This is a genomic window from Ruegeria sp. ABV4_181 (assembly GCF_056158465.1).
Genome location: NZ_JBSWTI010000002.1, coordinates 154,404 through 210,397 on the forward strand (window position 1 = coordinate 154,404; position 55,994 = coordinate 210,397).

57 protein-coding genes (2 of these 57 cut by a window edge) are annotated in these 55,994 nt (G+C 60.4%); 34 read left to right on the forward strand and 23 right to left on the reverse strand.

The window, feature by feature from the left end; translation table 11 throughout:
* The 3 genes in view from ACXAC3_RS00745 to ACXAC3_RS00755 are tightly spaced (at most 58 nt apart) and all read left to right on the forward strand, a layout consistent with a single transcriptional unit that may run on beyond the window.
* Positions 1-161, forward strand: partial view of a histidine phosphatase family protein gene (locus ACXAC3_RS00745; protein WP_475154385.1) — the final stretch only. It extends 418 nt beyond the left edge of the window; 161 of the gene's 579 nt are visible here — the last part of the coding sequence; its start codon lies off the left edge, out of view; the stop codon is at positions 159-161.
* Between the two features lie 58 nt (positions 162-219).
* Positions 220-1,104, forward strand: a complete 885-nt coding sequence (locus ACXAC3_RS00750) for a glutathione S-transferase N-terminal domain-containing protein (RefSeq protein WP_475154388.1) — start codon at positions 220-222, stop codon at positions 1,102-1,104.
* Between the two features lie 45 nt (positions 1,105-1,149).
* A complete protein-coding gene (locus ACXAC3_RS00755) occupies positions 1,150-2,664 on the forward strand; it encodes a YifB family Mg chelatase-like AAA ATPase (RefSeq protein WP_475154390.1) in 1,515 nt (504 codons plus the stop codon).
* Here the strand turns inward: ACXAC3_RS00755 and gshB are convergent.
* From gshB to rsmI, 3 genes are read right to left on the reverse strand one after another with little or no spacing between them, the layout of a single operon-like run.
* A complete protein-coding gene (gene gshB, locus ACXAC3_RS00760) occupies positions 2,661-3,593 on the reverse strand; it encodes a glutathione synthase (RefSeq protein WP_475154395.1) in 933 nt (310 codons plus the stop codon). The genes ACXAC3_RS00755 and gshB overlap by 4 nt on opposite strands.
* 60 nt (positions 3,594-3,653) lie before the next feature.
* A complete protein-coding gene (locus tag ACXAC3_RS00765; protein ID WP_475154399.1) occupies positions 3,654-4,025 on the reverse strand; it encodes a YraN family protein in 372 nt (123 codons plus the stop codon).
* Position 4,026: 1 nt separating this feature from the next.
* The gene (gene rsmI, locus ACXAC3_RS00770) at positions 4,027-4,884 is read right to left on the reverse strand and encodes a 16S rRNA (cytidine(1402)-2'-O)-methyltransferase (RefSeq protein WP_475154403.1); all 858 of its coding nucleotides are present in this window, start codon (positions 4,882-4,884) and stop codon (positions 4,027-4,029) included.
* Between the two features lie 88 nt (positions 4,885-4,972).
* Here rsmI and ACXAC3_RS00775 point away from each other — a divergent pair, with 88 nt between their 5' ends.
* The 3 genes from ACXAC3_RS00775 to murJ are packed head-to-tail and all read left to right on the forward strand — an operon-like array spanning position 4,973 to position 10,462.
* Positions 4,973-6,145 carry a penicillin-binding protein activator gene (locus tag ACXAC3_RS00775; protein WP_475154407.1) on the forward strand — a complete coding sequence of 391 codons (1,173 nt, stop codon included), beginning with the start codon at positions 4,973-4,975 and terminating at the stop codon, positions 6,143-6,145.
* On the forward strand, positions 6,105-8,924 hold the full coding sequence (locus tag ACXAC3_RS00780; RefSeq protein ID WP_475154410.1) for a [protein-PII] uridylyltransferase: 2,820 nt from the start codon (positions 6,105-6,107) through the stop codon (positions 8,922-8,924). Before ACXAC3_RS00775 ends, ACXAC3_RS00780 begins: the two co-directional genes overlap by 41 nt.
* On the forward strand, positions 8,921-10,462 hold the full coding sequence (gene murJ / locus ACXAC3_RS00785) for a murein biosynthesis integral membrane protein MurJ (RefSeq protein WP_475154413.1): 1,542 nt from the start codon (positions 8,921-8,923) through the stop codon (positions 10,460-10,462). The genes ACXAC3_RS00780 and murJ overlap by 4 nt, the downstream gene beginning before the upstream one ends.
* On the opposite strand, the gene ACXAC3_RS00790 is transcribed toward murJ, so the two are convergent.
* Positions 10,463-11,149: a rhomboid family intramembrane serine protease gene (locus ACXAC3_RS00790; RefSeq protein WP_475154417.1), complete on the reverse strand. Its 687-nt coding sequence runs from the start codon at positions 11,147-11,149 to the stop codon at positions 10,463-10,465.
* 86 nt (positions 11,150-11,235) lie between these two features.
* Between ACXAC3_RS00790 and trpS the strand changes: the two genes are divergently transcribed.
* The 13 genes from trpS to ACXAC3_RS00855 all read left to right on the forward strand — a co-directional run bounded on the left by trpS (position 11,236) and on the right by ACXAC3_RS00855 (position 22,865).
* Positions 11,236-12,264, forward strand: coding sequence for a tryptophan--tRNA ligase (gene trpS / locus ACXAC3_RS00795; protein ID WP_475154421.1), 1,029 nt, complete (start codon positions 11,236-11,238; stop codon positions 12,262-12,264).
* A gap of 58 nt (positions 12,265-12,322) precedes the next feature.
* Complete coding sequence (locus ACXAC3_RS00800; protein ID WP_475154423.1) at positions 12,323-13,186, forward strand: branched-chain amino acid aminotransferase; 864 nt, start codon at positions 12,323-12,325, stop codon at positions 13,184-13,186.
* A 66-nt stretch (positions 13,187-13,252) separates the two neighbouring features.
* Positions 13,253-13,708, forward strand: coding sequence for a universal stress protein (locus ACXAC3_RS00805; protein WP_475154425.1), 456 nt, complete (start codon positions 13,253-13,255; stop codon positions 13,706-13,708).
* Positions 13,709-13,717: 9 nt separating this feature from the next.
* Entirely contained in the window at positions 13,718-14,311 is a 594-nt protein-coding gene (locus ACXAC3_RS00810) for a DsbA family protein (RefSeq protein WP_475154427.1), read from the forward strand.
* 69 nt (positions 14,312-14,380) lie between these two features.
* Positions 14,381-14,944, forward strand: coding sequence for a NifU family protein (locus ACXAC3_RS00815; RefSeq protein WP_475154430.1), 564 nt, complete (start codon positions 14,381-14,383; stop codon positions 14,942-14,944).
* A complete protein-coding gene (gene tsaB, locus ACXAC3_RS00820) occupies positions 14,934-15,518 on the forward strand; it encodes a tRNA (adenosine(37)-N6)-threonylcarbamoyltransferase complex dimerization subunit type 1 TsaB (RefSeq protein WP_475154433.1) in 585 nt (194 codons plus the stop codon). The genes ACXAC3_RS00815 and tsaB overlap by 11 nt, the downstream gene beginning before the upstream one ends.
* Complete coding sequence (locus ACXAC3_RS00825) at positions 15,515-15,934, forward strand: GNAT family N-acetyltransferase (RefSeq protein ID WP_475154438.1); 420 nt, start codon at positions 15,515-15,517, stop codon at positions 15,932-15,934. The genes tsaB and ACXAC3_RS00825 overlap by 4 nt, the downstream gene beginning before the upstream one ends.
* Before the next feature lie 153 nt (positions 15,935-16,087).
* Entirely contained in the window at positions 16,088-17,086 is a 999-nt protein-coding gene (locus ACXAC3_RS00830; RefSeq protein ID WP_475154442.1) for a BMP family lipoprotein, read from the forward strand.
* Positions 17,087-17,180: 94 nt separating this feature from the next.
* Entirely contained in the window at positions 17,181-18,710 is a 1,530-nt protein-coding gene (locus ACXAC3_RS00835) for an ABC transporter ATP-binding protein (RefSeq protein WP_475154444.1), read from the forward strand.
* Positions 18,711-18,713: 3 nt separating this feature from the next.
* Positions 18,714-19,808, forward strand: coding sequence for an ABC transporter permease (locus tag ACXAC3_RS00840; RefSeq protein WP_475154447.1), 1,095 nt, complete (start codon positions 18,714-18,716; stop codon positions 19,806-19,808).
* A complete protein-coding gene (locus tag ACXAC3_RS00845) occupies positions 19,808-20,818 on the forward strand; it encodes an ABC transporter permease (RefSeq protein WP_475154449.1) in 1,011 nt (336 codons plus the stop codon). The genes ACXAC3_RS00840 and ACXAC3_RS00845 overlap by 1 nt, the downstream gene beginning before the upstream one ends.
* Positions 20,819-21,174: 356 nt before the next feature.
* The gene (locus ACXAC3_RS00850) at positions 21,175-22,095 is read left to right on the forward strand and encodes a sulfite exporter TauE/SafE family protein (RefSeq protein ID WP_475154451.1); all 921 of its coding nucleotides are present in this window, start codon (positions 21,175-21,177) and stop codon (positions 22,093-22,095) included.
* A gap of 2 nt (positions 22,096-22,097) precedes the next feature.
* Positions 22,098-22,865 (forward strand): TIGR02186 family protein, encoded by a 768-nt coding sequence (locus tag ACXAC3_RS00855; protein WP_475154453.1) that lies wholly within the window; start codon positions 22,098-22,100, stop codon positions 22,863-22,865.
* 3 nt (positions 22,866-22,868) lie between these two features.
* On the opposite strand, the gene ACXAC3_RS00860 is transcribed toward ACXAC3_RS00855, so the two are convergent.
* From ACXAC3_RS00860 to ACXAC3_RS00890, 7 genes are all read right to left on the reverse strand, one after another.
* On the reverse strand, positions 22,869-23,597 hold the full coding sequence (locus tag ACXAC3_RS00860) for an SDR family oxidoreductase (RefSeq protein ID WP_475154454.1): 729 nt from the start codon (positions 23,595-23,597) through the stop codon (positions 22,869-22,871).
* Positions 23,594-25,126: an AAA family ATPase gene (locus tag ACXAC3_RS00865; protein WP_475154456.1), complete on the reverse strand. Its 1,533-nt coding sequence runs from the start codon at positions 25,124-25,126 to the stop codon at positions 23,594-23,596. Before ACXAC3_RS00865 ends, ACXAC3_RS00860 begins: the two co-directional genes overlap by 4 nt.
* A gap of 60 nt (positions 25,127-25,186) precedes the next feature.
* Positions 25,187-25,825: an acyl-homoserine-lactone synthase gene (locus tag ACXAC3_RS00870; RefSeq protein ID WP_475154458.1), complete on the reverse strand. Its 639-nt coding sequence runs from the start codon at positions 25,823-25,825 to the stop codon at positions 25,187-25,189.
* Between the two features lie 84 nt (positions 25,826-25,909).
* Positions 25,910-26,611: a helix-turn-helix transcriptional regulator gene (locus tag ACXAC3_RS00875; RefSeq protein ID WP_475154460.1), complete on the reverse strand. Its 702-nt coding sequence runs from the start codon at positions 26,609-26,611 to the stop codon at positions 25,910-25,912.
* Positions 26,568-26,786 (reverse strand): hypothetical protein, encoded by a 219-nt coding sequence (locus ACXAC3_RS00880; protein WP_475154463.1) that lies wholly within the window; start codon positions 26,784-26,786, stop codon positions 26,568-26,570. The genes ACXAC3_RS00875 and ACXAC3_RS00880 overlap by 44 nt, the downstream gene beginning before the upstream one ends.
* 205 nt (positions 26,787-26,991) lie before the next feature.
* Positions 26,992-28,278 carry a crotonyl-CoA carboxylase/reductase gene (gene ccrA / locus ACXAC3_RS00885; RefSeq protein WP_475154469.1) on the reverse strand — a complete coding sequence of 429 codons (1,287 nt, stop codon included), beginning with the start codon at positions 28,276-28,278 and terminating at the stop codon, positions 26,992-26,994.
* Between the two features lie 112 nt (positions 28,279-28,390).
* Positions 28,391-29,779, reverse strand: a complete 1,389-nt coding sequence (locus ACXAC3_RS00890; protein WP_475154471.1) for a 1-acyl-sn-glycerol-3-phosphate acyltransferase — start codon at positions 29,777-29,779, stop codon at positions 28,391-28,393.
* 145 nt (positions 29,780-29,924) lie between these two features.
* Between ACXAC3_RS00890 and ACXAC3_RS00895 the strand changes: the two genes are divergently transcribed.
* The 3 genes from ACXAC3_RS00895 (at position 29,925) to deoD (ending at position 33,064) form a co-directional block, all read left to right on the forward strand.
* Positions 29,925-31,892: a methylmalonyl-CoA mutase family protein gene (locus tag ACXAC3_RS00895; protein ID WP_475154477.1), complete on the forward strand. Its 1,968-nt coding sequence runs from the start codon at positions 29,925-29,927 to the stop codon at positions 31,890-31,892.
* A 123-nt stretch (positions 31,893-32,015) separates the two neighbouring features.
* Positions 32,016-32,333, forward strand: coding sequence for an H-NS histone family protein (locus ACXAC3_RS00900; protein WP_475154481.1), 318 nt, complete (start codon positions 32,016-32,018; stop codon positions 32,331-32,333).
* 17 nt (positions 32,334-32,350) lie between these two features.
* On the forward strand, positions 32,351-33,064 hold the full coding sequence (gene deoD, locus ACXAC3_RS00905; protein WP_475154483.1) for a purine-nucleoside phosphorylase: 714 nt from the start codon (positions 32,351-32,353) through the stop codon (positions 33,062-33,064).
* Between the two features lie 262 nt (positions 33,065-33,326).
* Here the strand turns inward: deoD and ACXAC3_RS00910 are convergent, their stop codons facing one another.
* Both ACXAC3_RS00910 and ACXAC3_RS00915 read right to left on the reverse strand, forming a co-directional pair.
* Positions 33,327-33,473 (reverse strand): hypothetical protein, encoded by a 147-nt coding sequence (locus ACXAC3_RS00910; protein WP_475154486.1) that lies wholly within the window; start codon positions 33,471-33,473, stop codon positions 33,327-33,329.
* Positions 33,474-33,591: 118 nt separating this feature from the next.
* Positions 33,592-34,371 carry a succinate dehydrogenase iron-sulfur subunit gene (locus tag ACXAC3_RS00915; RefSeq protein WP_475154491.1) on the reverse strand — a complete coding sequence of 260 codons (780 nt, stop codon included), beginning with the start codon at positions 34,369-34,371 and terminating at the stop codon, positions 33,592-33,594.
* 173 nt (positions 34,372-34,544) lie between these two features.
* Here ACXAC3_RS00915 and ACXAC3_RS00920 point away from each other — a divergent pair, with 173 nt between their 5' ends.
* Together ACXAC3_RS00920 and ACXAC3_RS00925 are read left to right on the forward strand one after the other, a co-directional pair.
* Entirely contained in the window at positions 34,545-35,606 is a 1,062-nt protein-coding gene (locus ACXAC3_RS00920; RefSeq protein WP_475154494.1) for a glycosyltransferase family 4 protein, read from the forward strand.
* Between the two features lie 80 nt (positions 35,607-35,686).
* Complete coding sequence (locus ACXAC3_RS00925) at positions 35,687-36,478, forward strand: FkbM family methyltransferase (protein ID WP_475154495.1); 792 nt, start codon at positions 35,687-35,689, stop codon at positions 36,476-36,478.
* Positions 36,479-36,542: 64 nt separating this feature from the next.
* Here ACXAC3_RS00925 and sdhA read toward each other — a convergent pair whose 3' ends face one another.
* The 8 genes from sdhA to ACXAC3_RS00965 all read right to left on the reverse strand — a co-directional run bounded on the left by sdhA (position 36,543) and on the right by ACXAC3_RS00965 (position 42,723).
* Complete coding sequence (gene sdhA, locus ACXAC3_RS00930) at positions 36,543-38,348, reverse strand: succinate dehydrogenase flavoprotein subunit (RefSeq protein ID WP_475154498.1); 1,806 nt, start codon at positions 38,346-38,348, stop codon at positions 36,543-36,545.
* 18 nt (positions 38,349-38,366) lie between these two features.
* The gene (gene sdhD / locus ACXAC3_RS00935) at positions 38,367-38,738 is read right to left on the reverse strand and encodes a succinate dehydrogenase, hydrophobic membrane anchor protein (protein WP_475154504.1); all 372 of its coding nucleotides are present in this window, start codon (positions 38,736-38,738) and stop codon (positions 38,367-38,369) included.
* Between the two features lie 12 nt (positions 38,739-38,750).
* Positions 38,751-39,137: a succinate dehydrogenase, cytochrome b556 subunit gene (sdhC, locus tag ACXAC3_RS00940; RefSeq protein WP_475154510.1), complete on the reverse strand. Its 387-nt coding sequence runs from the start codon at positions 39,135-39,137 to the stop codon at positions 38,751-38,753.
* A gap of 199 nt (positions 39,138-39,336) precedes the next feature.
* The gene (locus ACXAC3_RS00945) at positions 39,337-39,999 is read right to left on the reverse strand and encodes a DUF1194 domain-containing protein (RefSeq protein ID WP_475154516.1); all 663 of its coding nucleotides are present in this window, start codon (positions 39,997-39,999) and stop codon (positions 39,337-39,339) included.
* Between the two features lie 58 nt (positions 40,000-40,057).
* Positions 40,058-41,086, reverse strand: coding sequence for a MaoC family dehydratase (locus tag ACXAC3_RS00950; protein ID WP_475154522.1), 1,029 nt, complete (start codon positions 41,084-41,086; stop codon positions 40,058-40,060).
* A complete protein-coding gene (locus ACXAC3_RS00955; RefSeq protein ID WP_475154527.1) occupies positions 41,086-41,292 on the reverse strand; it encodes a DUF1737 domain-containing protein in 207 nt (68 codons plus the stop codon). The genes ACXAC3_RS00950 and ACXAC3_RS00955 overlap by 1 nt, the downstream gene beginning before the upstream one ends.
* Positions 41,293-41,304: 12 nt before the next feature.
* Positions 41,305-41,859, reverse strand: coding sequence for an NnrU family protein (locus ACXAC3_RS00960; protein WP_475154530.1), 555 nt, complete (start codon positions 41,857-41,859; stop codon positions 41,305-41,307).
* A 6-nt stretch (positions 41,860-41,865) separates the two neighbouring features.
* Positions 41,866-42,723 (reverse strand): HpcH/HpaI aldolase/citrate lyase family protein, encoded by an 858-nt coding sequence (locus ACXAC3_RS00965; protein WP_475154532.1) that lies wholly within the window; start codon positions 42,721-42,723, stop codon positions 41,866-41,868.
* 180 nt (positions 42,724-42,903) lie between these two features.
* Between ACXAC3_RS00965 and ACXAC3_RS00970 the strand changes: the two genes are divergently transcribed.
* Positions 42,904-43,203, forward strand: coding sequence for a hypothetical protein (locus ACXAC3_RS00970; RefSeq protein WP_475154535.1), 300 nt, complete (start codon positions 42,904-42,906; stop codon positions 43,201-43,203).
* Here the strand turns inward: ACXAC3_RS00970 and ACXAC3_RS00975 are convergent.
* Positions 43,200-43,955 carry a sulfite exporter TauE/SafE family protein gene (locus tag ACXAC3_RS00975; protein WP_475154541.1) on the reverse strand — a complete coding sequence of 252 codons (756 nt, stop codon included), beginning with the start codon at positions 43,953-43,955 and terminating at the stop codon, positions 43,200-43,202. The genes ACXAC3_RS00970 and ACXAC3_RS00975 overlap by 4 nt on opposite strands.
* 161 nt (positions 43,956-44,116) lie before the next feature.
* Between ACXAC3_RS00975 and mdh the strand changes: the two genes are divergently transcribed.
* From mdh to lpdA, 9 genes are all read left to right on the forward strand, one after another.
* Complete coding sequence (gene mdh, locus ACXAC3_RS00980) at positions 44,117-45,079, forward strand: malate dehydrogenase (RefSeq protein WP_475154545.1); 963 nt, start codon at positions 44,117-44,119, stop codon at positions 45,077-45,079.
* A gap of 320 nt (positions 45,080-45,399) precedes the next feature.
* On the forward strand, positions 45,400-46,593 hold the full coding sequence (gene sucC, locus ACXAC3_RS00985) for an ADP-forming succinate--CoA ligase subunit beta (RefSeq protein ID WP_475154551.1): 1,194 nt from the start codon (positions 45,400-45,402) through the stop codon (positions 46,591-46,593).
* 8 nt (positions 46,594-46,601) lie between these two features.
* Complete coding sequence (locus tag ACXAC3_RS00990) at positions 46,602-46,973, forward strand: hypothetical protein (protein WP_475154554.1); 372 nt, start codon at positions 46,602-46,604, stop codon at positions 46,971-46,973.
* A gap of 12 nt (positions 46,974-46,985) precedes the next feature.
* A complete protein-coding gene (sucD, locus tag ACXAC3_RS00995) occupies positions 46,986-47,867 on the forward strand; it encodes a succinate--CoA ligase subunit alpha (protein ID WP_037316727.1) in 882 nt (293 codons plus the stop codon).
* Positions 47,868-48,785: 918 nt separating this feature from the next.
* On the forward strand, positions 48,786-49,328 hold the full coding sequence (locus tag ACXAC3_RS01000) for a DUF805 domain-containing protein (protein WP_475154559.1): 543 nt from the start codon (positions 48,786-48,788) through the stop codon (positions 49,326-49,328).
* Entirely contained in the window at positions 49,325-52,282 is a 2,958-nt protein-coding gene (locus ACXAC3_RS01005; protein ID WP_475154561.1) for a 2-oxoglutarate dehydrogenase E1 component, read from the forward strand. Before ACXAC3_RS01000 ends, ACXAC3_RS01005 begins: the two co-directional genes overlap by 4 nt.
* A gap of 3 nt (positions 52,283-52,285) precedes the next feature.
* Entirely contained in the window at positions 52,286-53,806 is a 1,521-nt protein-coding gene (gene odhB, locus ACXAC3_RS01010) for a 2-oxoglutarate dehydrogenase complex dihydrolipoyllysine-residue succinyltransferase (protein WP_475154563.1), read from the forward strand.
* A 2-nt stretch (positions 53,807-53,808) separates the two neighbouring features.
* Entirely contained in the window at positions 53,809-54,078 is a 270-nt protein-coding gene (locus tag ACXAC3_RS01015) for a hypothetical protein (RefSeq protein ID WP_475154567.1), read from the forward strand.
* A 75-nt stretch (positions 54,079-54,153) separates the two neighbouring features.
* Positions 54,154-55,542 (forward strand): dihydrolipoyl dehydrogenase, encoded by a 1,389-nt coding sequence (lpdA, locus tag ACXAC3_RS01020; protein ID WP_475154569.1) that lies wholly within the window; start codon positions 54,154-54,156, stop codon positions 55,540-55,542.
* A 246-nt stretch (positions 55,543-55,788) separates the two neighbouring features.
* On the opposite strand, the gene ACXAC3_RS01025 is transcribed toward lpdA, so the two are convergent.
* Positions 55,789-55,994: the final stretch of a TetR/AcrR family transcriptional regulator gene (locus tag ACXAC3_RS01025; protein WP_475154573.1), read on the reverse strand. Its footprint extends 373 nt past the window's final position; 206 of the gene's 579 nt are visible here — the last part of the coding sequence; its start codon lies off the right edge, out of view; the stop codon is at positions 55,789-55,791.

Sequence of the window (55,994 nt, forward strand, 5' to 3'; positions counted from 1 at the left end):
TCATCGTGGCCCATTTCGGCGTGATCCTGACACAGGTGCAACGCGCGCTGGGCGTCGATGCGCAGGAAGCGTTCAGCCATCGGATCGACAACCTCTCGGTTACGGATATCACCCGCCGGAGCCAAGGGTGGGCGGTGGGCCGCATCAATCACCGTCCGTGATCAGACCCCGCACAAATCACTGATTTACTGAACTGCGCCCGCACGGCATCGTTCTGCCATGACCTATGATTTGTTTATCGGAGACCGCCTGTTTTCCAGCTGGTCCATGCGCGGCTGGCTGATGCTGGAAAAGTTCGGCCTGCCGTACCGCAGTCACATGATCGGCCTCTATTCCGGTACCATGGCAGACGATATGCAGCCCCTTGCCCCGGCGCGCCTTGTTCCGGCCCTGCGCCTGCCCGATGGTACCGTGGTGGGTGAAAGCCTTGCCATGGCCGAGACATTGGCCGAGCGCCACCCCGAGGCCGGGCTGTGGCCTGCGGATCCGTCGGCCCGGGCAACGGCACGGTGGCTCTGTGCCGAGATGGTGGCGGGTTTTACCGCGTTGCGGGGCCAATGCCCGATGCAACTGAAACACCGCTGGCAGGGGTTTGAGCCTTCGCCCGAAACACGTGCCGATCTGGACCGGATCGAGACCTTGTGGGCCCATGCCCGCAACCTGTCCGGCGCAGCCTCTGGCCCGCTGTTCGGCGCGTATTCACTGGCAGATGTTTTCTATACGCCGGTCGCCGCGCGGATCGTCGGCTATGATTTGCCCGTGTCCGAGGCCAATCGGGACTATTGTCTGGAATTGTTGTCCGACCCGCCGGTCCGGCAATGGCGCGCGATGGGACTGACTGTCGCTTACGACCCGTTTCCCTACGCGCTGGACTTGCCGTCAAACCTATGGCCCATCGGTGGAAAACCGGACGCAAGACCAGTGGGTGACGGGCCGTCGATCAATGAAACCTGCCCCTATTCCGGCAGGCCGGTGACCCATTTCCTGGAACTGAATGGTCAACGCTGGGGGTTTTGCAATCGATTCTGCCGCGACAAGACGGTTGCCGATCCGGGTGCCTGGCCGAAATTCAACTCGATGACCAGCGCCGTTAACAATTCTTAAACCGCAGCCGTGGCAGCAACGACCTGTTAACCAAAAAGGTCCTTCATGGTTGCCCGCGCCCACACTGTCGCTTTCCAAGGGGTTGATGCCCGCCCGGTCGAGGTGCAATGCGCCGTCTCACCGGGCCTGCCGGCCTTTTCCATCGTCGGCCTGCCCGACAAAGCCGTGTCCGAGGCGCGTGACCGGGTGCGCAGCGCGCTTAGCTCCATGGCCATCGCGCTGCCGTCCAAACGGATCACCATCAACCTGTCCCCTGCAGACCTGCCGAAAGAGGGCAGCCATTTTGACCTGCCCATCGCCGTCGCGCTTTTGTCCGCGTTGGAGATCATACCGCCCGATGCCGCCGAGGGCGCAGTGTCGCTGGGCGAGTTGTCGCTGGATGGCTCTCTGGTGCCGGTGGTCGGCGCCCTCCCTGCCGCCATGACCGCAGCCGCCGAGGATCGCGCGCTGCTGTGCCCCCAGGGCTCAAGCGCCGAGGCCGCCTGGGTCGACGCAACGCAGGTGATCGGTGCCGGATCGCTGGGTGATGTGGTGCGCCATTTCTCGGGCCAGTCGCCCCTGCCCGCGGCGCAACCGGGCGAAGTGACCCTGGCGCCCAGCGCGCGCGATCTGCGCGACGTTAAAGGACAGGAACGCGCCAAACGCGCCCTGGAAATCGCGGCCGCCGGCCGGCACCATCTGATCATGATCGGTACGCCCGGATCCGGCAAATCCATGTTGGCTGCGCGGCTTCCGGGTCTGCTGCCGCCGCTGACTGCGACAGAGGCGCTTGAAACCTCGATGATACAGTCGCTGTGCGGCTTGCTGGATGAAGGCGGCATCAGCCGCAGCCGCCCGTTTCGCGAACCGCACCATACCGCCTCGATGGCGGCCATTGTCGGCGGTGGCAAAGGGGCCAAGCCGGGCGAGATTTCGCTGGCCCATAACGGGGTTCTGTTCATGGACGAGTTTCCCGAATTTCCGCGCACCGTTCTGGAAACCCTGCGCCAGCCGATTGAAACCGGCGAAGTCATGGTCGCGCGTGCAAATGCCCATGTGAAATATCCCTGCCGCTTTATGCTGGTGGCCGCGGCCAATCCCTGCAAGTGCGGCTATCTGACCGACCCCGCCCGCGCCTGTTCCCGCGCGCCCGTGTGTGGCGAGGATTATCTGGGCCGCATATCAGGCCCTTTGATGGATCGGTTTGACATACGGATCGAGGTGCCTCCGGTCGGTTTTACCGACCTCGACCTGCCGCCGTCCGGTGACAGTTCGGCCACTGTTGCCGCCCGCGTCGAGCAGGCCCGCGCCACTCAGGCGCGGCGGTTCCGGGACACGCCCGAAACCCGCCAGAACGCCGATGTCGAAGGCACGATGCTGGAAGAGATCGCCGCCCCGGATGCTGAGGGCAAAGAGCTTTTGTTGAAAGCCGCCGAACGGTTCGGCCTGTCCGCCCGCGCCTTTCACCGCATATTGCGCGTCGCGCGCACAATCGCTGATCTGGACGGTGCGCAAGATGTCCGGCGCCCACACGTGGCCGAGGCGCTGAGCTATCGCATCAGCGCCAGGGTTGCGACCTAGAGCTTGGCCTCAATCGCCTGCCAGATCTTTTCGGCGACGTTTACACCGTCGAACCGCTCCAGTTCCTGAATGCCTGTGGGTGAGGTCACGTTTATTTCGGTCAGGTAATCCCCGATCACATCGATCCCGACGAACACCTGGCCTTTCTCTCTGAGCAACGGTCCGATGGCCGCGCAAATCTCCAGATCGCGGTCGGACAGGCCGATCTTTTCAGGGCGGCCACCGACATGCATGTTCGAACGTGTCTCGCCCTGTGCGGGTACCCGGTTGATCGCACCGACCGCTTCTCCGTCGACCAGGATCACGCGCTTGTCGCCGTTGCTGACGTCGGGCAGGAATTTCTGCACGATCAGGGGTTCGCGGGAAAAGCCGGTAAACAACTCGTGCAAAGAGGTCAGGTTGCGGTCATTCGCGTCCAGCCGGAACACCCCGGCCCCGCCATTGCCGTAAAGCGGCTTGAGGATGATGTCGCCGTGTTTTTCCTTGAACGCCTTGATCGTTTGCAGGTCACGCGCAATCGTTGTCGGCGGGGTCAGATCCGGGAAATCCAGAACCAGCAGCTTCTCGGGGTAGTTCCGCACCCAGAACGGATCGTTGACCACCAGCGTCTGCCCGTTCAGACGGTCCAGAAGGTGGGTCGACGTGATGTAATGCATGTCAAACGGCGGGTCCTGGCGCAACCAGACCACGTCGAATTCGGCCAGATCGACATCACGTTCCGGACCCAGCTCTGCCGGGTTTCCCGCCACGCGCTGAACCGCCATGTCATGACCGCGCGCGGTGATCCGCCCTTCCTGATAGGCCAGCTGATCCGGGCTATAGAAAAACAGCGTATGCCCGCGCGCCTGCGCCTCTTCGGCCAGACGGAACGAGCTGTCGGCGTTGATATCCACGGCCCCGATCGGGTCCATCTGAAAGGCGATTTTCATGGCGAGTCCCTCAGTTTCACGCCAGATACATGGCGCAGCGGGACCGGGTGTTCAATGGGGTCAGGCCAGACCGAAGGCGTTTTCGATGATTTGAACGGCACCCGAAGCATCAACCAGCGCCGCGTCAAAGCGCACATCTGTCAGTTGCCCACGCGGTTCCGTCTCTAAAAACTGCGCGGCAGAGGCACAGATCCGGTCCATCTGACGGCGGCTGATCCGGGCCGCAGCCGCGTCAAAGTCCGAGCTTTTCTTCACCTCGATGAAAACAAGCCCGTCGGCATTGCGGGCAATCAGGTCAATCTCTCCGCCCGGGCCGCGCCAGCGGTGATGCTCGATGGAATACCCGCGTCGTTCATATTCGGAAGCGACCCGCAACTCTGCCGCCTGACCGGCATGGTAGGACACCGAGCTTCGAACGGATCGTGCGGTCATGTCATCCTTTTCCCAGTTTAAGGGCCTTCTGATAGATCGGGCGGCGCGGCAGCTTGTACATCCGGGACACCAGATCAGCGGCGTCCCGAACCGAATGGGTCTCAAGCGCCTGTTTCAATGCTTCTTCTATGTCAAATTCGTTAACGGATTCCGAATGTCCCCGATCCACCAGCAGGACGATTTCACCTTTGACCGATTGCCCCTGCAGATCCGCGGCCAGTTCTTTCAGCGTCCCGCGCCGCACCTCTTCGAATTTCTTCGTCAACTCGCGGCACATCGCGGCCTGACGGTCTTCGCCCAACACCTCCGCTAGGTCAGACAGGCAGGCCGCCACGCGTTTCGGGGATTCGTAGAACACCAGCGTACCGGGAACGTCCCGCAGGGCTTCGATCCTTGACCGGCGCGCGCCGGATGCATTGGGCAGAAAGCCTGCAAAAAAGAACGCATCCGTGGGGAGACCCGCCAGCGTCAGCGCCATCAACGCGGCAGACGGTCCCGGAGCGCAGGTCACCATATGCCCGGCCTCGGCCGCCTGCCGCCCCAGATCATAGCCCGGATCGGCGATCAGCGGCATGCCGGCCTCAGAAGCGTAGGCCACCGACTTGCCCTCTTGCAATGCATCCAGGATTTTCCCGCGCGCGCCGGCGCCACTGTGGTCGTGATAGGCCAGAATGCGCCGCCCTTCCAACGGGACGCCGTGTATCTCCATCAACCGACGCAGGCTGCGCGTATCTTCGGCGGCGATAACGTCAGCCGAGGCCAGCACGTCCAGCGCCCTGAGCGTGATATCGCGCGCCGTCCCGATCGGAGTGGCGACAAAATACAGACCGGTGCCCAATCTGACTTTTTGGAAATTCAAAGCTGGACCCTCACTGCGTGACGTTTATTATCGCGGCGCAATAGATTGGTGGTACCTCAAACCGCCGGGACAGGGAGTTTTCATTCAGATGTTTACCGTTTGCAAGCCCGTTCGCAAATTAGCGAAAACCGCCGCCATACTGGCCACCGCTGCATTGCTGGCCGCTTGTGAACCCGGTGGGTTGGGCGGAGGGCCGTCGATCAACACGTCCAAGCCGGTTCCTGTCGCCCTGCTGGTACCAGCAGGATCAGGAAATTCCGGCGATGCGGCGCTGGCGCGGAGCCTTGAAAACGCGGCCCGTCTGGCGATGACCGATCTGCAGAACGTTCAGATCGACCTTCGGGTTTACGATACGCGCGGCAGTTCGAACACAGCCGCTGCGGTTGCACAGCAAGCGGTAGCTGAAGGGGCAAAGATCATTCTTGGCCCGGTCTACGCGCAGGCGGCCAACTCTGCCGGTCTTGCCGTTCTGAGCAACAACGTCAACGTCCTGTCCTTTTCGAACAACACCAGCATTGCCGGCGGCAACGTGTTCGTGCTGGGCCCCACATTTGGCAACACCGCCAACCGGCTGGTCAGCTTTGCCGGTTCACGGGGCAAGACCGGAATGGTCATCGTGCACAGCAATGACGCGGCCGGGCAACTTGGTCAGTCCGCAATCGCAACCGCGCTGAGCAGCAGCCGGGTGAATAATGCGGGCTCTGTCGGGTATGACCGGTCCCAGCAAGGCGTGATCAACTCGGTTCCGACGATCAAGGCCACCGTGGATTCTTCGGGCGCGGATGCGCTGTTCCTGACGGCTACGACAGCCGGGGCGCTGCCATTGTATTCGCAGTTGCTGCCCGAAGCCGGAGTGTCCCCGGCCACAACCCAATACATCGGATTGACGCGCTGGGACATTCCGCCTCAGACGCTGGATCTGCCGGGCGTACAGGGCGGGTGGTTCGCGCTGCCGGATCCGTCCAAGGCGCAGGCCTACCGCCAGCGGTACAACAACACTTATGGCGAAGCACCGCACCCGATCAGTGGTCTGGCCTATGACGGTATCGCGGCGATCGGCGCCTTGGTCAGCCAGGGCAAGGCGGATGCGCTGACCGCCTCGGCGCTGACACAGAATGCCGGTTTCCAGGGCGTCGGCGGTATTTTCCGTCTGCGCTCGAACGGTACCAACGAACGCGGTCTGGCTGTGGCCACGATCCAGAATAAACAGGTAGTAGTGATTGACCCTGCCCCACAAAGCTTCTCTGGCGCCGGTTTCTGATCGTCCGGCGCTGACGCTCGTCCCCCGGGGCGAACTGATTTGCCCGGCGGACGAAATATTCGACAGCACCGCCGTCATGGCGCAACTGGCGGAAGCCTTTGACAAGAGCGCGGACAATGCCGCGCGCCGTAATGAGACCGTGCGCATTCTTCGGGATGCGCAGAAAGCCGGGCGTCAGGCCATTGCCGACGCTTTTGCCGCACGGCCCTTTGACGCGCGGCCACTGACCCACTCCTACACCTATCTGACCGATGGGCTGGTCTGTACCGCCATGCGGGTGTCCAGCGAAGTTCTGCACCCACTGGCCTCGCCGACGCAGGGCGAAAAGATCGCCGTGCTGGCGGTGGGCGGTTACGGCCGTGGCGAGATGGCCCCGTCTTCGGATGTCGATCTGCTGTTCCTGACCCCCTACAAGATCACCGCCTGGGCCGAGAGCGTGATCGAATCCATGCTTTATATCCTGTGGGACCTGCGGCTGAAGGTCGGTCATTCTTCCCGCACCATCAGGGACTGCCTGCGCTTGGGCACCGATGATTTCACCATCCGCACCGCCATGCTGGAACAGCGCTATCTGGCCGGTGACACCGATCTGTCGACCGAGTTGGAGACCCGCCTGAAGGCCGATCTGTTCACCGGCAGCGAGCGTCAGTTTATCGAAGCCAAACTGCAGGAACGGGACGAGCGCCATCTGAAACAGGGTCAGCGCTATATGGTCGAGCCCAACGTCAAAGAAGGCAAGGGCGGGCTGCGCGATCTGCAATCGCTCTACTGGATTGCGAAATATATCTATGGCGTTCAGGACGTAGCCGAACTGGTACCGCTGGGCCTGTTCACGCCGGATGAGTTCAGCACTTTCGTGCAGGCTGAGGATTTCCTGTGGGCTGTCCGCTCGCATCTGCATCTGGTAACGGGGCGGGCAACCGAGCAGCTAACGTTTGATCTGCAAGTCGAGGTGGCCGACCGGATGGGATACGAAGACCGCGCCGGGCGCCGCGCGGTCGAAGTGTTCATGCAACGCTATTTCCGCGAGGCAACGCGCGTTGGTGAGCTGACCCGGATCTTTCTGACCAAGCTGGAAGCGTCCCATATGAAGGGGGCCGCGCTGCTGGAGCGCATCTTTCGCCGCCGTCCGCGGGTCAAGGCCGGGTACCGGGTCGTGCATGGCCGTCTGGACGTGGCCGACCCCGACAGGTTTCTGGCCGACAAGCTGAACCTGCTGCGCCTGTTCGAAGAAGGGTTGCGCACCGGCATGCTGATTCACCCGGATGCGATGCGGCTGGTCAGCGCCAATCTGAACCTGATCGACGAGGACATGCGCGAGGACAAGGAAGCGCAGCGCATCTTCCTTGATCTGATGCTGAAACACGGCAACCCCGAACGTGCCCTGCGCCGAATGAATGAACTGGGTGTGCTGTCGGCCTTTCTGCCGGAATTTGAACACATCGTCGCGATGATGCAATTCAACATGTATCACAGCTATACGGTGGACGAGCATACCATTCAGTGCATCGTCAACCTGGCCCAGATCGAACGCGGGGAACTGGTCGAGGCGCTGCCTTTGGCGTCGTCGATCCTGAAAGGCGGCGTCAACCGCAAGGTTCTCTATGTGGCGCTGCTGCTGCATGACATTGCCAAGGGGCGGCCCGAGGATCACTCGATACTCGGCGCACAGATCGCGCGCAAGGTTGCGCCCCGGCTTGGACTGAACAGGGCCGATGCAGAGACCGTGGAATGGCTGGTGCGTTATCACCTGCTGATGTCCGACATGGCGCAAAAGCGCGATATTTCGGACCCGCGCACGGTGCGCGACTTCGCCAAAGCGGTGAAGACCGTCAAACGGCTGGACTTGCTGACGGTTCTGACGGTTTGCGATATCCGCGGTGTCGGGCCGGATACCTGGAACAACTGGAAAGCCACCCTGTTGCGCGCGCTGCATGCTGAAACCAAGCGGGCGCTTGAAACCGGGATGGAGGACCTCAACCGCGCCAATCGCGGGGCCGAGGCCAAGAAGGCGTTGCGCGCCGAGCTGGCAGGCTGGTCCAAGTCCGATCTGAAGACCGAAACGGGCCGCCATTATGATCCGTACTGGCAGGGCCTGAATATCGCGACCCATGTCGAATTTGCCGAAATGCTGATGGAACTGGACCGCAACGGCGACCCCGGCGCGATGGAGATCCGCCTGCATCCGGACGAGGATCGCGATGCCACCCGCGCCTGTTTCGCCATGGCCGACCACCCGGGTATCTTCGCCCGCATCGCCGGGGCGCTTGCCCTGGTCGGCGCCAACGTGGTCGATGCGCGCAGCTACACCACCAAGGACGGTTTCGTGACCGACGCGTTCTGGATTCAGGATGCCGAAGGCCACCCGTTCGAGGCCAGCCGCCTGCCCCGTCTGACGCAGATGATCCACAAGACGCTGAAAGGCGAGGTCGTGGCGCGCGACGCGCTGAAATCGCGCGACAAGATCAAGAAACGCGAACGTGCCTTCAACGTGCCGACCCACATCATCTTCGACAATGACGGGTCCGAGATCTATACGATCATCGAGGTTGATACACGCGACCGTCCGGGCCTGCTTTATGACCTTGCCAGGACACTGGCCGCCGGAAACGTCTATATCGCCAATGCAGTGATCGCGACTTATGGCGAACAGGTGGTCGATACCTTCTATGTCAAGGATATGTTCGGTCTGAAATACCATTCCGAAAGCAAGCAGCGCGCGCTTGAGGCCAAGTTGCGAAAGGCCATTACCGATGGCGCCAAGCGCGCGGCCTCATGAAACAGATAAAGCTCTTTTCCGGTCTGTTCACGGTCGGGTTCTGGACTCTGGCAAGCCGGATACTGGGGTTCCTGCGCGAAATACTCCTGACCGCCTATATCGGGCCGGGCCCGGTGATGGACGCGTTTGTCGCGGCCTTCCGACTGCCCAATATGTTCCGCCGCTTCTTTGCCGAAGGCGCGTTCAATGCGACCTTTGTGCCGATGTTCTCAAAACGGCTGGAAGGGGACGAGAACGCGGAAGGGTTCGCGCAGGACGCCTTTAACCTGCTGGCTGTGGCCGTACTTGTGCTGGTCGGTCTGGCAATGGTGTTCATACCCGCGCTGGTCTGGATCACGGCCGAGGGGTTCTATGGCGACGAACGGTTCGATCTGGCTGTGGACTACGGCTATGTGGTCTTCCCCTACATCCTGTTCATGTCGCTGGCGGCGCTGTTCTCGGGCGTTCTGAACGCCACCGGACGCTTTGCAGCCGCGGCCGCCGCGCCGGTCTTGCTGAATATCTTCGCCTGTACGGCTCTGATCGCAGGGGCCGCAGCGGGGGGCGAGGTGATCCGCTGGCTGATCGCTGTTATCCCGCTGGCCGGTGTGGCGCAGCTGGCGCTGGTCTGGGTGGCGACCGAACGCGCGGGTATTCGCATCCGCCCTGGCCTGCCAAAGCTCAGCCCCGAGATGCGCCGCATGGTGCGCATTGCGGTACCGGCGGCGCTGGCTATGGGCGTCACACAGGTCAATCTGGTCGTTGGGCAGCTGGTGGCCTCGAAAACCGAAAAGGCCGTCAGCTGGCTGTTCGCGGCGGACCGGCTGTATCAGCTTCCCCTCGGTGTCGTGGGCATTGCCGTTGGCATCGTGCTGCTGCCCGACCTGTCTCGCCGCCTGCGGGCCGGGGACAAGGACGGTGCCCGCAATGCGTTTTCCCGCGCCGGTGAATTCACGTTGTTGCTGACAATCCCCTCGACCGTCGCTTTCGTGGTCCTGCCCAATCCGCTGGTTTCGGTCCTGTTCGAACGCGGCCAGTTCAGCGCCGCGGACACCACGGCCACTGCATTGGCGGTGGCGATCTATGGCATCGGCCTGCCCGCCTTCATGCTGCAAAAGCTGTTGCAGCCGCTGTTTTTTGCACGCGAGGATACGCGCTCGCCCTTTCACTATGCCGTCGTCGCCATGATCGTGAATGCAGGGCTGGCGTTTGGTCTCTATCCGCTGATGGGGTGGATAGCGCCGGCCATTGCGGCCTCGGCTGCCGGCTGGGCCATGGTCGGGCTGTTGATCCTCGGCGCGCGGCGCATGGGCGAAGAGGCCCGTTTTGATGACCGGTTCAAACGCCGGGCCTGGCGTATCGTGGCGGCGTCACTGGGGATGGGCGTTGTCCTTTACACCGCCATTCACTTGTTTGGCTGGGCTTTCCAGTTGTCGGGGTGGCGCTATCTGGCGCTGATCCTTCTGATCAAGGTCGCAGCAGCCACCTATTTCTTTCTGGGTCATCTGCTGGGCGCCTTCGAAATCTCTGAGTTCAAGAAGGCGCTGCGCCGGTCGTGATCAATCGCGGCGAATGCGCCCGACGATCCGCGCCCAGCCGCCCGGAGCCAGAAAGAACGACAGGCCGAACCCGGTGGCGAACCCGCCCAGATCGGCCACCCAATCGGAGGTGCCTCCGAACAGCAGGCCAAACAACAGCTGGATGCCCATCAGCACGGCGATCAGGCTGAAGGCCCGGGACTGGTTTTCCCCCACCAGCGACAATTTGCGCCATAACAACCAGGTAAACGCGCCGATCAGCCCGTAAACCGGTGGAAACCCACCGACCAGCGGATTGTTCGGGTCCAGCAACAGCGCATAGGACAGCGCCCCGCCAATGCCGGACAGCACGAAGATCACCAGCATCTGCCAGCCGCCAAAGACCTCGGCCACCATCTTGCCCAAGGCCAGCAGAAAGACACAGACAAAAACAGCCTGCGTGAATGTGCCGGAAACAAACGGATAGGTCACGAAACGGACGACATGTTCAAACGGCCAGCGGCCGTTCTGCACCATCCAGTCGAAGATGTCGGGCGAAAACGCGTAGCTCTGCAACGCGTCCAGCCGCCAGCCAACGGCCGTCGGGCCACCGACCAGCCCGCGCGCGCCCAGCGTAAACGCCAGTTCGACCCCCATGATGAACAACACCAAAGCCACGACCACAGGCGGCAATGGGTTCACGGCGGGTGTATAATGCTCACTGCTCATTGGGCTGGCCCTTTGCGGCTGTTGACGTCCCGTGGCCTCATGGGTAAGCGACGGGGGCTGATTTTTCCAGACGGGAGTTCCCTTCGATGACCGAGACCCAGTTCACACCGCGCGTGTTTTCCGGCATCCAGCCGTCGGGAAACCTGCACCTTGGCAACTACCTTGGTGCGCTCAAGCGGTTTGTGGATATGCAGGGCCCTGAGTTCGAGACCATCTATTGCATGGTTGACCTGCACGCGATCACCGTCTGGCAGGACCCGGCCCGCCTGCGCGAAAAGACGCGCGAGGTCTGCGCGGGTTTCATCGCCGCCGGTCTGGACCCCGAGAAATCGATCCTGTTCAACCAAAGCCAGGTGGCCGAACACACGCAGCTGGCCTGGATCTTCAACTGCATCGCCCGGATGGGCTGGATGCAGCGGATGACGCAGTTCAAGGATAAGGCAGGCAAGAATGCACAGAACGCCTCGCTGGGGCTGTTTGCCTACCCGGCGCTGATGGCGGCGGACATTCTGACCTATCACGCGACCCATGTGCCGGTGGGCGAAGACCAGAAACAGCACCTTGAGCTGACCCGCGACATTGCCATCAAGTTCAACCACGATTACGGCGTGGACTTCTTTCCGGTGACGGAACCGGTCATCGGAGGCCCCGCCCCGCGCGTGATGAACCTGCGCGACGGGACGCGCAAGATGTCGTCTTCGGACCCGTCCGACATGACCCGGATCAACATGACCGACGATGCCGACGAGATCGCCAAGAAAATCCGCAAGGCCAAGACCGACCCGGATGCGCTGCCTTCGGAAATCGATGGTCTGGCCGAACGCCCCGAAGCGCGCAACCTGGTGAACATCTACGCCGCGCTCAGTGATCAGACAGCCGAGCAGGTGCTGGCCGAGGTCGGTGGCAAGCAATTCGGTGAGTTCAAGCCGATGCTCGCGGAACTGGCGGTGGCGAAACTGTCGCCGATCTCGTCTGAAATGGCCCGCCTGATGGGCGAACAGGCAGAGATCGAGCAGATTCTGGCGCGCGGTGCGGAACGGGCTCGCGCGATCGCGGCACCTATCCTGCAACAGGCCTACGACATCGTCGGCATGGTCGGCGCGAAACAGGGCTGATTACGCTGGACGTCGCCGCAAGCTCTTCCTAGGTTTGCCCAAAGCTTGGGAGGGCGTCATGGCAGTCGGCAAAAACATCCGCACCTATTTCGAGGGTCAATGGCATGACGGAGATGCCCCGATCATGCGGGCCGCCGATCATGGGGCGTGGCTGGGTTCGTCGGTTTTTGACGGCGCGCGGTATTTCGACGGAATGGCCCCCGATCTGGAAGCCCACTGCGCCCGGGTCAACCGATCAGCCGAGGCGCTGATGCTGACGCCCGGCATGACAACCGAACAGATGGTCGAAATTGTCCGCGAAGGGCTTGACGCCTATGGCCCGGATGCCGCCGTCTATATTCGTCCGATGTACTGGGGGATCGACGGCGATGCGACCGCCATTGTGCCGCAGGAAAACAGCACCGGATTTGCCATCTGCCTGGAAGAAATCCCGATGGCGCCCGAAACCGCCTCGGCTACTCTGGGCCTGACCCGGTTTCGCCGTCCGGTTCTGGAATCTTCGGTCGTCAACGCCAAGGCCGGGTGTCTGTACCCCAATAACGCGCGCATGCTGCAAGAGGTCCGCGCCAGAGGCTTTTCCAACGCTTTGGTGGCGGATGCACTTGGCCATGTGGCGGAAACGGCAACCGCCAATATCTTCTTGGTCCGCGACGGCGAGGTGTTTACACCGACCCCGAACGGCACCTTTCTGGCCGGCATCACCCGCGCCCGGCATATCGACAACCTGCGCGCGGACGGCGTGACCGTCCATGAAACGGTCCTCGGCTTCGATGATTTCCACGCGGCGGACGAGGTTTTCATGACCGGAAACATGAGCAAGATCACCCCGGTCACAGCGCTGGAAGACACCCAGTATCAGGTCGGTCCGGTGGCCCGCCGCGCGCGCGAGCTGTATTGGGACTGGGCCACCAGCACCCGCTAGGAAATGCCCGTGTTGCCAGCACGGATTTGGTCGGGCATGATCGCCCGAAATGAATGAGGACACCCCATGCGCAAGTTCCTAGTCGTTCTGGATGACAGCCGCGAATGCCTGAACGCCATGCGCTTTGCCGCCATGCGTGCCGCCCATACCGGGGGTGGCGTGACGATCCTGTCGGTCATCCCGCCGGATGAGTTCAACCACTGGATCGGCGTGGCTGAAGTGATGCGGGAAGAGGCGCGCGAACGTATCCATGCCCATTACGAGGTTTTTGCCAAATGGATGCGCGACAAGCAGAATGTCGACCCCGAACTGGCCATCCGCGAAGGCGACCCGGTTCCGCAGATCATCGAACATGTCCAGTCCGACCCTGAGATCGGCGTGCTTGTATTGGGTGCGGGCGTCGAAAAGAAAGGCCCCGGGCCGCTGGTGACGCAACTGACCAAGAATTCCGGCAGCCTGCCTATTCCGATCACCATTGTGCCCGGTGATCTGAGCAAGGAAAAGCTGGAAGAAATCACCTGAGCCGCCGCGATGCCACGCAAAATCCAGTTCTGGTTCGAATTCGCCTCGACCTATTCCTATCTCAGCGCCATGCGCATCGAGGATCTGGCGGCGCAGCACGGGGTTGCGGTGGAATGGCAGCCCTTTTTGCTGGGGCCGATCTTTGCCGCCCAGGGCTGGGACAATTCGCCGTTCAACCTGTACCCGGCCAAAGGGCGCTATATGTGGCGCGACATGGAGCGGTTGTCGGATCAGCGCGGCCTGACCTTCACCCGGCCCGATCCGTTCCCGCAGAACGGGTTGAAGGCCGCGCGACTGGTTCTGGCAATCGAAGCGCAGGCCCAAAGGGCGGCTTTTGTGCGCGCCGTCTACGCCGCGGAGTTCGTCGATGGGCTGAACATTTCGGATGACAAGGTGCTGATCGATTGCCTCTCCGGGGTCAATTTGCCTGCCGCCACACTGACGCGCACACAGGATCCTGAAATCAAGGCGGCTCTGATCGAACAGACAAAGACGGCGCAGGCCCAGGGACTGTTCGGCGCGCCCAGTTTCCTTGTCGGGGATGAGCTGTTCTGGGGCGATGACCGTCTGGATGAGGCGATGCGGCTGGCAGCGGAAATTTAGAACGGTTCCAAATCTTGACTTCGCCCGCGCGGACCCGCATATCAGAGGCAACTGAAACGGAGCCGTGACATGTTCATCCAGACCGAATCCACGCCGAACCCCGCAACCCTGAAATTCCTGCCCGGCCAGACCGTGCTGGAGGCAGGCACGGCTGATTTCCCGACGGCGGAGGCCGGGGAAAAATCGCCTTTGGCCAAGCGGATTTTCGCGGTGAACGGCGTGACCGGTGTGTTCTTTGGCAACGACTTCGTGACCGTGACCAAAGCCGACGACATCCAATGGGACCATATCAAACCGGCGATCCTGGGCGCGGTTATGGAACATTACCAGTCCGGCCAGCCGGTCATGGGCGCGGATGCCACGACGGCCTCGGGCCACGCTGAACACACCGGCGAAGACGCTGAAATCGTCAACCAGATCAAAGACCTGCTGGACAGCCGTGTGCGCCCGGCGGTGGCTCAGGATGGTGGCGACATCACGTTTCACGGGTTCGACCGCGGTGTTGTCTATCTGCATATGCAAGGCGCCTGCGCGGGCTGCCCGTCCTCGACCCTGACCCTGAAGATGGGGATCGAGAATCTGCTGCGCCACTACATCCCCGAAGTGACCGAGGTTCGCCCCGTTGCCGTCTGACCCGGTCATTCTGGCATTTGACACATCGGCCGCGCATTGCGCGGCCGCTTTGCTGCGTGGCGACTCGATCCTTGCTTCCTGCACCGAAGAAATGACACGCGGCCAGGCGGAACGCCTGATGCCCCTGCTTGAGGAAATCCTGACACAGGCAGGGTTTACGTGGCGCGACCTGTCGGCGATTGGCGTCGGCATCGGGCCCGGCAACTTCACGGGCATCCGTATCTCGGTTTCGGCCGCGCGCGGACTGGCGCTGGGGCTTGGCGTTCCCGCCGTGGGTGTTACCGGCTTTGACGCATTGGCTGAGACCGGTGACGGATTGCCGGCAATCCGCGCCCCGCGCGACCAGGTCTATGTTGCGATGCCCGGTCAGGAACCGGCACTGATGGCCCAGGAACAGGCAGAATCACTTGGGTCCCTGATCCTGAACGATGACCCCGACGCGCAGGTGCGCGCAATCGCACGTCTGACGGCGCAAAGGTGGCGGACAACGACCGAGGCCCCTGCACCGCTATATGTCCGCCCCGCGGACGCGGCCCCGTCCAAAGACGCACCTCCGGTCTTGCTGGACGAATGACACCGCAGGACCTCGCCAGCATTCACAAGGCGGCGTTCAGCCGGTCGCGCCCTTGGACCGCTGAGGAATTCGCCGGATTGCTGAGCAACCAGTTCACGCATGTCGTTAGCAACACGCAATCATTTGCCGTCTTTCAGGTAGTCGCTGACGAGGCCGAGTTGCTGACCATCGCGACCCGTCCGGCGTTTCAGCGTCGAGGGCTGGCTCGACAGGTCATGCAGGATTGGCACACAAAGGCGGTTCACCTGGGCGCGGCCCGGGCTTTTCTGGACGTCGCGGCAGACAACCGCCCTGCCATCGCGCTGTACGAACTATGTGGCTATAGACCCTGCGGTTTGCGAAAGGGTTACTATCTGCATGAAAATGCTGACAAAATCGACGCGATCACCATGGAATGCAACCTGAGCAGGCCATAATTCCGGATTTTTTTCGACCATTTGGTCAAAAATCTGTTGACCACGGCTGTTGCAAACAGCCTTAATTCCCGCCATCACAACAGTTATGCTCGCTCACAGTGGGTAAACGGGGCTATCTTGGCCTCGACCGACAATAACCAACGGGAGTATGAAATGACCCTGATGAAATCCTTGATGGGTGCCGCCGCCGCTGTCGCTTTGACTGCGGGTGCGGCGATGGCCGAACCGGCCCTGATCTTTGATCTGGGCGGCAAGTTCGACAAATCGTTCAACGAGGCCGCGCATAACGGTGCGCAGCGCTGGGCCGACGAGACCGGCGGAACGTACCGTGAGATCGAATTGCAGTCCGAAGCCCAGCGCGAACAGGCGCTGCGCCGTTTTGCCGAAGCAGGTGCCAACCCCATCATCACCATGGGTTTCGCGATGGCTGACCCGCTCTCGGCTGTTGCGGGCGACTATCCCGACACCAAGTTCGTCGCCGTTGACGTGAACTGGCTGGACGCGCCGAACATCCGCCAGGTCAGCTTTGCCGAGCACGAAGGCTCGTATCTGGTCGGCATGATGGCCGCCATGGCGTCGGAATCGGGCACCGTGGGCTTTATCGGCGGCATGGACATTCCGCTGATCCGCCACTTTGGCTGCGGCTATGCGCAGGGCGCCAAGGCCGTGAACCCAGACATCAACGTTGTCGCCAACATGACCGGGACCACCCCGGCCGCGTGGAACGACCCGGTGAAAGGGTCCGAACTGACCAAGGCCCAGATCAGCCAGGGCGCTGACGTGATCTATGCGGCTGCAGGCGGCACTGGCGTGGGTGTTCTGCAAACCGCGGCCGACGAGGGCATCCTGTCGATCGGCGTGGACAGCAACCAGAACCACCTGCACCCGGGCAAGGTACTGACCTCGATGCTGAAGCGCGTGGACGTTGCCGTCTATGACGCCATGAGCGCAGGCGAAAACCTTGAGACCGGCGTATTCGCCATGGGTCTGGCCGAAGAGGGCGTGGGCGTCGCAATGGACGACAACAACGCAACCCTGGTGACCGACGACATGAAAGGCGCGATCGACAAGGCGCGTCAGGACATCATCGATGGCAATGTCGCGGTTGTCAGCTATTACGAGAACGACAGCTGCCCCGCACTGCAGTTCTGATATCCTGCGGGACGGGGGAATGCCCTCCGCCCCGCATCCACTTTGCCGTTCCGGCCTTGGACCGGGCGGCCCTTTCGGCAATTGAGGACAAGACATGACCGTCCCCGCCATTGAGCTCAAAGGGATCTCCAAAGCCTTTGGGCCGGTTCAGGCCAACAAAGACATTTCCATCAGCGTCGCCCCCGGCACGATCCACGGGATCATCGGAGAGAACGGTGCGGGCAAATCCACGCTGATGAGCATTCTCTACGGCTTCTACAAAGCCGATAAAGGTGAGATCTGGATCAACGGATCAAAGACCGACATCCCTGACAGCCAGGCGGCCATCGCCGCGGGCATCGGGATGGTGTTTCAGCACTTTAAGCTGGTCGAAAACTTCACCGTTCTGGAAAACATCGTTCTGGGTGCCGAAGATGGCGGCCTGCTGGCCCCGTCTCTGGCCAAGGCGCGCAAGGAACTGAAGGCGCTGGAAGAGGAATACGAGTTGTTCGTCGATCCCGACATGCGAATCGACGAGATCGGCGTGGGCATGCAGCAGCGTGTTGAAATTCTCAAGGCGCTGTACCGCCGGGCCGAGATTTTGATTCTGGACGAACCCACCGGCGTGCTGACCCCGGCCGAGGCCGATCAGCTGTTCCGCATCCTCGACCGTCTGCGCGCCGAAGGAAAAACCATCATCCTGATCACCCACAAACTGCGGGAAATCATGGACGCCACGGACACGGTATCGGTGATGCGCCGGGGTCAGATGACCGCGACCGTTAAGACGACCGAAACCAACCCGCAGGAACTGGCCGAACTGATGGTGGGCCGCAAGGTGCTGCTACAGGTCGACAAAGTGCCCGCCCAGCCGGGCAAACCCATTTTGGAAATCGAAAACCTGCGGGTTTCGGACGACGCCGGTGTCGAACGGGTCAAGGGCATCGACCTGACTGTGCGCGCGGGCGAGATCGTCGGTATTGCCGGTGTTGCCGGCAACGGCCAGTCGGAACTGCTGGAGGTTCTGGGCGGGATGCGCCCCGGACAGGGAATGATCCGGCTGAACGGCGCGCCACTGGCGCTTAGCGGTCCTGGTTCAGATGGCCAGGCCCGGCGCGCGCAGCACATCGCACATGTGCCGGAAGACCGGCAGCGCGAAGGTCTGATCATGGACTTCCACGCCTGGGAAAACGTGGCCTTCGGCTATCATCGGGATCCCGCCTATAAGCGTGGCATCTTCATGGACAACGCGGCGCTGCGCGCCGACACCGAGGCCAAGATCGAAAAATTCGACGTGCGCCCGCCCGATGGCTGGCTGGCCGCCAAGAACTTTTCCGGCGGCAACCAGCAGAAAATCGTTGTCGCGCGCGAGATCGAGCGTAACCCCGATCTGTTGCTGGTCGGGCAACCGACCCGGGGCGTGGATATCGGTGCGATCGAATTCATTCACAAGCAGATCGTCGCCCTGCGCGATCAGGGCAAAGCGATCCTGCTGGTCTCGGTCGAGTTAGAGGAGATCTTCTCGCTCTCCGACCGGATCGCGGTGATGTTTGACGGACATATCATGGGCGAGCGCCTGCCCCATGAGACAGATGAAAAAGAACTGGGCCTGCTGATGGCCGGCGTTGCGGGAGAGGCCGCGTGAACCATGGATAAAATGCCCAAATGGGCCGATGTCGTTCTGATCCCGCTGATCAGTCTGATACTGGCCGCAATTCTATCGGCGCTGGTCATCCTCGCCATCGGTGAAAACCCGGCGGAGGCCGTAAACCTGATGGTGACGGGCGCGCTGGGGTCGACCTATGGCTGGGGCTATACGCTCTATTACGCGACCAATTTCATGTTCACCGGGCTGGCGGTGGCGGTGGCGTTTCACGCCCGGCTGTTCAACATCGGCGGCGAAGGTCAGGCGATGCTGGGTGGCCTTGGCGTCGCCATCGTCTGCCTGTACGTGCCGTGGCCGCATTGGAGCATTGCCCTGCTGGCTGCCTGTGCGGCCTCGATGCTGTTCGGCGCGGCCTGGGCTGCGATCCCGGCCTATCTGCAGGCCAAGCGCGGCAGCCATATCGTGATCACAACGATCATGTTCAACTTTATTGCCGCGGCGCTTCTGAACTACATGCTGGTTAACGTGATGCGTCCGCAGGGGTCACAGGACCCGGCAACGGCGCGTTTCGCCGAAACCGTACATCTGCCAACCTTCCAGTCGATGTTCTCGACCGCCGAAAATGCGGTGTTCCGCGGCGCGCCGGCCAATATCTCGTTCTTTGTGGCCATTCTGGCCTGCGTCGTCGTATGGGCCCTGATCTGGCGGACGCGGCTGGGCTATGAAATCCGTGCATACGGCCATTCCGAAACCGGTGCGGTCTATGCCGGCATCTCTCCGGTCCGCATCACCATCATCGCAATGCTGATCTCGGGCGCACTGGCCGGTCTGATGGCGATCAACAACGTGATGGGCGAGGCAGAGCGGCTGGTTTTGAACTCCACCGAAGGTGCGGGCTTTATCGGCATCGCTGTGGCGCTGATGGGCCGGTCCCATCCGTTCGGCGTATTCCTGGCGGCGATCCTGTTCGGCTTCCTCTATCAGGGCGGCGCTGAACTGGCGCTGTGGACCTCGATCCCGCGCGAGCTGATCGTCGTCATTCAGGCGCTGGTGATCCTGTTTACAGGGGCGCTGGACAACATGGTGCGGATGCCGCTTGAGAGACTGTTCCTCAACCTGCGGAAGGGGGCAGAGTGATGGAGTTCTTCGTAACACTCATTCAGGTCCTCGATTCGACCATCCGTCTGGCCACGCCGCTGCTTCTGGCCTGCCTTGCGGGGCTTTATTCGGAACGGGCCGGTATTTTCGACATCGGGCTTGAAGGCAAGATGCTGATGGCCGCCTTTTTCTCGGCAGCCATCGCGGCGGTGACCGGGTCGGTTTGGCTGGGTCTTCTGGCTGGGATCGCCTCGTCCCTGCTGCTTTCCGGGCTGCATGGTCTGGCCTCGATCACGTTCCGGGGCAATCAGCTGATCTCGGGCGTCGCCATCAACTTTCTGGCGGCCGGCATGACGGTTCTGGTGGCGCAAAGCTGGTTCCAGCAGGGCGGCCGCACGCCCTCGTTGTTTGGTGGGGGGCGCTTTGAATCTGCTGAGTTTCCCTATGCCATTGGGCCAGAGGACGCGGAACTGACCGGACGATCGGTTTCGGACCTGATGACGGATACCAATGTCGTGCATCTTGTCTATTCCGAACTTCTGTCCGGCCACTCGATTCTGGTCTATGTCGCATTCCTGATGGTCCCTGCCACCTGGTGGGTTCTGTTTCGCACCCGCTTCGGTCTGCGCCTGCGCGCTGTGGGTGAAAACCCCGCCGCGGTGGACACGGCTGGTGTCTCGGTCGTAGGCCTGCGCTACGCCGCTGTCGCAATCTGTGGTGTGCTGTGCGGTATCGCCGGGGCCTATCTGGCCACCGCTCTGCAGGCGGGTTTTGTCAAGGACATGACCGCCGGGCGCGGGTTCATCGCGCTGGCCGCGCTGATCTTTGCGAAATGGCGGCCGTGGCATGCGATGTGGGCCTGTCTGCTGTTCGGTCTGTTGCAGGCAATCGCGCTGCGTTTCCAGAACATCGATCTGGGCGGTGTGGTGATCCCGGTGCAGGTCATGGACGCCCTGCCCTATATCCTGACCGTGGTCATTCTGGCCGGGTTCGTGGGCAAGGCAATCCCGCCGCGCGCCGGTGGCGAGCCCTATGTGAAAGAACGCTGATAGGTCCAGTTTCAGACTGATTTCAGTCCTGTTCGCTGCAGAGCGGCATGCAGAGTTGATTTTGCATGCCGCAACCGTTCTAAAGAGGTATGAATGTGTTTCCTGTGATAGCCGGCCAAAGGCCAACCCGAGTCAGGGTGATCGCAGCACAGGACCGCCCCGGATACGGGGCGCATTTCATTAACAAGCCTGATCTGACTGCCCGCGGCACTGCGCGCGCCCTGCAAGGCAGATCGATTTTCGCCATGCGGCCACAGGGTATTTCGCCCGTGCGCCGCATCAAAGCCTCACCATTATGTCATGGGGCCGGGCGGTGCGCTTTGCGCGTTCCGGCCAGCCTCATCCGGTAATTCAATATGCAGATTTACCTTCCTATCGCCGAAGTCTCTGTGAACGCCTTTCTTCTGCTGGGGCTGGGCGGGATGGTCGGTATCCTGTCAGGCATGTTCGGCGTCGGTGGCGGGTTCCTGATGACACCGCTGCTGTTTTTCATCGGCATTCCGCCTGCTGTCGCCGTTGCGACCGAAGCCAATCAGATCGTGGCCTCGTCCTTTTCGGGCGTTCTGGCGCATTTCCGACGAAAGACCGTTGATTTCAAAATGGGGACGGTCCTTTTAAGCGGCGGCCTGATCGGCGCGGCGCTTGGGGTCGTGGTGTTCAACTACCTCAAGAGCCTGGGTCAGGTCGATCTGTTGGTGACGCTGTGCTATGTCGTCTTTCTTGGCGTTGTCGGCAGCCTGATGTTCGTCGAAAGCCTGAATGCCCTTCGCAAATCCAAAAGACCGGGCACGGGGCCTGCACCACGCCGCCAGCGCGGTTGGGTTCATGCGATGCCGTTCAAGATGCGTTTTCGCACGTCGGGCCTTTATATCTCGGTTCTGCCGCCGATGCTGGTCGGGCTTTGCGTTGGGGTCCTGTCGGCCATCATGGGTGTCGGCGGCGGCTTCATCATGGTGCCCGCGATGATCTATCTGCTGGGCATGCCCACCAAGGTCGTGGTGGGTACGTCGCTGTTCCAGATCATCTTCGTGACCGCCTTTACCACCATGTTGCATGCCACCACCAACTATACGGTCGATATCGTTCTGGCCGTTCTGTTGCTGGTTGGCGGCGTTGTCGGGGCCCAGATCGGAACCGTGATCGGTTCACGGATGCCGGCCGAGCAATTGCGGGTATTGCTGGCCGCGCTCGTGCTGGTGGTCTGCGGCAAGCTCGCCCTCGACCTTTTGCTGGAACCGTCGGAACTCTACTCGCTTGGCAATGGCGGGGGGCACTGACCATGCTGAGACGTCTGCTTCTGATATTGCTTTTGTGCTGCACCCCGGCGCTGGCCGAGGAAGAACAGGTCGTTCTGGGCCTCAGCCAGGATCGGGTTGCCATCACCGCCAATTTCGACGGCTCGGAAATCCTGATTTTTGGCGCGGTGAAACGCGAATCCCCAATCCCGTCCGGGCCGCCGCTTGAGGTGATCGTGGCGGTGGCCGGACCGTCCAGCCCGGTGACCGTCCGGCGCAAGTCGCGAAAGCTGGGCATCTGGGTCAATACCGACAGCGTTCTGGTCGACCTCGCCCCCAGCTTCTACGCAGTGGCAACCAGCGCGCCGCTGGACGATATCCTGACCGACACCGAAGACCTGCGAAACCGGATCTCGATCGAGCGGGCGATCCGTTCGGTTGGCGCGGCCATGCATATCCGCGGCGCACAGGATTTTGCCGATGCCGTTGTGCGTATCCGCGAAGACGAGGGGCTCTACTCGATCCGCGAGGACACGGTGGCCGTGGACGAACAGACCCTGTTCCGTACCTCGATCGAAATGCCTGCCGACCTGACCGAGGGTGACTATGTCGCCCGGATATTCCTGACCCGTGGCGGTGAGGTCGTATCGCAGTTCCAGACCACAATCGACGTGCGCAAGGTCGGGTTGGAGCGGTTCCTTTACAACATGTCCCGTCAGCAACCGGTCTGGTACGGGCTCATGTCGCTGGTCATTGCAATTGCGGCCGGATGGGGCGCATCGACCGCGTTCCGCCTGTTGCGGGAAAACTGATCGCTAACCCCGGCCTATATAGGGCATCGTGGTCGCCATGACGGTCATGAACTGCACATTGGCTTCCAGCGGCAGGCTGGCCATGTGCAGCACCGAACGCGCCGCATCTTCAACGGCCATGGTCGGATCAGGTTGCTGCCCGGCGGCGGTTGCCGCGTCCACCAGCCCCTGAACCATCTGCGTTCGGGCGTTGCCGATATCAATCTGGCCGCAGGCAATCCCAAAATCGCGCCCATCCAGAGACAGGCTGCGGGTCAGGCCGGTTATCGCATGTTTCGTTGCTGAATAATGGACCGAATTGGGACGCGGCACATGCGCGGCAATCGATCCGTTGTTGATGATCCGCCCGCCCTGCGGAGATTGGTGCCGCATGGCGCGAAACGCCGCTCGTGCGCACAGGAACATGCCGTTCAGGTTCACGTTGACGCTCTGATACCAGTCCTCCAGCGCGATCTCGTCAATCGTGCCGCCGGGCGCGAAAATGCCTGCATTGTTGAACAGGACATCCAGTCGGCCCGTATGATCCTGAAACGTCGCGAAGGCGGTCTGAACTGCATCCGCATCGGTCACATCCGCGACCAATACGATTGCGTTTTCGTGGCCGGATGCCACCTGATGCAGCCTGTCGGCGCTGCGGGCCAGCAAACCCACCGTCCAGCCCTCGGACAAAAACAGCTCTGCCGTGGCCTTTCCGATGCCGGAGCTTGCGCCGGTTACGATGATGGAATTCATATCTCCTCCGCCTCCAATGTCAGCGAGGCCACCGGCGCTGCCCGCAGATCGTCCACGCGCAGCGGATGGGTGGGCTTGGCCAGCCGATTACGAACCACCCAGATCAGACGTTCCTGCGCGCGTGTGATGGCCACATAGGCCAGGCGTTTCCACAGCGGCTGCCCCGCCTCGGTCCGGCCCATCCGAGCGGCGGCGTAAATGTCCGGCGCAAAGACCTGAACCGTGTCCCATTGCGAACCCTGCGCCTTGTGAATGGTCACCGCGGCGCCGTGCAGAAAGGTCGCGCCCATGCGTGCGGCATAGGGAATGAAAGGCTCTTCCTCATCCGGTTTTTCAATTTTGACGATGGACGCGGCGCTGACTTGCGGGTCTTCGGCCCCCATCACGTGCAGGCGTGAAAAACCCGGCTTGCGCCCCGGCCCCAGATAGATGACCTGCGCGCCCTTGATCAGCCCGCGCGCCTCAAGGTCCAGACGTTTCTTGCGGTGCTTCAGTGGCAGTTCAATGCCATCACAGATCAGCGGCTCGCCTTCCAGCAATTCGGTTTCCGGCGCGCCATGCACCTGTCTGAAGGCCTGAATCAGACGGATACGCGTGGCGTTGCGCCAGACCAGAACCGGGCTGCGGGCCATCAGATCAACCTCGACCCGCTGCCCCCAGAAGACGCGGTCGTCCTTTCGCGCGGTCTGCTCGACCAGACGTTCGAAACCCTCGAACCCCATCTGCGGATCGGCCAGAGCATGGGCCAGATCCAGAATCGGGTTGTCGGCCTCCTGTCGGTGGACCCGGTGCAATACCTGTTTGCGCGGTTCGGGCAGCCCGTCGAACACCATGCTGCCCGACTGATTGACCGGGGCCAGCTGCGCCGGATCACCGAACAAAAAGAGGGTCGGAAAGATCTCCTGCAGGTCTTCGAATTGCCGGTCATCCAGCATCGAGGCTTCGTCGACGAACCCGATGTCCAGCGGCTCATCCCGGCGTTTCCAGCCGGTGATGAAATCCGATCCGCGCAGCCCGGCGGCGGCCAGGGCACCGGGGATGGACTTGTTATTTTGATAAAACGCAGCCGCACGATCCAGCGCCTCGTCCGTCAGGCCTTCGATCTCGGGGCGCTCATCATTGCCGGCCAGCCATTCGGCGATCCGTTCGTATTCCGGGTCATAGACCGGGGTATAGAGGATGCGGTGAATCGTCGTCGCCGGCACACCTCGCAGGCGCAGAACACTGGCGGCCTTGTTAGTTGGGGCAAGGATGGCCAGGCTGCGCTTTTCCCGCGCTTTGCGGCTTTCAAAATCGCCGGAAACGATCTGAACGCCGGTTTCGGCCAGCGCCTTGTACAATTTCGCCAGCAACAGTGTTTTGCCCGACCCCGCCTTGCCGATCACCGCCATAACGCCGGATTTTCCGTTGCCCGGCAGTTTCAGCAGGGCATCGTCGTCCAGATCGACACCGGCCGTTTTCAGCATCTCGGCGATGCTGTCATACGCGGCGGCCTGATCATCGGAGAAGGTGACTGGGGGCAATGACATGGCGCGACCCTACAGGGCCGCGCCAGCTATCACCAGATATGGATTTTTGTTTTCCGACGATTACGCGGACAGGGCGAACCGATGCTGCCGCCCCGTCCCAAACGCTGTTTTGAACCACAGGCGGGACAGCTCACGCGGGATGCCGGCGCGTTCAGCCACGCGGTTGCAATCGTCAGCCGAATAAGGCCACAGCCCGACCGAAATCTGATCGCGCCCCGCCCCTTCGGTGCCCAAAACAACAGGCGACGACCCGATCAGGCGGTAAATCCGGATCATTCGCGCGTCGAACACCCCGGCAATATGGGTCAAGCCGAACCCCTCCATCACCTCACCGCCGCTCAGCATGATGGCTCCGGCTGTGTGCGGGCTCGCCCGGCGCGACAGGCAGAACCGGGTCACTTCCCAGATCAGCGGGCTATGGATCGGACGGCCGCCGGTCAGGTGCCCGAACACCTCGTTTACCATAACTGGGCCGGTGGTCGGCAGAATGCGCATGGACCCGCCGTGGCTGCCATCCTCTTCCTCCCAAATGACATACAGGGGGTTGAGATCGTCATACTGATCCCGTTCCTCTCCCCTGTCATTGACGTGAACATCCCAGCCCAGTCGGGTTTTGAACTGGTCCGCGCGGTCGCGGAACATCCCCTTGGCCAATTCTGGATACTTGTGCAGCTCGTCGGCATACAGATAGCGCAACATGACTTTTTTCCCCTTGTCGTCCTGTGCAGGAACGAAGGGGGTACAAAGTCATGGTTAATTTCCGGTTCGGAGGGCGCGCGGGCCTTAAACCACTATTAATCCTCTGCTCAACGCCGTGGCGATGGCATGGGTGGTATTCTGCGCCCCAAGTTTGGCGCGGGCGCTTTCGATATAGACCCGGAGCGTATGTTCCGAGATCGACAGAGAATGCGCCACTTGCGCCCGGCTATAGCCTAGGGCCAGCAGGGTGATGGCGTCCACCTCTCGCGGGGACAAACCACGCGCGGCGTCCGGTTGCCGGTTGCTTTCGAATTCCAGGGCCTTTCGGTTGAAGAAATGGGCGATCAGGATCAACTCGCGCCCATACGCTTCGATGAACTTCTGCCAATTGGCGTCGTCGCAGGAATGATTGACCGTGAACAGCGCAAACTGCCCTTTCGGCCCGCGGATCGGGATCGAATACCCCTGATTGCCGACCCCGTGGCTGCGGGCATCCTGCAAGAAGGCTTTCGCCACTTTGCCGGACCAGTCCAGCGTTTTCCAATCCACCGGGTGGAACCGTTGGAAACACCCCAATATGACCGGATCAATTCGGTGGTAATTTCTTTCCTGATAACGTGCGGCCCAGGCATCGGGATAGGTCGTATAGCCGTATTGATCGCCGGCACCATCGACCCAATGGTAAATCAGATGTTCAACTTGCAGCCGATCCCGCAACCGGACCGCAACGTCGCTTAATTCGTCAAGCGTGCTGGTGTTTTCCAAGTCCTCCAGGACCTGGCCCATATCGAGATTTATTCCCATCCGCGGGCGCCCGTACCTCAGTCTGCATGGACGCAATCTCGGCGGCGGCGATCAGCTTGGTGTCATCCAGCTGCTCGGCGAGCGCGATCAAACCGTTCTCAACAGCGAAGGCGTTGAGGTCCGACAAAACGTCCAGTATCCACTCATTCTGCGCCATCAGGGTCTCTCCGAAACGGTTAACGAAGGGTTAACACAACCATAGCATGTAAGGTATTTTTCAGCCTATTCACTGGTTTCTACTCCCCAAAAACAGCGGGGGTGCGATCTGTAACCCATTGAAAAATTTAACATCACCGCCAAAAACTCAGCGCCCGAGAACCGACAGGGCGATTCGCGGGCGCTGGATCATTTTTTCTGGTGAATTACCCGCGCGCGTCCAGAACCTCTTCCAAAGTGCGCATTCCCGTCCGCGGGGCCTGAACCAGAACCGACATATTGCCGGGCTTATGTTCGTTCCGCATCATCTTCATATGCGCCTCGGGCAGGTCGCTCCAGGAAAACACCTCGGACATGCAGGGATCCAGACGGCGCTCGACCATCAACTGGTTCGCGGCGGATGCCTGTTTGAGGTGGGCAAAATGCGAGCCCTGCAGGCGTTTCTGGTGCATCCACATATAGCGTACGTCGAAGGTCAGGTTATAGCCGGTGGTGCCAGCGCAGATCACGACCATGCCGCCCTTTTTCACCACAAACGTGGACACCGGGAAAGTGCTTTCGCCCGGGTGTTCGAACACCAAGTCGACATTCACGCCCTTGCCGGTGATGTCCCAGATGGCCTTGCCGAACTTGCGGGCCTCCTTGAACCACTCGGCGTATTCCGGCGTGTTGACCGTGGGCAATTGACCCCAGCAGTTGAAATCCTTGCGGTTGATGACGCCTTTTGCGCCCAGTCCCATGACGAAGTCGCGCTTGCTTTCGTCCGAGATCACGCCAATCGCATTTGCACCCGCGGTATTGATGAGCTGGATCGCATAAGACCCCAGACCGCCCGACGCGCCCCAGACCAGAACGTTCTGACCCGGCTTCAGGTCATGCGGCTCGTGCCCGAACAGCATCCGGTAGGCGGTGGCCAGCGTTAGCGTGTAGCAGGCGCTTTCTTCCCAGGTCAGGTGCTTGGGGCGCGGCATCAGCTGCTGGGCCTGCACATTGGTAAACTGGGCAAACGAGCCATCCGGCGTCTCATAGCCCCAGATCCGCTGGCTGTCCGAATACATCGGGTCGCCACCGTTGCAAGCCTCGTCGTCGCCGTCGTCCTGGTTGCAATGGATCACAACCTCATCGCCGACTTTCCAGCGGCGCACCTTGTCACCAACCGCCCAAACGATGCCCGATGCGTCGGAACCGGCGATGTGGAACGGCTGACCGTGACCATCAAACGGGCTGATCGGCTTGCCCAGCGACGCCCAGACGCCGTTGTAGTTGACGCCGGCCGCCATCACCAGAACCAGCACTTCGTGGCTGTCCAGCTTGGGTACATCCACCACTTCCAGCTGCATGGCCGTGTTGGGTTCGCCGTGACGCTCTTTGCGGATAGCCCAGGCGTACATTTTCTTGGGGACGAATCCCATCGGAGGGATTTCACCCATTTCATAGAGGTCTTTTTCCGGTGCCTCGTACGACGCGATGCCGCTGTCGGTGTCCAAAGCCATGTTGGCCTCCTTGTCTCCTAAACCTTTGCCGCGATGCAGAATCGCTTGCATTATGGATGAGATATTGGGCTAAAAGAAATATTGCAATAGATTTCGCCGTCATTTTGTAATTTTATGACCCAGCGGATGCAGAAATTTCTTTCGCAGTCGCAGCAATGACTTGCTTTGCGTTCAGCGGCGCCGAGGCTGCGTAGAATTCCAGAAGATCAACCCTTTGACCTGACAGGGATAATACTCCGCCGCTGCGGTTCAGAATACGACGCTCGACCAGCTGATCTATGGCGGCCCGGACAGGTTCACGGTCCGGGGTTGTGGAAATTCCGTCACGTCGCATCAGATTGGCGATCACCTCAACAGCGTCCGCTTCGGGCATTTCCCCCTTTTCGCGCAGCAGCCAGCATGCCGCAGGACCTGGCACAAGTGGAATTTCCGCCGCGATCCCGGCCATCAGATCCCTGGCCAGGTCTGTCATCAGGTCCTTCTCATGCGCTTTGCGGAAAGTCCGCAGCGAAATCGGCTGACCGTATCGGACCGAGGCCATCCCAAACCGTTTGTACCGCCCGACCAGCCGTCGCGCGATCTGCTTGAGGATCCATCTGGTGATGACCCCGATACGGGCGCGAAACCGTCTTTGCGTTCCCAGCGCGGCCTTGGTCAGAATCGTGTCTTCCAGCACGCGGTCATAATTCAGCGCGACCGGAACGAACACAACATCCTGCCCATCCTGCGCGGTGCCGTCGATGATATATTTCAGCAGGCCCAGTTTCGGTCGCCCCAACGCCCCGGTCAGGCTCAGCCCGCCTTCCGGGAACATTGCCTGTGTCACGCCTGCCTCGGTCGCGTGGCGGACGTAACACGCCAGGACCTGACGATACAGATCACTGCCTGACTTGCGCCGGATGAAATAAGCCCCCATGGCCCGTATCAGGCGGCTGAGCGGCCAGACACGGGCCCATTCCCCCACCGCATAAGACAGTGCGGATTGCTGTGCGGCCAGATAAGTGACCAGAACATAATCCATGTTGCTGCGGTGGTTCATGACAAAAACGACCGTCGCATCCGGGTCGATGCCCTTCAGCGCGTCTTCGTCCTTGTAACTCAGCCGCACGTCATAAAACGCATTGCTCAGCATCCGGGCCAACCGGATTGCGACACTGAAATAGGCCACTGCGGAAAAGGATGGCACAATCTCGCGGGCGTAACGCCGGGCCTGCTCAAAGGCGACCGCCTCGGGAATTCCGGTCTCCTGCGCGTGGGCCTGCACGGCCTGTCCGACCTGCGGATCATAGATCAGTCGCTGGATCATGTCGTGACGCCGCGCCAGTTTGAAAGGCTGAATCGGCCGCTGCAGGCGGGTGTTCAGACGCTTCACCGCGCGCTCCAGGCGCCGGCGAAAAAACCATCTCACCGAAGGAAACAGGAAATGCGAGGCAAGTGTGACCGCGGCAAACACCACGATCAGCAAAAACAGCCACAGCGGAAGTTCCACGGTCTGGGTCATGCCCCGCACCCTGCCACCAAACGTTTCGTCCTACAAACAGAAGAACCCACTATGCCGCGACGCAGCGAATTGACATGTCCCAAAAATTGCGCTTTAGAACCCCTGTACGTAATTTTGTTGCCCACCCGAAACACGAGGCTCCGCCATGACGCAGACGCAGAAAGATCGCCCCTGGCTCATCCGAACCTATGCCGGTCATTCCACCGCCAAAGCCTCGAACGCGTTGTACCGGGGCAATCTGGCCAAGGGGCAGACCGGGTTGTCCGTGGCGTTCGATCTGCCGACGCAAACGGGTTATGACAGCGATCACACGCTGGCGCGCGGCGAGGTGGGCAAAGTCGGTGTGCCGATCGGGCATCTGGGCGACATGCGGGTTCTGTTCGATCAAATTCCGCTGGAACAGATGAACACTTCCATGACGATCAACGCGACAGCGCCCTGGCTGCTGGCGCTTTATATCGCTGTGGCGGAAGAACAGGGCGCGGATATCTCCAAGCTGCAGGGCACGGTTCAGAACGATCTGATCAAGGAATACCTGAGCCGCGGTACCTATGTCTGCCCGCCGAAACCATCCCTGAAAATGATCGCGGATGTGGCCGAGTATTGCTATTCCAACGTGCCGAAATGGAACCCGATGAACGTGTGTTCCTATCACCTGCAAGAGGCCGGTGCGACGCCTGAACAGGAACTGGCCTATGCGCTGGCCACCGCCATTGCCGTTCTGGACGAATTGCGCCCCCGCGTCCCGGCTGAGGATTTTCCAGCCCTTTGCGGGCGGATTTCGTTCTTCGTGAACGCGGGCATTCGGTTTGTTACCGAAATGTGCAAAATGCGCGCCTTTGTCGACCTTTGGGATGAAATTCTGCAACAGCGCTATGGCGTGGAAAACCCGAAATTCCGTCGATTCCGATATGGCGTTCAGGTGAATTCGCTCGGCCTGACCGAACAGCAGCCGGAAAACAACGTTTACCGTATCCTGATCGAGATGCTGGCCGTGACCCTGTCGAAAAAGGCGCGCGCCCGGGCTGTCCAATTGCCCGCCTGGAACGAGGCGCTCGGCCTACCGCGCCCGTGGGATCAGCAGTGGTCGATGCGGATGCAGCAGATTCTGGCTTATGAAACCGACCTGCTGGAATATGGAGATCTGTTCGACGGCAACCCGGCTGTGGACGCCAAGGTCGAAGAACTGAAAAAGGGCGCCCGTGCTGAACTGGCAAATCTGGATTCGATGGGGGGCGCGGTCGCTTCGATCGAATACATGAAATCCCGTCTGGTCGATTCAAACGCCGAACGCCTGAACCGGATCGAGCGGAACGAAACTGTTGTAGTTGGCGTAAACAAATGGACAGATGGCGAAGCCTCGCCATTGCAGACCGAGGACGGCGGCATCATGGTCGTCGATCCGGCGGTAGAGCAGGAACAGATCGACCGGCTGAACGCATGGCGTGCGGAACGCGACAACGCAGCCGTATCAGCGGCTCTGGCCGCGCTACGGCAGGCGGCGCAATCCGGGGCCAATGTGATGGAACCCTCAATCGCCGCAGCAAAGGCCGGCGTCACCACTGGTGAATGGGCCGAGGAAATGCGCAAGGTCTACGGCACCTATCGCGGCCCGACCGGCGTGTCCGGCTCGGTATCGAACAAAACCGAAGGTCTGGACGACCTGCGCGCAGCGGTGGACACGGTCAGCGACAAGCTGGGCCGCCGCCTGAAGTTCCTGGTCGGCAAGCCCGGTCTGGACGGACATTCCAACGGGGCCGAGCAGATCGCCTTTCGCGCCCGCGACTGCGGCATGGACATCAGTTACGAGGGAATTCGCCTGACACCCGAGGAAATCGTGACCGCCGCAATCGAGGACAAGGCGCATGTGATTGGCCTGTCGATCCTGTCGGGCAGCCACGTCCCGCTGGTGCAGGATGTCATGGCCCGCCTGCGCGAGGCCGGGCTGGACAACGTCCCGGTGGTTGTCGGCGGCATCATCCCGGACGACGACGCAGCCAAGCTGAAGGCGATGGGTGTTTCCAAAATCTATACCCCCAAGAATTTTGAACTGAACGCGATCATGGGGGATATCGTCACGCTGGTTGATCCGCAGACCCTCGCGGCGGAGTAACTTTCGTACGATCAATTGATTTCTCTGCCTCTATTCCTTTGACGAAAGGGATAGATAATTTCCGAAATTAGAATTACGGTGAAAGCGCGTCCGCCGAAGTCAAATTTCGAATTGGAGAATAAAATGGCGATCAACCTAGACAAAATGTCGCGCAAAGAACTTCTTGAATTGCGCGATCAGGTTGAAAGGGCGCTGAGAAGCGCCGAAAAACGAGAGCGTAAAGAAGCTTTGAAAGCGGCCGAAAAAGCGGCCGCTGAATTCGGGTACTCGCTTTCTGAATTGTCGAGCGAAGGCACCAAAGGCCCTAAGAGTTTGAAAGCAAGCGCGAAATACAGAAACCCCGCGAACCCGGAACAGACCTGGTCAGGGCGCGGACGCAAACCACAGTGGATTTACGATGCTCTGCAATCGGGTGCGGATATTTCTGATTTGGAAATCTGACAGGAATTGGTTTCGAAATGACAATTCATATTGGCGCCGAAAAAGGCGATATCGCTGAAACCGTATTAATGCCAGGTGATCCGTATCGGGCAAAATGGGCGGCAGAGACGTTTTTGGACCAGCCAAAACTGGTCAATAACGTGCGCGGAATGCTGGGTTTTACCGGAAGCTGGAAGGGAAATCCGGTTACAATTCAGGGCAGCGGCATGGGCATGCCGTCCCTGTCGATTTATGCCAACGAACTGATCCGGGATTTCGGGGCGAAGACTCTGATTCGCATCGGGTCCTGCGGTGGAATGCAGGACAGCATCAAGGTCCGCGACGTCATTCTGGCGATGACATCAACGACGCTCAGCACTCCGTCACGCGGTATCATGAAAGAGATGAACTTTGCCCCTTGCGCCGATTGGGGTCTGCTTCAGGCCGCTGCTCGGGCCGCGGCGGCCAAGGGAACACCCACGCATGTCGGCGGGATCTACTCGTCCGATGTATTCTATGATGAGCGTCCGGATCTGAATGAACAGATGGTCCGGCATGGAATTCTTGGGGTCGAGATGGAAGCCGCCGAGCTTTACATTCTGGCGGCGCGTCACAAATGTCGGGCTCTGGCCGTGCTCACCGTTTCCGACCATTTGCTGACTGGCGAGGCTTTGCCGTCATCCGAGCGCGAGAGCAGTTTTGGCGATATGGTCGAAATTGCGCTGCACGCGGCCTTTTCGGAGGCCGCCTAATAGCTGATTGAGGGCGCCGCCCCTAGGGGCTGCGCAGGCAGCGGGTCGGTGTATCGGCCCCTTCCTGCTGCGCCCCGCAAAAGGCGCAGACCCAGACCCCTTCCTTTCGGTGTTGCCGCCAACGGCAATCCCGGGTCAAGGACGATGAACGCGCCCGCCACAGAAAATAGGCGAACACTCCGGCGGCCAGTATGAGCAACAAAACGGGCATGCCGATTCATTGCCCGCTTTGGTTCGGATTTGCAAGTTTCGGAAGGTCGGATCAGGCGGCGTTTGCGTATTCGAACAAGTCGGGTTCGCGCTGCGTGGTCGGCTGCTTTTGTTCCGGGCTGTAATAGGCCCATGCCTGTTCCAGCAGTTCAAGGGCTTCAGCCGCAGGTGTCTTGTTTTCAGAATTTCGTGTCTGCATCGGAGCGATTCCGTTTCGGTTTCATCACCCCTCCCTGTCCGAAAGATAGGTCCGAACAGGGATCAGCGCATGGCATATTTCCGCATTCACGCTATGCGCTGGTTGCAAAGCCCGGCGATCAGACCGCCCGTTCGACCATCATCTTCTTGATCTCTGCAATCGCCTTGGCCGGATTCAATCCCTTCGGGCAGGTCTTTGCACAGTTCATGATCGTGTGGCAGCGGTACAGTTTGAACGGATCTTCCAGATCGTCCAGACGCTCACCCGTGGCCTCGTCCCGGCTGTCGATGATCCAGCGGTAAGCATGCAGCAACGCGGCGGGGCCAAGATAGCGATCTCCGTTCCACCAGTAGCTGGGGCACGACGTCGAACAGCTGGCGCACATCACGCATTCATAGAGACCATCCAGCTTCTTACGGTCTTCGATGGACTGCTTCCATTCCTTCGCCGGCCGGTTGGTCTTGGTTTCCAGCCACGGCATGATACTGGCGTGCTGCGCGTAGAAATGGGTCAGGTCGGGGATCAGGTCCTTGACGACCGGCATGTGCGGCAACGGGTAAATCTTCACATCACCCTTGATCTCATCCATGCCGTAGATACAGGCCAGCGTGTTGATCCCGTCGATATTCATCGCGCAGGACCCGCAGATGCCTTCGCGGCAGGACCGGCGGAAGGTCAGGGTCGGATCGATCTCGTTCTTGATCTTGATCAGCGCGTCCAGAACCATCGGGCCGCAATTGTCCATATCAACGAAATAGGTATCCACCCGGGGATTCTGCCCATCGTCGGGGTTCCAGCGATAGATCTGAAACTTGCGAACGTTGCTGGCACCTTCCGGCTTGGGCCAGGTTTTACCGGTGGTGATCCGGGAATTTTTTGGCAGGGTGAGTTGTACCATTTCCGACCTCGCTAAATTCCCGTAAATGGATACACGCTGAGACCCCGAAAGCCAACCGTTTTGCCTTGAAAACAGTCAAGAAAATTGGGCAAAATCGCCTTCATGAACCCACCGCGTAATGGGAGCCCACCTTGCCCGATCGAAAACAGATTGGGCCGGTTTCAGGACAGTGAATGCCAAGCAAAGTCGTCAACATCCCCTACGGCACAAAAAACCCGTATCAGAACATGATGTACATGTCCTGCGCGCCGGAATTTACGCTGGCGGCGGCACGAAACGCGGAAATCAACAGCTTTGGAAGACCCGAGTTCCGGTCCGAGAATGACATTGTTCACCTCCATTGGGACGACCGGCTTTTTCGCATGCCGGATGAAGATGGCGCACCACCGGATCAGGGGTTTCTGCGTGCGCGGGACCAGCTGAAAGGGTTTCAGGATCAGGGCGGGCGCGTCATCTGGACAATTCACAATCGGTTCGCACATTCACGGACCAGCCAAAGCGACGGCTTTCGCGCCGTTCGCCAGCAGCTTTCCGATCTGGTCGATCTGATTCATGTGCACACACCGCACGCCCGCCAGCATATGATCGAGGTTTACGGCGCGGACCCCGGCAAAATCCGGTTGATCCCGCATCCCAGCTATCTGGGTGTCTATGAGCCCGAGGACTCGACGATCAATCGCCCGATGGCGCATCGCGATTTTACCCGGTTTTTGACCTTTGGAACCATGCGCGGGAACCGCGAGCTTGAGCGGCTGGAACATGCTGCAAAAAAGCTGGTGAACCGGGGTTATGACTTTCATTTGTCGGTGGTTGGCCGGGTGTTCTGGCCCGGGCGCCACCTGATGCGCCAGATGCAGAGCAACCCGAAAGTCACCGTCATCCCCGACCGCATCCCGGATCAGGACATACCTGCCGTATTTTCCGGCGCGCATGCCTATGTCTTGCCGTCGACGACAACCTTCACATCCGGCACCGCCATGCTGGCGCAGACCTTTGGCCTGCCGATTATCGGGCCAGATATCGAACCGCACAGACAGACGACCCCGGAAGAGTGTCACGACCTGCTGTATTCAACGCAAAATCACCGGGGATTGATCCGGATGATGAAGCATGTGATCGAGATGCCCGAGGAAGAGCTGATCGCGAAACGGCGTGCGTGTTTCGAATTTGCCAAAGAACGCAGCCCGGCCCGCATTTCCGGCGACCTGAAGCGCGCATTGTCGGAATTGCTGTAAGCCGTGGCCTCATAACGTGTTATCAGGCAATTTCAATCCGGACCACGCGCGGCGCCGCGCCCCGCAATAAGGAGCACCCAATGGCACTTGCCAACCCGTTCGACTTTGTCAAAGCCCTGAAATCACTGGGGCTTGAGATTTCGTCGATCAATCCGGCCGGGGCTCAGATCGCCGACCGCCCGATGCGGATCATCCGGCGCCTTGCGCGCAGCGGCTATGCCATTGAGCGGACCGAAATGGACGCCCGTCTGCTGTCCGGCTATAAATTCAGCCCCAAAACGATAATCGACATCGGGGTGGATGCCGGTACCCCGCCTTTGTACATGGCGTTTCAGGATGCAAAGTTTGTGCTGATCGATCCGGTGGCGGAAAGCGAGGAAAAAGTCGAGCGCTGGCGCGAGACCATTGATTTTGATTTCTACTGCATTGCGGCCGGCAGCGAAGACGGAAGCGTGACGCTGAATGTCCCGTCAACCGAAGCCCGGGCACGCCACAGCCGGGCATCGGTCATGAATTATACCGACAATTACGCGGCGATCTTTGCCGATGTTGAGCGTCGCGATGTACCGGTTCGCACGCTGGACGCAATTTCCAAAGACTATAGTGGCCCGTTTGGCATAAAGATCGACACCGAAGGTTACGAGATCGAGGTCATTCGCGGCGCTTCGGAAACCCTGAAACAGACGCAATTTGTCATCGCGGAAACATCGGTCAGGCCCAGATATGAAAACGGATACCGGTTTTCGGATTTCGTGGCTTGCATGGCGGAAAACGGGTTCGAAATCCTGGATTTCATTCGTCCAGTCCGGCCCGGTGCCGCCGATTGTGATGTCCTTTTCGCAAGGGTCGACAGCGGTCTGTTCGATGTCTAGGCGGACTGGTCGAACCATCAGGTGGTGCACCACCCGCAATCGCGGGTGATGCTGCCGGTCCGATTCAGAATGTCCGCGCCTTTGGCGCAATCTTCTGCAGGCTGATTCCGCCTTCGTCTTCTGTAGTCAACGGATCCGTGATCACAGGACGATAGCTGAGTTCAACCGTGTTGCCTTCGACCCGTGAGACGGTATGGACACGCCAGTTTTCGTCATCGCGCTCGGTGAAATCCTCATGCGCGTGGGCACCGCGGGATTCCTTGCGCGCCTCGGCACCGACGATGGTGGCCAGCGCACTGGGCATCAGGTTGGTCAGCTCCAGCGTTTCCATCAGGTCACTGTTCCAGACCAGCGACCGGTCAGACACTTTCAGGTCATCCAGTTTGGCGGCAATTGCGGTCATCTTTTCGACGCCTTCGGCCATGGTCTTGGCGGTCCGGAACACGGCCGCGTCCTCTTGCATGGTCTTCTGCATCTCAAGCCGCAGATCGGCGGTCGGAACCGCGCCGCTGGCATTGCGGACCGCATCGAACCGATCAAACGCTTTGTCTACCGAAGCCTGGTTCAGAACCGGATTCGCCGCGTCGGCATCCACGACCTTGCCCGCGCGGATTGCTGCCGCGCGTCCAAACACCACGAGGTCGATCAGCGAGTTGGAGCCCAGACGATTTGCGCCATGGACCGAGGCACATCCGGCCTCGCCCACGGCCATCAGCCCCGGCACCACTGCGGTCGGGTTGTCGGCGGTCGGGTTCAGTACCTCACCCCAATAGTTCGTCGGGATACCGCCCATATTGTAATGAACTGTCGGCAGAACCGGGATCGGCTCTTTCGTCACGTCCACCCCGGCAAACACGCGCGCGGATTCGGAAATGCCCGGCAAACGCTCCGCCAGCGCCTCAGCCGGCAGGTGGCTGAGGTTCAGGTGGATGTGGTCGCCGTCGTCGCCATGGCCGCGCCCTTCGCGGATTTCCATGGTCATCGAGCGCGAGACATAATCGCGTGGCGCCAGGTCCTTGTACTGGGGCGCATAACGCTCCATGAACCGCTCGCCTTCCGAGTTGGTCAGGTATCCGCCCTCACCCCGCGCGCCTTCGGTTATCAGGCAGCCCGAGCCATAGATGCCGGTCGGGTGGAACTGCACGAATTCCATATCCTGCAGCGCCAGACCCGCTCGGGCCACCATGCCGCCGCCGTCGCCGGTACAGGTATGGGCCGAGGTGGCGCTGAAATACGCCCGGCCATAGCCACCGGTTGCCAGAACAACCATCTTGGCGTTGAAGACATGCATCGTGCCGTCGTCGAGCTTCCAGCAGACGACGCCCTGACACTGTCCGTCCTCGGACATGATCAGGTCGATGGCGAAATATTCGATGTAGAACTCGGCGTTATTCTTCAGCGACTGACCGTATAGCGTGTGCAGGATCGCATGGCCGGTCCGGTCCGCTGCGGCGCAGGTGCGCTGCACGGCGGGGCCTTCGCCGAACTCGGTTGTGTGGCCGCCAAAGGGGCGCTGATAGATCTTGCCTTCCTCGGTCCGGCTGAAGGGCACGCCATAGTGTTCCAACTCGTAAACGGCCTTGGGAGCTTCCCGCGCGAGGTATTCCATCGCGTCGGTGTCCCCCAGCCAGTCCGAGCCCTTGACGGTGTCGTACATGTGCCACTGCCAGTGGTCGGGTCCCATGTTCGACAGCGATGCGGCGATGCCGCCCTGTGCGGCGACGGTGTGCGAACGCGTCGGGAAAACCTTGGTCACACAGGCGGTGCGCAGCCCCTGTTCCGCCATGCCCAGCGTGGCCCGCAGACCCGCCCCGCCGGCGCCGACAACGACCACGTCATATTCATGCGTTTCGTATTCGTATGCAGCCATTTCTTTCAGCTCCGGGAATTAAAGGGCGATGCGCGCGATGGCGAATAGGCCAGCCGCTGCCGCACCGTAAGACAGACAGGTGGTGAGGATGATCAGCACCTTTTCCATGGTGCCGTGGACATAGTCCTCAAGCATAACCTGAGCGCCCTCGGCAAAGTGCTTGAATCCGATCACCAGCGTCAGCGCGGCAACAATGGCCGGGAACGGGCGCGCGTAATAGTCCAGCACCACGTCATAGGGCTGACCCAGAACCGGGCCGAATGTGAAGATGAACAGCGGAACGAGGATCAGCAAAGCCACCGAACTGACCTTCATCCGCCAGAAATGAGCCGTTCCCGCCTTGGCCGAACCCAGGCCGGTCGCACGTTTGCGGTCTGTCAGAAAACGCATGTCAGGCCTCCTTCACGCAACGATCAGCAGGGTGATCAGGGTCAGAAGGACCGAACCGATCACAACCGCCCAACCCAGCTTTTCCGCGGTGGGCAAATCCAGCCCGACCGCATTGTCCCAGATCAGGTGACGGACACCGGCCAGCGTGTGGTACCACAGACCCCAAAGCGAAAACGCCATCACCAGATCGCCCAGAACCGAGGTCAGCCACCAGTTCGCGCGATCGAAAGCCTCGGGCGACGTCGCTGCGGCCAAAAACCACCAGACGATCAGCAGGGCTGCTACGATCAGCGCGTTTCCTGTGATCCGCGTCAGGATGGACGTGACCGAGGTCAGCTGTGGACGGTAGATCGACAGGTGCGGCGATAACGGGCGGTTGCCCCGATTGACATCGGCCATGGCGGCTCCTTTTCGGTTGGCTTCCGAAGGTTTTACTTGTTTTTGCCCCTCTGTCACGTGCTGCAATTGCAAAAAAACCAATAATTGGTGCAAAATCCCGGATATTGCCTGAATGTGATCACACAAAATATTGTCGTGATCACAAAAGAAAATGCGCCGCCGCGGTGTTAGCGCCGACAGCACCGAATCTCTGGCAGGCCTAGTCTATGCCGGCTGTTTGCTGGGTGACTTCGCGCAACAGCTTCTTGCGGATGCGCTCTGGATAGTCGGCGAATCCTGTGGCCGAAACCACAAATGCGCCCTCGCCCACGATCACGTTTTCAAAGAAATAAGCGGTCAGGTCAGGTTCGCTTTCTTCGATGGCAATGGCGTTCACGGTCACCCCCCGGGTCCGCAGAACGCTGTGCACTTCGGACGGTTCCACCCCTTCATTCGATACCCCGTCGCCCGAGATGTCGATCAGGTGGCGCTTGCACTCGGCGACGGCATCAAAACTGGACATGGTCATTTCCAGCGCCTCGCCGATCGCCGTGGAGAAGTTGCGCCAGACCCTTGGGTCAGCGGCCACCTGATCGGCAAAACGATCCAGCGTGTCGAAACTGTCGATATGGGTCCAGGGAATCGTGACCTTCTGCCGCGACGATCCGGTCCATTGCACCAGCATCAGACGCGCCTGCCCGCGCAACAGCGCCTCGGACACCACCGGGTCGCGCAAACCGGCGGCCAGACCGTCCATCTGGATGCGGTATTCCGTTGAATCGACGGAGCCGGACACATCCACCGCCAAGGCCAGTGCAAGGTCGCACGCCATGGCGGGCGGAGTCAGAAACAGGCAAGTGACGGCAGAGCGAAGCAGGACCATGAACACAGCCTAGCATGAATGTGGCAGGCTGCGTTCAAATGAATGTCACCGACAGCTATCAAACCGGCATCAAGGCCCAATAATCCAGGTCTAGCAACACGTCAGGCATATATCGGCCATCCGCATTCTTCAGCGAAAACGGCTCGCCGCCCTTGATGGCCACCAACCGCAGACGAATGGCACCAACGCCGGGCACGGCGGTTTCGGCCTTCTCCAGAACCTCGGACCAGGCTTTGATGGTATCGCCGGCAAAACACGGGTTTGCATGGGCGCCACCGTTCAGCCCCACGATCATTTGCGCGTTTGCCAGGCCATTGAACGACAGCGCGCGCGCCATCGAGATCACGTGACCGCCATAGATCAGCCGCCCGTCGGGGCGGAAGGTCAGGTCGAAATGCACCTTGGCCGTGTTCTGCCACAGACGGGTGGCCAGCATATGCTCGGCCTCTTCCACGGTGACGCCATCGACATGGTCGATGGTTTCCCCGATTTCGTAATCGCCCAGACGATGCGCCTCGCCAGACTGGGCAAAATCGTATTCCGAAAAGTTCAACCCTTCTGGCACCACCAAATCCTGCGGGTCGAGCGCCGGCTTCAATTCAGGCATGACCGTTGCCGGTGCCGGGGCGTCGGGGTTCGATTTGCGCACCATCACCCAGCGCACGTATTCGATCACAACTTCGTCGCGCTGGTTCAGACCACGGGTGCGCACCCAAACCACGCCGGTCTTGCCGTTGGAATTCTGCTTGAGACCGATCACTTCGGATTCGGACCGCAGCGTATCACCGGGATAAACCGGCTTCAGCCAGCGCCCCTCGGCGTAACCCAGATTGGCCACCGCGTTCAGCGAGATATCCGGCACGGTCTTGCCAAAGACCACGTGGAAGGCCGCAAGATCGTCGATCGGACTTTGCGGCAGGCCGCAATTCCGGGCGAACGCGTCCGAGGAATACAGCGCATGCCGAGCCGGATAGAGCGCATGGTACAACGCCCGCTCTCCATTGGTCACGGTGCGCGGCACCGCGTGATGCAGCACCTGACCGACGGTGTAATCCTCGAAAAAGCGGCCCGGATTGGTTTTTGCCATTATTGCTGTCCCAGTTTCATTTCAGGGGAATACTCGGCCTCAACCACTTTGGTCACGGCCTGCGCACAGCGCATCACACCACTGGCGGCGTCATAGGCATAAGACGGATCGCCATAAAGCGACCACCCTTTCGCCAGCGCATCCGACACTTTGTGACAGAAGGCGGATGTGTCCTCTTCGGTCAGCAGACGGTAGAGTTGTGTCATGTTGTCAGGTCCTTACGAGGGGAACGGCGACGGGCCGACCAGCCCGTGGATATACCCGATGACGCCCAACAGAACGATCGACCCCACGAAGAACATGGCGTCCTTGCCATAGGTTCCGGGCGCGCCGGGTGTCCAGTCGGGTTCCGAGCGGTTGATCGTGATCATTTCCACCACGGCCCAGGCCAGCAAACCGCCAAACAGGATAAGCGAGGCCGGATCGTAATTGACCAGCAAATGCGCAAAGGCCCAAAGCGCAAACCCAAGCAGCATCGGATGGCGCATACCGTTCAGGATACGTCCCTTGGTTCCGGCGGGGCTCATCATCCAGATCGCGATCAGAACCAGCAGATTGTTGATGTGCTGCAGGGCCGGAGGGAAGTTGATCGTATCGAAGGAATCCGCGCTGCGATAGCCGAAAATCATCAGCAAAATCGCAACCACCAGCGACAGCGCAACCGCGCCCTTGCCCGCGTCGCCCATGGCGGCACGCCGCTCGGGCATCACGCGTTTGAACAGATGTGCGGCCCACCACAGCGCCACACCCAAAATCAGAAGAACAAAGCCCATGCTGGCTTACCCCGCTTGCAAAGCTGTAATCGCCTCTGCTTTTGCCAGAATTTCGCGGGCCGTTGCAACGTGCAGGTTTTCGACAATCTTGCCGTCGACAACCGCGACCCCCTGCCCTTGCGCCTCGACCTCTTCAAAGGCGGCGATCTGGCGCCTGGCAAGGTCGATCTCAGCGTCGGATGGCGCAAAGGCTGTATTGGTGACGTCAACCTGCGCGGGGTGGATCAGGGTTTTGCCGTCGAACCCCATATCACGACCCTGCGCGCATTCAGCGGCCAGACCGTCGCTATCCTTGAAGGCGTTGTAGACACCATCGACGATGATCAACCCTTCGGCCTTGGCGGCCAGCAAACACAGACCCAGCGAGGTCATCAACGGCAGGCGATCAGGGCGGAACCGGGTCTGCAATTCCTTGGCCAGATCGTTGGTGCCCATGACAAAGCCCGCCATCAGCGGATGCGCGGCAATCTCGGCGGCGTTCAGCATTCCGCGCGGGGTTTCCATCATCGCCCAGATCGGGATATCGCCAGTGATCGCGGCCAGCGCATCCACATCAGCCGCAGAGTTCACCTTGGGCAGCAAAACCACATCGGCGTCCATCCCGCGTACGGCCTCGGCATCTGCGCGTCCCCATTCGGTATCCAGCCCGTTGATGCGCACAATCCTGACCCGCGCCCCGTAACCCCCCGTGGCCAGCGCCGCCTTGAGCGTCTCGCGGGCGTTTTCTTTTTCGTCCGCAGCGACCGCATCTTCCAGGTCAAAGATGACCGCGTCCACCGGCAAGGTGCGCGCCTTGTCCAGCGCCCGGTCCTTGGAACCGGGGATATAGAGAACCGAACGATAGGGGCGCTGACGGGGGTCCATTGATCTTTCCCTTTGAAATATTATTGCGCGGAATGGGGCATTTTTTACCGGAAAGTTCAAGCGCAAAATCGCCGCAGCGCAGCATTCACCCAATTCAGGACGCAACGCGCGTTGCCTTAACGGGATTTCGGTCCGCGGCCCGCACCCTGATGGCCAGATGGAATTGAAAGGGGTTCGCGGATGAAAAAGACGTTTTTCAAGATGACGATGGGCCTGGGGATCATGGTTCTGGCCGCGCAGCAGGTGCACGCCCGAACCTGCGCCCCACGTGCGGATGTGGTGAAGCGGCTGGCTGAAACCTATGGCGAAACGCGCCGGGGCATCGGCATCGCGCGTCAGGGCGCGGTGATGGAGGTGTACGCCTCGGACCAAAGCGGCAGTTGGACGATCACGGTGACTCTGCCCGACGGGATGACCTGCCTTGTCGCCTCGGGACAGGCTTATGAGGACATGGCCGAGGCGCTGCCGCCCAATGCTTAGGTCAGCGCGTCCCAGATCAGCTTGCTACCGGTGAGGGTCAGCAGCACATAGGCAATGGCAAAGAACAGGCGTTCGGACAGCATGAAATGCGCCCGGACGCCCAGCCACGCGCCCAGGATCGCGAACGGGATCAACAGCAGATCCGCCAGGGCTGTGTGCCATGTGAACAGACCCAGATAGGCGTAAGGCACAAATTTCGCGACATTCACGACCCAGAAGACCAAAACGGTACTCGCCTGAAACTCGGTCTTCGTCAGGCGTTGTGACAACAGGTAAACGGCGGCAGGCGGACCGCCTGCATGGCTTACAAAACTGGTGAACCCCGCGACCAGCCCGGCAAACAGCCCGGCAGGAGGCGGCAGACGGTTGGTAAATCCGCGCACCCAACCCCGGGTCTGCGCCACGTGCCAGATCACGAATCCGACCGATATTCCACCGATCAGAAGCCGCAGCAGATCGTCATCGGTGGCGCGGTACAGCCAGGCCCCCAGTGCAACCCCTGGCACGGCACCCAGGATCAGCAGGCGCGAATCCGGCCAGCTCCAGCGTTTCCAGTAGGGGCCAAGGGTGGCTACATCAATCACCATCAGGATCGGCAACATCAGCGCCAGCGCCTGACCGGGATTCAGGATCAGAGCCAGAATCGACGAAGACGCAAACGCCACGCCCGAGCCGAACCCGCCCTTCGAGATACCCGCAAAGATCACGGCCGGGATCGCCACGGCAAAAAACATCAGGTTCAGTTCGAACATGCAACGTCCGGCTTTTAGGCTTGTCTCTCAGGCCGTTTAGCGCAATCACCGTTACCGTTGCAAACGGTATGCGGTCGCATGCCGCGTTGCAGGACCCTTGCGCGATGCGGCTTAAAGGACTAGCAAAACCGCGATTTCAAAACCGACCGGAGATATTCCAAATGGCCAGACCCAAGATCGCGCTGATCGGCGCAGGTCAGATCGGCGGCACGCTCGCCCACCTCGCAGCAATGAAAGAACTTGGTGACGTCGTTCTGTTCGACATCGCCGAAGGCATCCCGGAAGGCAAGGCGCTGGACATCGCTGAATCGGGTCCCGCCGAAGGGTTCGACGCCACGCTGAAGGGTACCCAGTCCTATACCGATATCGCAGGCGCGGATGTCTGCATCGTGACCGCCGGTGTTCCCCGCAAGCCGGGCATGAGCCGCGACGACCTGCTGGGCATCAACCTAAAGGTCATGAAATCGGTCGGCGAAGGCATCGCCGCCAACGCACCCGATGCGTTCGTCATCTGCATCACCAATCCGCTGGACGCGATGGTCTGGGCGTTGCGTGAATTCTCGGGCCTGCCGCACAACAAGGTCTGCGGTATGGCTGGCGTTCTGGATTCGGCCCGTTTCCGCCACTTCCTGGCGGAAGAGTTCGAAGTATCGATGCGTGACGTTACCGCCTTTGTTCTGGGTGGCCATGGCGACACCATGGTGCCGTCAGTGCGCTATTCGACCGTTGCCGGCATCCCGCTGCCCGATCTGGTCGAAATGGGCTGGACCACGCAGGACAAGCTGGACGCAATCGTGCAGCGCACCCGTGACGGTGGCGCCGAGATCGTCGGCCTGCTGAAAACCGGCTCGGCCTATTACGCGCCGGCCACCTCGGCCATCGAAATGGCCGAGGCCTATCTGAAAGACCAAAAGCGCGTCCTGCCCTGCGCCGCCTATTGCGATGGCGAGCTGGGTGTGAGCGGCATGTATGTGGGCGTGCCCACGGTGATCGGCGCCGGCGGCATCGAAAAGATCGTCAACATCACCCTGAACGAAGAGGAACAGGCCGGTTTCGACAACTCGGTCAATGCCGTGAAGGGCCTGATTGAGGCGTGTAAGGGCATCGACAGCTCGCTCGGCTAAACGTATCGCGCCGAAGTTATTGAACCGGCCCCGTTGCGGGCCGGTTTTCTTTTGCCCTTCGCCCTGTTTCAGCGGGACCCGGGTCGCGGATGTTGGCGCAAACGTCGCAAACGCCTTATTTGAATGTCTTTTGTGCCCCTGCCGGTGAATGATCGAATCAAGCCGGAACGCCCGCTGTTTTTGTGATCACACCCCAAAAAGCTGTGATCACAAATACTGAAAATCTTCGTGAAAAACCCGCCGATCATCAAAAAAGCCTTTAACCTTGTCCCCTAGACCCCCCTATAACGATGTAATCGTAGTCAGACGGGACAGTTTCGATGAACATTCACGAATATCAGGCCAAAGCGCTTCTTCGCAGCTATGGCGCTCCGGTCTCCGAAGGTCGCGCGGTTCTGCGCGCCGAGGAAGCCAAAACCGCAGCCGGTGAACTGGACGGCCCTCTGTGGGTTGTCAAAGCACAGATCCACGCGGGTGGCCGCGGCAAGGGCTCGTTCAAAGAGGTCGACGCCGGTGAAAAGGGCGGCGTCCGTCTGACCAAATCGGTCGAAGAAGCGGCCGAGGAAGCCAAGAAGATGCTGGGCCGCACGCTGGTTACCCACCAGACCGGCCCGGCGGGCAAGCAGGTCAACCGCATTTATATCGAGGCCGGGTCCGGCATCGAACGCGAACTCTACCTGGCGCTTCTGGTGGATCGCCAGACCAGCCGCATTTCCTTTGTCTGCTCGACCGAAGGCGGAATGGATATCGAAGAGGTGGCCGCAGCCACGCCCGAGAAAATCCTGTCCTTCTCGGTGGACCCGGCCACCGGCTATCAGCCCTATCACGGCCGCCGCATCGCCTTCTCGCTGGGTCTGGAAGGCGCGCAGGTCAAGCAATGCGTCAAGCTGATGAGCCAGCTCTATAACGCCTTCGTCGAGAAGGACATGGAGATGCTGGAGATCAACCCGCTGATCATCTCGGACAAGGGCGACCTGAAAGTGCTGGACGCCAAGGTCGGTTTTGACGGCAACGCGGTCTACCGCCACCCGGATATCGCCGAGCTGCGTGACACCACCGAAGAAGACCCGAAAGAGCTGGAAGCCAGCAAATACGACCTCAACTACATCGCGCTGGATGGCGAGATCGGCTGCATGGTGAACGGTGCGGGTCTGGCGATGGCGACGATGGACATCATCAAGCTGTATGGGGCCGAGCCTGCCAACTTCCTCGACGTGGGCGGTGGCGCCACCAAGGAGAAGGTGACCGAGGCGTTCAAGATCATCACCTCGGACCCGCAGGTCAAAGGCATTCTGGTCAACATCTTCGGCGGCATCATGCGCTGTGACGTCATCGCCGAGGGCGTTGTCGCCGCGGTGAAAGAGGTCGGCCTGCAGGTTCCGCTGGTCGTACGTCTGGAAGGCACGAATGTCGAGAAGGGCAAGGAGATCATCAATACCTCGGGCCTGGACGTGATCGCGGCGGACAACCTGAAAGACGGTGCAGAGAAGATCGTGAAGGCGGTTAAGGGTTGAACTCGTCCGTGACGCCAATTCATGCTGATAAATGGATGTCTAGCCGGTTTTGGGTAGACTGGTTCGATCCACACGAATGGGGGGCTTGGACAGAAACCTCAGATGTCGCTTCCCGGCCGTTTTCCCAACTAGAAGATGCGGAAGAGTTCTTTGAAAGGCTTAAGAACCAAGGTTGCCAAGTCATGATTGCAGAACGCGGTGTTTCTGAATCGGGTGACGGGCAGGACGGCAAGTCGCTTTTCTACTTCAAACAACATAATGCACGCGAGTTTTTTGCAACCGCCGATGCAAAGTCCGTGGATTCGATTTCCAGAGGATTCGGTATCCAATGGCGAGACAGCCGCGAATGCTCGTTTCCAACGCAATATACGCCAGTATAAGGAGCCACGAAAATGGCAGTCCTCATCGACGAAAACACCAAAGTGATCTGTCAGGGCTTTACCGGCTCGCAGGGCACATTCCACTCCGAACAAGCCATTGCTTATGGCACCAAGATGGTCGGCGGCGTGACGCCGGGCAAAGGCGGGATGACCCATCTTGACCTGCCCGTGTTCAACTCGGTCCACGAAGCCAAAGCTGTGACCGAAGCCAATGCCTCGGTGATCTATGTTCCGCCGCCCTTCGCGGCTGACTCGATCCTCGAAGCGATTGATGCCGAGATGGAGGTGATCGTCTGCATCACCGAAGGCATTCCGGTTCTGGACATGATGAAGGTGAAGCGCGCGCTGGAAGGCTCAAGCTCGCGCCTGATCGGCCCGAACTGCCCCGGTGTCATCACGCCCGACGCCTGCAAGATCGGCATCATGCCCGGCCACATCCACAAGCGTGGCTCGGTCGGCGTTGTGTCCCGTTCGGGTACGCTGACCTATGAAGCCGTCAAGCAGACCACCGATGTGGGTCTGGGCCAGTCCACCTGCGTGGGCATCGGCGGCGACCCGATCAAAGGGACCGAACATATCGACGTGCTGGAATGGTTCCTGGCGGATGACGAGACCCACTCAATCATCATGATCGGTGAGATCGGCGGCTCGGCCGAGGAAGAAGCCGCGCAGTTCCTGGCGGATGAGGCCAAGAAGGGCCGCAAGAAGCCGACCGCCGGTTTCATCGCCGGCCGCACAGCCCCTCCGGGCCGCCGCATGGGCCACGCGGGCGCGATTGTCGCCGGTGGCAAGGGCGGTGCTGAGGACAAGATCGAAGCCATGCGCTCGGCCGGTATCGTTGTGGCCGAAAGCCCGGCGCAGCTGGGTGAAGCCGTGCTGGAAGCGATTGGGTAATGCTCCTACGGAAAGGTAGCCGCCGCGATAGAGCTCAAATGCTTGAAAGAGCATTTGGGCGTCGCCGGTTGTCTGATGCCGCCGACGAAATTAGAAGTACGCAGTTGTTCTTCAAGTGGCCCAACCTTTCCACTTACTTATCGTTGATATCGTCTATCGATCTTGATCAAGTAAAACACTTAAACCGAATTGCCGTGAAGTCGCTGCCAGCGTTTGCCAAAAGGGATGGGCTTCGAAGTGCGTCCATAAACGATCACACTGGAACCATGGCTTATTTGAGCAGGCTCCAACTAGCTACGGCGGAAGACGCGCTATATTTATCGCGAACCTCTCGGAGACAATCCAATCACTCGGTTGAACGTTTCGCTGGAGAGCCGTGGAAGTCCACTAGCCCCCATACCCCTTTGGTCAGTGTCGTATGGAAAGCCAATGACGAAAAAGGAACGAGTTTAGTCTCAGATCACGAGGCGGCAGAACCTATCGTTATGGCGACGGCCAAGCCGGGCTTCGATTGCGAACTAAATATAGTCGCTGCGTTTCCCAGACATATGTCTGAAGCCAGTTGGCAGTTTTTTGATGCCTACAAAACTTCGTCGTCTAGTACCCAAAGCAGCTCAAACAAGTTGGATTTTTGGTACTATCTCGGCCCGGATCATGACCGGGTTCCCAGCGCTATTAGCTATTCTGGTAAGGAAACTTCGGAAGGAGCTGGCAGAGAAAGCTATGAACATAGAATTAAATTCTATGAGCATGTGGGAAGCACATTTACTCGCCTATCCGCATTTCGAAACGAGACGTTTCCGGAAATCGGTTTTCTCCCAGTTGTGCTACACATCCACCTTAGGCAATTCAGTTGAGCGTCGTGGGGATTAATCAAGTGAGAACTCCAACTAGCAAGATTCTGAGTGGCGGCGTCTAATGACCTTCTCTGACGCCATCCGCACCTGTTTCTTCAAGTTCTTCACCTTCTCTGGTCGTGCCGCGCGGCCCGAATACTGGTTCTTTTTTCTGTTCATCGTGATTTGGAGCTTTATCGCCGGGATCATCGACGCGCAGTTCTTCACGCAAGTCTCGGTCAGCCAGAGCGATGAGGTGAAATCCGTCACCGCCACGTCCTCGGCTCCTGTGCAGAGCATTGTGACCCTGATCGTGTTCCTCCCGCATCTGGCCGTCGCGTGGCGGCGGATGCATGATACCGGGCGCAGCGGGCTTTATGCTCTGCTGCCGATCCTGCTGATCCTCGGGGCCGGCGCGGTTCTGATCTTTGGCATCGGCCTTGCGTCCCATTTCCAGCATGGCGGCAATCTGGACATCCTGTTCACCCGCGCCACGCTGCTGATCGTCATTCCGACACTGCTTGTCCTGTTTGTGTCGCCCCTCCTGGTTCTGTGGTGGCTGGCCCGCCCCAGCCAGCCAGGCACCAACCAATACGGTCCCAACCCATATGAGGTAGCCCAATGACCGAACATACGCCCAACTCTGCCTTTCATGCCTCAAGCTTTATGCAGGGGCATAATGCCGAATATCTGGAGCAGCTTTATGCCCAGTACACCAGGGACCCCGGTGCCGTAGACGCCGCCTGGGCCGAGTTTTTCCGGGCCATGGGTGATGCCGCACCCGACATCCAGCGCGAGGCCGAAGGCCCGTCCTGGGCGCGGACCGACTGGCCACCGATGCCAGCGGATGATCTGACCGGAGCGCTGACCGGGGAATGGGCCGAGATCGACGCCAAGGCCGCGGGCAAGAAGATCAAGGACAAGGCTGCCGCCAAGGGCGTCGAGGTCAGCGACGACCAGATCAAGCGCGCGGTGCTGGACAGCCTGCGGGCGCTGATGCTGATCCGGGCTTACCGCATCCGGGGCCATCTGGCCGCCAATCTGGACCCGCTGGGCATGCGCGCGGCCAGTACGCACCCTGAACTGGACCCAAAGACCTACGGGTTCACCGATGCCGATATGGACCGGCCGATCTTTATCGACAACGTGCTGGGGCTGCAGATGGCCTCGATGCGGCAGATCGTCGATATCGTGAAGCGAACCTATTGCGGCACATTCGCGCTGCAATACATGCATATCTCGAATCCCGAGCAGGCCGCGTGGCTGAAAGAGCGGATCGAAGGCTATGGCAAGGAAATCCAGTTCACCAAGGAGGGCCGCAAGGCGATCCTGAACAAGATGGTCGAGGCGGAAGGCTTCGAAAAATTCCTGCACGTCAAGTATATGGGCACCAAGCGGTTTGGTCTGGACGGGGGCGAAGCCCTGATCCCCGCGATGGAACAGATCATCAAACGCGGCGGTGCGCTGGGCGTGCGGGACATCGTGATCGGCATGCCGCACCGGGGTCGCCTGAACATTCTGGCGAACGTGATGCGCAAGCCCTATCGCGCCATCTTCAACGAATTCCAGGGCGGCAGTTTCAAGCCCGAGGATGTGGATGGCTCGGGCGACGTGAAATATCACCTCGGTGCCTCCAGCGACCGCGAGTTTGATGGCAACAGCGTGCATCTTTCGCTGACCGCGAACCCAAGCCACCTTGAGGCGGTGAACCCGGTGGTGCTGGGCAAGGTCCGCGCCAAGCAGGATCAGTTGAAGGACGAAGACCGCACCGCTGTGATGGGCATCCTGCTGCACGGTGATGCTGCCTTTGCCGGTCAGGGCGTTGTGGCCGAAGGGTTCGGCCTGAGCGGGCTGCGCGGGCACAAGACCGGTGGCACCATGCATATCGTGGTCAACAATCAGATCGGTTTCACCACCGCACCGCATTTCAGTCGCTCCAGCCCCTATCCCACGGACATCGCGCTGATGGTCGAGGCCCCGATTTTCCACGTGAACGGTGACGATCCTGAGGCTGTGACACATGCCGCCAAAGTGGCGACCGAGTTCCGCCAGAAGTTCCACAAGGACGTGGTCATCGACATCTTCTGCTATCGCCGGTTTGGGCATAACGAGGGCGACGAGCCCATGTTCACCAACCCGATCATGTACAAGAAGATCAAGACGCATAAGACCACGCTGAGCCTCTATACCGAGCGTCTGGTCAAAGACGGCCTGATCCCCGAAGGCGAGATCGAGGACATGAAGGCCGCCTTCCAGGCGCATCTGAATGACGAGTTCGAGGCCGGCAAGGACTATAAGCCCAACAAGGCTGACTGGCTGGACGGGCGCTGGTCCCACATGGACAAAAGCAAAGAGGAATATGTGCGCGGCGACACCGCGATCACTCCGGAAACGCTGGCCGAGATCGGCAATGCCCTGACCCACGCGCCGGCGGATATCGCGGTGCACAAGACCGTGGCGCGGCTGCTGGACCACAAGAAAAAGATGTTTGACAGCGGCACCGGGTTCGACTGGGCTACCGGCGAGGCGCTGGCCTTCGGGTCCCTGTTGACCGAGGGCTATCCGGTGCGCCTGTCCGGGCAGGACGCAACGCGCGGCACCTTCAGCCAGCGCCATTCGGGCTTTGTGCATCAGGAAACCGAGGAACGCTATTACCCGCTGAACAACGTCCGCAAAGGACAGTCGCATTACGAAGTCATCGACTCGATGCTCAGCGAATATGCGGTGCTGGGATTCGAATACGGCTACTCGCTGGCGGAGCCCAACGCGCTGACCCTGTGGGAGGCGCAGTTCGGCGATTTCGCCAACGGAGCCCAGATCATGTTCGATCAGTTCATCAGTTCTGGCGAAAGCAAATGGCTGCGCATGTCCGGTCTGGTCTGCCTGCTGCCGCACGGGTTCGAAGGGCAAGGGCCCGAACACTCGTCCGCGCGGCTGGAGCGGTTCCTGCAGATGTGCGGTCAGGACAACTGGATCGTGGCGAACTGTACGACACCTGCGAATTACTTCCACATCCTGCGCCGCCAGCTGCACCGCACCTTCCGCAAACCGCTGATCCTGGTGACGCCGAAATCGCTGCTGCGCCACAAACTGGCGGTCAGCAAGGCGGAAGAGTTCACCACCGGATCCAGCTTCCACCGGGTGCTGTGGGATGACGCGCAGCACGGCAATTCGGACACCAAGCTGGTCAAGGACGACAAGATCAAGCGGGTCGTGATGTGTTCCGGCAAGGTCTATTTCGACCTGCTGGAAGAACGCGATGCCCGTGGGATCGACGATGTCTACCTGATGCGGATCGAACAGTATTACCCCTTCCCGGCGCACTCGCTGATCAACGAACTTGAGCGGTTCAAGGGGGCCGAGATCATCTGGTGTCAGGAAGAACCCAAGAACCAGGGGGCCTGGACGTTTATCGAACCGAATATCGAATGGGTCCTGACCCGCATTGGCGCCAAGCACACAAGGCCGCGTTATGTCGGCCGCGCCACCTCGGCCTCGCCCGCGACGGGTCTGGCCAGCCAACACAAAGCCCAACAAGAAGCGCTGGTGAACGAAGCGCTGAGCATTGAAGGAAAATAATCGATGTCCATTGAAGTTCGCGTTCCCACGCTTGGCGAGTCGGTAACCGAAGCCACGGTTGCGACATGGTTCAAAAAACCCGGCGACGCCGTTGCCGTAGATGAAATGCTGTGTGAGCTGGAGACCGACAAGGTCACCGTCGAGGTACCCTCTCCCGCCGCCGGCGTTATGGGCGAAATTGTTGCCGCCGAAGGTGAAACGGTTGGCGTCGACGCGCTGTTGGCGACGATTGCTGCGGGTGAGGGCGCGGCCCCTGCCCCGGCGGCGGCTCCCACCCCGGCGGCTGCGGCCCCGGCGGCAACGGGTGGCAGCGTTGACGTGATGGTGCCGACGCTGGGCGAATCCGTGACCGAGGCAACCGTGTCGACGTGGTTCAAGCAGGTTGGCGACAGCGTCGCGCAGGACGAAATGCTGTGCGAGCTGGAAACCGACAAGGTCTCGGTCGAGGTTCCGGCCCCGGCTGCCGGTGTTCTGGCCGAAATCGTGGCGCCTGAAGGCGCGACCGTGGATGCCACCGCAAAGCTGGCCGTGATCTCGGGCGCGGCCGCGGGTGCTGCGGCGGCACCGGCAGCGCCTGCCGCTGCTCCGGCGGCGGGCACCGGTGACGGCGGCGGCAAGGACGTGGCCAATGCACCCTCCGCCGAGAAAGCGATGGCCGAAGCTGGCCTGTCGGCGGATCAGGTGACCGGCACGGGCCGCGACGGGCGGATCATGAAAGAAGACGTCGCAAAAGCGGTTGCCACGGCTTCGGCCCCAGCGCCTGCGGCGGCTGTGCCCGCCCCCGCAGCCCAGGCTCCGCGCGCTCCGGTCGCGGCAGAGGATACCGGTCGGGAAGAACGCGTGCGCATGACCCGTCTGCGCCAGACCATCGCCAAGCGCCTGAAGGACGCGCAGAATACCGCTGCGATCCTGACCACCTATAACGAGGTGGACATGACCGAGGTGATGGCCCTACGCAGCCAGTACAAGGACCAGTTCGAGAAAAAGCACGGCGTGCGTCTGGGCTTTATGTCCTTCTTCACCAAAGCCTGCTGTCATGCGCTGAAAGAAGTTCCCGAGGTCAATGCCGAGATTGACGGCACCGACATCGTCTACAAGAACTTCGTGCATATGGGCGTGGCCGCCGGTACGCCGCAGGGTCTGGTTGTTCCGGTCATCCGGGACGCTGACAGCATGTCTTTTGCAGCGATCGAGAAGGCCATTGCCGAAAAGGGCAGGCGCGCGCGTGACGGAAAGCTGTCCATGGCCGAGATGCAGGGCGGCACGTTCACCATCTCGAATGGTGGTGTTTATGGCTCGCTGATGTCCTCGCCGATCCTGAACCCGCCGCAATCGGGTATTCTGGGCATGCATAAGATTCAGGACCGCCCGATGGTCATCAATGGCGAGATCAAGATCCGTCCGATGATGTACCTGGCCCTGTCCTATGACCACCGGATCGTGGATGGCAAAGGGGCGGTGACGTTCCTTGTCCGCGTAAAAGAGGCGCTGGAAGACCCGCGCCGCCTGCTGATGGATCTGTGACCATGGCAACGCATGTACTCTGGCAGGCCGACGTGGCCGATTTCGATGCCTGGCTGAAAGTGTTCCGCGAGGACAAGCCGATGCGCAAAGCCGCGGGCATCCGCGACCTGCATGTCTGGCGCGACCCCGATCAGCGCGACCATGCCATCGCCATGTTCGAAGTTCTGGATCTGGAAAAGGCCAGGGCATTTTTCGGGTCCGAGGAACTGGCGATGCACCACGAACGAGGCGGCATCGCGCATATCAGCATCAAGCTGCTGGACCCTGTTTGAAGAAGATTATGCCCAGCCCCGGCAATGCCGGGGCCGTGCCGGCACCGGGTAACCCGGTCGATTTAGGAGAGTATAATGGCTAACTATGACGTCATCGTAATCGGCGCCGGTCCCGGCGGCTATGTCTGCGCCATCCGTTGTGCCCAGCTGGGTCTGAAAACCGCTGTGGTCGAAGGACGCGAGACGCTGGGCGGTACATGCCTGAACGTGGGCTGCATCCCGTCAAAGGCGCTGTTGCATGCCAGCCACCAACTGCATGAGGCCGAGCACAACTTTGCCAAGATGGGCCTGAAGGGCAAAAGCCCGTCGGTCGACTGGAAACAGATGCAGGCCTACAAGGAAGAGACCATCGAGGGCAACACCAAGGGCATCGAGTTCCTGTTCAAGAAGAACAAGATCGACTGGCTCAAAGGCTGGGGCTCGATCCCTGCCGCCGGAAAGGTCAAGGTTGGCGACGAGGTTCACGAAGCCAAAAACATCATCATTGCGTCCGGGTCCGAGCCGGCCTCGCTGCCGGGTGTCGAGGTGGATGAGAAGGTGGTCGTGACATCGACCGGCGCGCTGTCACTGGGCAAGATTCCGAAAAAGATGGTTGTCATCGGCGCGGGCGTCATCGGGCTGGAGCTAGGCTCGGTCTATCAGCGCCTGGGTGCCGAGGTGACGGTGATCGAGTTCCTCGACGTGATCACGCCGGGTATGGACCCCGAGGTGCAGAAGACATTCCAGCGCATCCTCAAGAAGCAGGGTCTGAAATTTGTCATGGGCGCTGCGGTGCAAAAGACGGAAGCGACAAAGACCAAGGCCAAGGTCACGTACAAACTGCGCAAGGATGACAGCGAACATGTGATCGACGCCGACACCGTGCTGGTCGCCACCGGCCGCAAGCCGTTCTCGGATGGTCTGGGGCTTGAGGCTCTGGGTGTCGAAATGACCCCGCGCGGCCAGATCAAGGTGGGGTCGGACTGGCAGACCAATGTGCCGGGCATCTACGCCATCGGTGACGTGACCGAAGGTCCGATGCTGGCCCACAAGGCCGAAGATGAGGGCATGGCCGCCGCCGAGCAGGTCGCGGGCAAGCATGGCCATGTCAATTATGGCGTAATCCCGGGTGTGATCTACACCTGGCCCGAAGTCGCCAATGTGGGCGAGACCGAAGAAACCCTGAAAGAACAGAGCCGCGCCTATAAGGTCGGCAAGTTCATGTTCATGGGTAACGGCCGCGCCAAGGCGAACTTTGCCGCAGACGGCTTCGTCAAGATTCTGGCCGACAAGGAAACCGATCGCATCCTGGGCGCGCATATCATCGGTCCGGCGGCGGGCGACCTGATCCACGAGGTCTGCGTGGCGATGGAGTTCGGCGCCTCTGCCGAGGATCTGGCGCTGACCTGTCACGCCCACCCGACCTATTCGGAAGCCGTGCGCGAGGCTGCGCTGGCCTGCGGTGACGGCCCGATCCACAGCTGACGGGCGCACTGTAATCAAGCGAAAGGCGGGCCCTATTGCCCGCCTTTTTTGTGACGTCGTTCAGCCCGTTCTTCTCTCTGCCTTGAGCAGAGCTCAGAGCCACTGTTCGACTTTCGCAGTGCACTTATTGAGGAAGAATACGAAGTTTCAAGCTCATCTGCGCGGCGGGGTCCTGGGGACTTCCGAGCGGATGAGATTGATTGCCCAGACCGGAACTGAAGACTATGCGGGGCTCAAACCCCGCGATCACACCTCAGGGGTCAACCACGCGTTCAAATAGATTTCGAGCCGGTCCGAGAAACACTGCGTTTCATGCAGCGCGCAGAATTTCAGGGACATGGCCTGAATGGCAAATGCCTGTACCCCTTCGGCCAGCAGGTCCGGCGCAATGTCCTTGCGCATATCTGCGGTTTCAAGCCAGGCCGCAACCACCCGGAAATACCTTTCAAAGC

Bases quoted from the DNA above. Each gene is read 5' to 3' on its own strand.
- ACXAC3_RS00755 (WP_475154390.1), top strand. From the start codon at position 1,150: ATGGTTGCCCGCGCCCACACTGTCGCTTTCCAAGGGGTTGATGCCCGC.
- sdhC (WP_475154510.1), bottom strand. From the start codon at position 39,137: ATGGCCGATGTCAATCGGGGCAACCGCCCGTTATCGCCGCACCTGTCG.
- ACXAC3_RS00895 (WP_475154477.1), top strand. From the start codon at position 29,925: ATGACGCAGACGCAGAAAGATCGCCCCTGGCTCATCCGAACCTATGCC.
- ACXAC3_RS00810 (WP_475154427.1), top strand. From the start codon at position 13,718: ATGCCACGCAAAATCCAGTTCTGGTTCGAATTCGCCTCGACCTATTCC.
- lpdA (WP_475154569.1), top strand. From the start codon at position 54,154: ATGGCTAACTATGACGTCATCGTAATCGGCGCCGGTCCCGGCGGCTAT.
- ACXAC3_RS01005 (WP_475154561.1), top strand. From the start codon at position 49,325: ATGACCGAACATACGCCCAACTCTGCCTTTCATGCCTCAAGCTTTATG.
- gshB (WP_475154395.1), bottom strand. From the start codon at position 3,593: ATGAAAATCGCCTTTCAGATGGACCCGATCGGGGCCGTGGATATCAAC.
- ACXAC3_RS00845 (WP_475154449.1), top strand. From the start codon at position 19,808: ATGGAGTTCTTCGTAACACTCATTCAGGTCCTCGATTCGACCATCCGT.
- sdhA (WP_475154498.1), bottom strand. From the start codon at position 38,348: ATGGCTGCATACGAATACGAAACGCATGAATATGACGTGGTCGTTGTC.
- ACXAC3_RS00775 (WP_475154407.1), top strand. From the start codon at position 4,973: ATGTTTACCGTTTGCAAGCCCGTTCGCAAATTAGCGAAAACCGCCGCC.
- ACXAC3_RS00870 (WP_475154458.1), bottom strand. From the start codon at position 25,825: ATGTTGCGCTATCTGTATGCCGACGAGCTGCACAAGTATCCAGAATTG.
- ACXAC3_RS00790 (WP_475154417.1), bottom strand. From the start codon at position 11,149: ATGAGCAGTGAGCATTATACACCCGCCGTGAACCCATTGCCGCCTGTG.
- ACXAC3_RS00800 (WP_475154423.1), top strand. From the start codon at position 12,323: ATGGCAGTCGGCAAAAACATCCGCACCTATTTCGAGGGTCAATGGCAT.
- ACXAC3_RS00835 (WP_475154444.1), top strand. From the start codon at position 17,181: ATGACCGTCCCCGCCATTGAGCTCAAAGGGATCTCCAAAGCCTTTGGG.
- sucC (WP_475154551.1), top strand. From the start codon at position 45,400: ATGAACATTCACGAATATCAGGCCAAAGCGCTTCTTCGCAGCTATGGC.
- ACXAC3_RS00925 (WP_475154495.1), top strand. From the start codon at position 35,687: ATGGCACTTGCCAACCCGTTCGACTTTGTCAAAGCCCTGAAATCACTG.
- sdhD (WP_475154504.1), bottom strand. From the start codon at position 38,738: ATGCGTTTTCTGACAGACCGCAAACGTGCGACCGGCCTGGGTTCGGCC.
- ACXAC3_RS00830 (WP_475154442.1), top strand. From the start codon at position 16,088: ATGACCCTGATGAAATCCTTGATGGGTGCCGCCGCCGCTGTCGCTTTG.
- ACXAC3_RS00965 (WP_475154532.1), bottom strand. From the start codon at position 42,723: ATGGACCCCCGTCAGCGCCCCTATCGTTCGGTTCTCTATATCCCCGGT.
- ACXAC3_RS00975 (WP_475154541.1), bottom strand. From the start codon at position 43,955: ATGTTCGAACTGAACCTGATGTTTTTTGCCGTGGCGATCCCGGCCGTG.
- ccrA (WP_475154469.1), bottom strand. From the start codon at position 28,278: ATGGCTTTGGACACCGACAGCGGCATCGCGTCGTACGAGGCACCGGAA.
- ACXAC3_RS00890 (WP_475154471.1), bottom strand. From the start codon at position 29,779: ATGACCCAGACCGTGGAACTTCCGCTGTGGCTGTTTTTGCTGATCGTG.
- ACXAC3_RS00910 (WP_475154486.1), bottom strand. From the start codon at position 33,473: ATGCAGACACGAAATTCTGAAAACAAGACACCTGCGGCTGAAGCCCTT.
- ACXAC3_RS00955 (WP_475154527.1), bottom strand. From the start codon at position 41,292: ATGACACAACTCTACCGTCTGCTGACCGAAGAGGACACATCCGCCTTC.
- ACXAC3_RS00865 (WP_475154456.1), bottom strand. From the start codon at position 25,126: ATGTCATTGCCCCCAGTCACCTTCTCCGATGATCAGGCCGCCGCGTAT.
- ACXAC3_RS00970 (WP_475154535.1), top strand. From the start codon at position 42,904: ATGAAAAAGACGTTTTTCAAGATGACGATGGGCCTGGGGATCATGGTT.
- sucD (WP_037316727.1), top strand. From the start codon at position 46,986: ATGGCAGTCCTCATCGACGAAAACACCAAAGTGATCTGTCAGGGCTTT.
- trpS (WP_475154421.1), top strand. From the start codon at position 11,236: ATGACCGAGACCCAGTTCACACCGCGCGTGTTTTCCGGCATCCAGCCG.
- ACXAC3_RS00920 (WP_475154494.1), top strand. From the start codon at position 34,545: ATGCCAAGCAAAGTCGTCAACATCCCCTACGGCACAAAAAACCCGTAT.
- ACXAC3_RS00880 (WP_475154463.1), bottom strand. From the start codon at position 26,786: ATGGCGCAGAATGAGTGGATACTGGACGTTTTGTCGGACCTCAACGCC.
- ACXAC3_RS00950 (WP_475154522.1), bottom strand. From the start codon at position 41,086: ATGGCAAAAACCAATCCGGGCCGCTTTTTCGAGGATTACACCGTCGGT.
- ACXAC3_RS00875 (WP_475154460.1), bottom strand. From the start codon at position 26,611: ATGGGCCAGGTCCTGGAGGACTTGGAAAACACCAGCACGCTTGACGAA.
- ACXAC3_RS00960 (WP_475154530.1), bottom strand. From the start codon at position 41,859: ATGGGCTTTGTTCTTCTGATTTTGGGTGTGGCGCTGTGGTGGGCCGCA.
- ACXAC3_RS00815 (WP_475154430.1), top strand. From the start codon at position 14,381: ATGTTCATCCAGACCGAATCCACGCCGAACCCCGCAACCCTGAAATTC.
- ACXAC3_RS00915 (WP_475154491.1), bottom strand. From the start codon at position 34,371: ATGGTACAACTCACCCTGCCAAAAAATTCCCGGATCACCACCGGTAAA.
- ACXAC3_RS00765 (WP_475154399.1), bottom strand. From the start codon at position 4,025: ATGACCGCACGATCCGTTCGAAGCTCGGTGTCCTACCATGCCGGTCAG.
- ACXAC3_RS00750 (WP_475154388.1), top strand. From the start codon at position 220: ATGACCTATGATTTGTTTATCGGAGACCGCCTGTTTTCCAGCTGGTCC.
- ACXAC3_RS00850 (WP_475154451.1), top strand. From the start codon at position 21,175: ATGCAGATTTACCTTCCTATCGCCGAAGTCTCTGTGAACGCCTTTCTT.
- murJ (WP_475154413.1), top strand. From the start codon at position 8,921: ATGAAACAGATAAAGCTCTTTTCCGGTCTGTTCACGGTCGGGTTCTGG.
- mdh (WP_475154545.1), top strand. From the start codon at position 44,117: ATGGCCAGACCCAAGATCGCGCTGATCGGCGCAGGTCAGATCGGCGGC.
- ACXAC3_RS00860 (WP_475154454.1), bottom strand. From the start codon at position 23,597: ATGAATTCCATCATCGTAACCGGCGCAAGCTCCGGCATCGGAAAGGCC.
- ACXAC3_RS00945 (WP_475154516.1), bottom strand. From the start codon at position 39,999: ATGGTCCTGCTTCGCTCTGCCGTCACTTGCCTGTTTCTGACTCCGCCC.
- ACXAC3_RS00805 (WP_475154425.1), top strand. From the start codon at position 13,253: ATGCGCAAGTTCCTAGTCGTTCTGGATGACAGCCGCGAATGCCTGAAC.
- ACXAC3_RS00855 (WP_475154453.1), top strand. From the start codon at position 22,098: ATGCTGAGACGTCTGCTTCTGATATTGCTTTTGTGCTGCACCCCGGCG.
- ACXAC3_RS01015 (WP_475154567.1), top strand. From the start codon at position 53,809: ATGGCAACGCATGTACTCTGGCAGGCCGACGTGGCCGATTTCGATGCC.
- ACXAC3_RS00900 (WP_475154481.1), top strand. From the start codon at position 32,016: ATGGCGATCAACCTAGACAAAATGTCGCGCAAAGAACTTCTTGAATTG.
- ACXAC3_RS00825 (WP_475154438.1), top strand. From the start codon at position 15,515: ATGACACCGCAGGACCTCGCCAGCATTCACAAGGCGGCGTTCAGCCGG.
- ACXAC3_RS01000 (WP_475154559.1), top strand. From the start codon at position 48,786: ATGACCTTCTCTGACGCCATCCGCACCTGTTTCTTCAAGTTCTTCACC.
- deoD (WP_475154483.1), top strand. From the start codon at position 32,351: ATGACAATTCATATTGGCGCCGAAAAAGGCGATATCGCTGAAACCGTA.
- odhB (WP_475154563.1), top strand. From the start codon at position 52,286: ATGTCCATTGAAGTTCGCGTTCCCACGCTTGGCGAGTCGGTAACCGAA.
- ACXAC3_RS00840 (WP_475154447.1), top strand. From the start codon at position 18,714: ATGGATAAAATGCCCAAATGGGCCGATGTCGTTCTGATCCCGCTGATC.